General features: G+C 62.0%; 53 protein-coding genes (1 of these 53 running past the window's edge). 20 read left to right on the top strand and 33 right to left on the bottom strand.

Annotated features, from left to right (window positions below):
• Positions 1-847, bottom strand: an 847-nt coding sequence (locus tag ACP151_RS13960) for an IS30 family transposase (protein WP_424977595.1), incomplete at its 3' end; no start/stop codon positions are given.
• A 220-nt stretch (positions 848-1067) separates the two neighbouring features.
• Between ACP151_RS13960 and ACP151_RS13965 the strand changes: the two genes are divergently transcribed.
• The 5 genes from ACP151_RS13965 to ACP151_RS13985 all read left to right on the top strand — a co-directional run bounded on the left by ACP151_RS13965 (position 1068) and on the right by ACP151_RS13985 (position 6418).
• Positions 1068-2207 (top strand): acyl-CoA dehydrogenase family protein, encoded by a 1140-nt coding sequence (locus ACP151_RS13965; RefSeq protein WP_424979515.1) that lies wholly within the window; start codon positions 1068-1070, stop codon positions 2205-2207.
• Positions 2208-2257: 50 nt separating this feature from the next.
• On the top strand, positions 2258-3304 hold the full coding sequence (locus ACP151_RS13970; RefSeq protein WP_424979516.1) for an enoyl-CoA hydratase/isomerase family protein: 1047 nt from the start codon (positions 2258-2260) through the stop codon (positions 3302-3304).
• Positions 3301-4176: a 3-hydroxyisobutyrate dehydrogenase gene (gene mmsB / locus ACP151_RS13975; RefSeq protein WP_424979517.1), complete on the top strand. Its 876-nt coding sequence runs from the start codon at positions 3301-3303 to the stop codon at positions 4174-4176. Before ACP151_RS13970 ends, mmsB begins: the two co-directional genes overlap by 4 nt.
• Before the next feature lie 227 nt (positions 4177-4403).
• A complete protein-coding gene (locus ACP151_RS13980; protein WP_424979518.1) occupies positions 4404-5975 on the top strand; it encodes a Hint domain-containing protein in 1572 nt (523 codons plus the stop codon).
• Positions 5976-6073: 98 nt separating this feature from the next.
• Complete coding sequence (locus ACP151_RS13985) at positions 6074-6418, top strand: hypothetical protein (RefSeq protein WP_424979519.1); 345 nt, start codon at positions 6074-6076, stop codon at positions 6416-6418.
• Between the two features lie 18 nt (positions 6419-6436).
• Here the strand turns inward: ACP151_RS13985 and ACP151_RS13990 are convergent, their stop codons facing one another.
• Entirely contained in the window at positions 6437-7207 is a 771-nt protein-coding gene (locus ACP151_RS13990) for a helix-turn-helix domain-containing protein (RefSeq protein ID WP_424979520.1), read from the bottom strand.
• A gap of 190 nt (positions 7208-7397) precedes the next feature.
• Between ACP151_RS13990 and ACP151_RS13995 the strand changes: the two genes are divergently transcribed.
• The gene (locus ACP151_RS13995; RefSeq protein WP_424979576.1) at positions 7398-7763 is read left to right on the top strand and encodes an excinuclease ABC subunit A; all 366 of its coding nucleotides are present in this window, start codon (positions 7398-7400) and stop codon (positions 7761-7763) included.
• A 133-nt stretch (positions 7764-7896) separates the two neighbouring features.
• On the opposite strand, the gene ACP151_RS14000 is transcribed toward ACP151_RS13995, so the two are convergent.
• The 4 genes from ACP151_RS14000 to lpdA form a co-directional block, all read right to left on the bottom strand.
• Positions 7897-8280, bottom strand: a complete 384-nt coding sequence (locus tag ACP151_RS14000; RefSeq protein WP_424979521.1) for a hypothetical protein — start codon at positions 8278-8280, stop codon at positions 7897-7899.
• The gene (gene uvrA / locus ACP151_RS14005; RefSeq protein ID WP_424979522.1) at positions 8277-11135 is read right to left on the bottom strand and encodes an excinuclease ABC subunit UvrA; all 2859 of its coding nucleotides are present in this window, start codon (positions 11133-11135) and stop codon (positions 8277-8279) included. The genes ACP151_RS14000 and uvrA overlap by 4 nt, the downstream gene beginning before the upstream one ends.
• A 193-nt stretch (positions 11136-11328) precedes the next feature.
• Entirely contained in the window at positions 11329-12504 is a 1176-nt protein-coding gene (locus ACP151_RS14010; RefSeq protein ID WP_424979523.1) for an MFS transporter, read from the bottom strand.
• A gap of 129 nt (positions 12505-12633) precedes the next feature.
• Positions 12634-14040, bottom strand: a complete 1407-nt coding sequence (gene lpdA / locus ACP151_RS14015) for a dihydrolipoyl dehydrogenase (RefSeq protein WP_424979524.1) — start codon at positions 14038-14040, stop codon at positions 12634-12636.
• 194 nt (positions 14041-14234) lie between these two features.
• Here lpdA and ACP151_RS14020 point away from each other — a divergent pair, with 194 nt between their 5' ends.
• A complete protein-coding gene (locus tag ACP151_RS14020) occupies positions 14235-14654 on the top strand; it encodes a hypothetical protein (protein ID WP_424979525.1) in 420 nt (139 codons plus the stop codon).
• Positions 14655-14747: 93 nt separating this feature from the next.
• Here the strand turns inward: ACP151_RS14020 and ACP151_RS14025 are convergent, their stop codons facing one another.
• The 4 genes from ACP151_RS14025 to ACP151_RS14040 form a co-directional block, all read right to left on the bottom strand.
• Positions 14748-15326, bottom strand: a complete 579-nt coding sequence (locus ACP151_RS14025) for a DUF924 family protein (RefSeq protein ID WP_424979526.1) — start codon at positions 15324-15326, stop codon at positions 14748-14750.
• Positions 15327-15465: 139 nt separating this feature from the next.
• The gene (locus ACP151_RS14030; protein WP_424979577.1) at positions 15466-16740 is read right to left on the bottom strand and encodes an MFS transporter; all 1275 of its coding nucleotides are present in this window, start codon (positions 16738-16740) and stop codon (positions 15466-15468) included.
• A gap of 171 nt (positions 16741-16911) precedes the next feature.
• Positions 16912-17994: a tRNA preQ1(34) S-adenosylmethionine ribosyltransferase-isomerase QueA gene (queA, locus tag ACP151_RS14035; RefSeq protein WP_424979527.1), complete on the bottom strand. Its 1083-nt coding sequence runs from the start codon at positions 17992-17994 to the stop codon at positions 16912-16914.
• 61 nt (positions 17995-18055) lie between these two features.
• Complete coding sequence (locus ACP151_RS14040) at positions 18056-21520, bottom strand: DUF3971 domain-containing protein (RefSeq protein WP_424979528.1); 3465 nt, start codon at positions 21518-21520, stop codon at positions 18056-18058.
• Between the two features lie 50 nt (positions 21521-21570).
• Between ACP151_RS14040 and ACP151_RS14045 the strand changes: the two genes are divergently transcribed.
• The 5 genes from ACP151_RS14045 to ACP151_RS14065 all read left to right on the top strand — a co-directional run bounded on the left by ACP151_RS14045 (position 21571) and on the right by ACP151_RS14065 (position 26943).
• Positions 21571-22032 (top strand): peroxiredoxin, encoded by a 462-nt coding sequence (locus tag ACP151_RS14045; protein ID WP_424979529.1) that lies wholly within the window; start codon positions 21571-21573, stop codon positions 22030-22032.
• 263 nt (positions 22033-22295) lie between these two features.
• Complete coding sequence (locus ACP151_RS14050) at positions 22296-23138, top strand: ferritin-like domain-containing protein (protein WP_424979530.1); 843 nt, start codon at positions 22296-22298, stop codon at positions 23136-23138.
• Positions 23139-23606: 468 nt separating this feature from the next.
• Complete coding sequence (locus tag ACP151_RS14055) at positions 23607-24938, top strand: DUF5930 domain-containing protein (protein ID WP_424979531.1); 1332 nt, start codon at positions 23607-23609, stop codon at positions 24936-24938.
• Positions 24928-25485 carry a bactofilin family protein gene (locus ACP151_RS14060; RefSeq protein WP_424979532.1) on the top strand — a complete coding sequence of 186 codons (558 nt, stop codon included), beginning with the start codon at positions 24928-24930 and terminating at the stop codon, positions 25483-25485. The genes ACP151_RS14055 and ACP151_RS14060 overlap by 11 nt, the downstream gene beginning before the upstream one ends.
• 225 nt (positions 25486-25710) lie before the next feature.
• Positions 25711-26943, top strand: coding sequence for a calcium-binding protein (locus ACP151_RS14065; RefSeq protein ID WP_424979533.1), 1233 nt, complete (start codon positions 25711-25713; stop codon positions 26941-26943).
• Between the two features lie 124 nt (positions 26944-27067).
• Here ACP151_RS14065 and ACP151_RS14070 read toward each other — a convergent pair whose 3' ends face one another.
• Positions 27068-27616 (bottom strand): peptidylprolyl isomerase, encoded by a 549-nt coding sequence (locus tag ACP151_RS14070; RefSeq protein ID WP_424979534.1) that lies wholly within the window; start codon positions 27614-27616, stop codon positions 27068-27070.
• Positions 27609-28115, bottom strand: a complete 507-nt coding sequence (locus ACP151_RS14075) for a peptidylprolyl isomerase (RefSeq protein ID WP_424979535.1) — start codon at positions 28113-28115, stop codon at positions 27609-27611. Before ACP151_RS14075 ends, ACP151_RS14070 begins: the two co-directional genes overlap by 8 nt.
• A 139-nt stretch (positions 28116-28254) precedes the next feature.
• Here ACP151_RS14075 and ACP151_RS14080 point away from each other — a divergent pair, with 139 nt between their 5' ends.
• The 6 genes from ACP151_RS14080 to ACP151_RS14105 all read left to right on the top strand — a co-directional run bounded on the left by ACP151_RS14080 (position 28255) and on the right by ACP151_RS14105 (position 35276).
• Positions 28255-29445 carry a phosphoglycerate kinase gene (locus ACP151_RS14080; RefSeq protein WP_424979536.1) on the top strand — a complete coding sequence of 397 codons (1191 nt, stop codon included), beginning with the start codon at positions 28255-28257 and terminating at the stop codon, positions 29443-29445.
• Between the two features lie 143 nt (positions 29446-29588).
• Positions 29589-30731, top strand: a complete 1143-nt coding sequence (locus ACP151_RS14085; RefSeq protein ID WP_424979537.1) for a M24 family metallopeptidase — start codon at positions 29589-29591, stop codon at positions 30729-30731.
• 169 nt (positions 30732-30900) lie between these two features.
• A complete protein-coding gene (locus tag ACP151_RS14090) occupies positions 30901-31200 on the top strand; it encodes an FtsB family cell division protein (protein ID WP_424979538.1) in 300 nt (99 codons plus the stop codon).
• Positions 31201-31567: 367 nt separating this feature from the next.
• Positions 31568-32557 carry a pyruvate dehydrogenase (acetyl-transferring) E1 component subunit alpha gene (pdhA, locus tag ACP151_RS14095; RefSeq protein WP_424979539.1) on the top strand — a complete coding sequence of 330 codons (990 nt, stop codon included), beginning with the start codon at positions 31568-31570 and terminating at the stop codon, positions 32555-32557.
• 16 nt (positions 32558-32573) lie between these two features.
• Positions 32574-33950 (top strand): pyruvate dehydrogenase complex E1 component subunit beta, encoded by a 1377-nt coding sequence (locus tag ACP151_RS14100; RefSeq protein WP_424979541.1) that lies wholly within the window; start codon positions 32574-32576, stop codon positions 33948-33950.
• 15 nt (positions 33951-33965) lie between these two features.
• Entirely contained in the window at positions 33966-35276 is a 1311-nt protein-coding gene (locus ACP151_RS14105; protein ID WP_424979542.1) for a pyruvate dehydrogenase complex dihydrolipoamide acetyltransferase, read from the top strand.
• A 74-nt stretch (positions 35277-35350) separates the two neighbouring features.
• Here the strand turns inward: ACP151_RS14105 and ACP151_RS14110 are convergent, their stop codons facing one another.
• From ACP151_RS14110 to ACP151_RS14205, 20 genes are all read right to left on the bottom strand, one after another.
• Positions 35351-36043, bottom strand: coding sequence for an HD domain-containing protein (locus tag ACP151_RS14110; RefSeq protein WP_424979543.1), 693 nt, complete (start codon positions 36041-36043; stop codon positions 35351-35353).
• A 1110-nt stretch (positions 36044-37153) separates the two neighbouring features.
• On the bottom strand, positions 37154-37975 hold the full coding sequence (cysE, locus tag ACP151_RS14115; protein ID WP_424979544.1) for a serine O-acetyltransferase: 822 nt from the start codon (positions 37973-37975) through the stop codon (positions 37154-37156).
• Between the two features lie 369 nt (positions 37976-38344).
• Entirely contained in the window at positions 38345-38653 is a 309-nt protein-coding gene (locus ACP151_RS14120) for a hypothetical protein (protein WP_424979578.1), read from the bottom strand.
• Positions 38650-42564, bottom strand: coding sequence for a baseplate multidomain protein megatron (locus ACP151_RS14125; protein WP_424979545.1), 3915 nt, complete (start codon positions 42562-42564; stop codon positions 38650-38652). The genes ACP151_RS14120 and ACP151_RS14125 overlap by 4 nt, the downstream gene beginning before the upstream one ends.
• Before the next feature lie 16 nt (positions 42565-42580).
• Positions 42581-43117 (bottom strand): peptidase, encoded by a 537-nt coding sequence (locus ACP151_RS14130; RefSeq protein WP_424979546.1) that lies wholly within the window; start codon positions 43115-43117, stop codon positions 42581-42583.
• On the bottom strand, positions 43114-44001 hold the full coding sequence (locus ACP151_RS14135; protein WP_424979547.1) for a DUF2163 domain-containing protein: 888 nt from the start codon (positions 43999-44001) through the stop codon (positions 43114-43116). Before ACP151_RS14135 ends, ACP151_RS14130 begins: the two co-directional genes overlap by 4 nt.
• The gene (locus ACP151_RS14140; protein WP_424979548.1) at positions 43998-44630 is read right to left on the bottom strand and encodes a phage distal tail protein, Rcc01695 family; all 633 of its coding nucleotides are present in this window, start codon (positions 44628-44630) and stop codon (positions 43998-44000) included. Before ACP151_RS14140 ends, ACP151_RS14135 begins: the two co-directional genes overlap by 4 nt.
• 17 nt (positions 44631-44647) lie before the next feature.
• Positions 44648-45307, bottom strand: a complete 660-nt coding sequence (locus ACP151_RS14145) for a phage tail tape measure protein (protein WP_424979549.1) — start codon at positions 45305-45307, stop codon at positions 44648-44650.
• On the bottom strand, positions 45300-45515 hold the full coding sequence (locus ACP151_RS14150) for a rcc01693 family protein (protein WP_424979550.1): 216 nt from the start codon (positions 45513-45515) through the stop codon (positions 45300-45302). Before ACP151_RS14150 ends, ACP151_RS14145 begins: the two co-directional genes overlap by 8 nt.
• Positions 45512-45832, bottom strand: a complete 321-nt coding sequence (locus tag ACP151_RS14155; RefSeq protein ID WP_424979551.1) for a gene transfer agent family protein — start codon at positions 45830-45832, stop codon at positions 45512-45514. The genes ACP151_RS14150 and ACP151_RS14155 overlap by 4 nt, the downstream gene beginning before the upstream one ends.
• Positions 45833-45835: 3 nt before the next feature.
• Positions 45836-46249: a phage major tail protein, TP901-1 family gene (locus ACP151_RS14160; RefSeq protein ID WP_424979552.1), complete on the bottom strand. Its 414-nt coding sequence runs from the start codon at positions 46247-46249 to the stop codon at positions 45836-45838.
• 46 nt (positions 46250-46295) lie between these two features.
• The gene (locus ACP151_RS14165; protein WP_424979553.1) at positions 46296-46703 is read right to left on the bottom strand and encodes a DUF3168 domain-containing protein; all 408 of its coding nucleotides are present in this window, start codon (positions 46701-46703) and stop codon (positions 46296-46298) included.
• Positions 46700-47032 carry a head-tail adaptor protein gene (locus ACP151_RS14170; protein ID WP_424979554.1) on the bottom strand — a complete coding sequence of 111 codons (333 nt, stop codon included), beginning with the start codon at positions 47030-47032 and terminating at the stop codon, positions 46700-46702. Before ACP151_RS14170 ends, ACP151_RS14165 begins: the two co-directional genes overlap by 4 nt.
• Positions 47029-47628, bottom strand: coding sequence for a head-tail connector protein (locus tag ACP151_RS14175; RefSeq protein ID WP_424979555.1), 600 nt, complete (start codon positions 47626-47628; stop codon positions 47029-47031). The genes ACP151_RS14170 and ACP151_RS14175 overlap by 4 nt, the downstream gene beginning before the upstream one ends.
• Positions 47629-47804: 176 nt before the next feature.
• Complete coding sequence (locus tag ACP151_RS14180; protein WP_424979556.1) at positions 47805-48986, bottom strand: phage major capsid protein; 1182 nt, start codon at positions 48984-48986, stop codon at positions 47805-47807.
• A 48-nt stretch (positions 48987-49034) separates the two neighbouring features.
• Complete coding sequence (locus ACP151_RS14185; protein ID WP_424979557.1) at positions 49035-49601, bottom strand: HK97 family phage prohead protease; 567 nt, start codon at positions 49599-49601, stop codon at positions 49035-49037.
• Between the two features lie 23 nt (positions 49602-49624).
• Positions 49625-49849 (bottom strand): GTA head formation protein, RCAP_rcc01685 family, encoded by a 225-nt coding sequence (locus tag ACP151_RS14190; RefSeq protein WP_424979558.1) that lies wholly within the window; start codon positions 49847-49849, stop codon positions 49625-49627.
• Positions 49842-51086, bottom strand: coding sequence for a phage portal protein (locus tag ACP151_RS14195; RefSeq protein ID WP_424979559.1), 1245 nt, complete (start codon positions 51084-51086; stop codon positions 49842-49844). The genes ACP151_RS14190 and ACP151_RS14195 overlap by 8 nt, the downstream gene beginning before the upstream one ends.
• Before the next feature lie 324 nt (positions 51087-51410).
• Positions 51411-52697: a DNA-packaging protein gene (locus ACP151_RS14200; protein WP_424979560.1), complete on the bottom strand. Its 1287-nt coding sequence runs from the start codon at positions 52695-52697 to the stop codon at positions 51411-51413.
• On the bottom strand, positions 52690-53097 hold the full coding sequence (locus ACP151_RS14205) for a hypothetical protein (protein WP_424979561.1): 408 nt from the start codon (positions 53095-53097) through the stop codon (positions 52690-52692). The genes ACP151_RS14200 and ACP151_RS14205 overlap by 8 nt, the downstream gene beginning before the upstream one ends.
• A 294-nt stretch (positions 53098-53391) precedes the next feature.
• On the opposite strand from ACP151_RS14205, the gene ACP151_RS14210 reads away from it, so the two are divergent.
• Positions 53392-54624: a PAS domain-containing protein gene (locus tag ACP151_RS14210; RefSeq protein ID WP_424979562.1), complete on the top strand. Its 1233-nt coding sequence runs from the start codon at positions 53392-53394 to the stop codon at positions 54622-54624.
• A 271-nt stretch (positions 54625-54895) separates the two neighbouring features.
• Entirely contained in the window at positions 54896-55633 is a 738-nt protein-coding gene (locus ACP151_RS14215) for a hypothetical protein (protein WP_424979563.1), read from the top strand.
• Between the two features lie 208 nt (positions 55634-55841).
• Here ACP151_RS14215 and mltG read toward each other — a convergent pair whose 3' ends face one another.
• A protein-coding gene (mltG, locus tag ACP151_RS14220; protein WP_424979564.1) for an endolytic transglycosylase MltG crosses the window boundary here: on the bottom strand, positions 55842-56915 show its 3' portion. 84 nt of this gene lie beyond the right edge of the window; only the last 1074 of its 1158 coding nucleotides appear in the window; its start codon lies off the right edge, out of view; its stop codon occupies positions 55842-55844.

Raw genomic sequence — 56915 nt, forward strand, 5'->3', positions numbered from 1 at the left:
CCCTTCGATTGGTGTTCTCGACCGTGCCTTTTTGCCACGGGCTGGAAGGATCGCAGAACCATGTCTGCGTCCCGATTTCGGCCTGCAAATGTGGCCAGCTGACGAACTCGGTACCGCGATCAAAGGTGATTGATTTGCGGGCCAGATGAGGCAGGTCGCGTACGGCTTTCATAATTTTCCCCATCACCGGCTTGGTGCGCTTGTTCGGGTTCTTCAGCAGCACGGTGAAGCGGCTGACACGTTCGACCAGCGAGGTGACATTGGTTTGCCCAAGTTTCTGTTTGAACAGCATCAAATCTCCCTCCCAGTGCCCAAACTGGCGACGGTGAGCGACATCATCTGGCCGGAATAGAATGCTGACATCACGGTCGAACTTGGGCTTCTGGCGCTTCCTGGCACGGCGTGGCCTGCGGGATTTCCGATGTTCGGGCAAGTACCACCAGAGCTCTTGGTCCATGCCTTCCTTAGAATAGATGTAGCGGTAGATCGTCTCCTGGCAGACGCGTAGCGTAGCACCTTCATAGATCATCCGGTTGCCGATCTGCTCGGGCGTCCATCCTTGCTTGATCCGTTCGATGACGCGCTTGCACAGATCGGGATGTCTGATCAGCTTGCGTTGCGTGGAACGGCGTTGCTGCGTGCGCTGGTGTGCTGCCATGCCGAAGTATCCCGCGTACTTCTTGGGAAAGGCATCATCGGCCCAGAAGTTGCGTTTGATCTCTCGGAATATCGTCGACTTGTGACGCTTCAAAACGCGCGCCATCTCAGCGACAGGGACCTTTGCAAGCCACCAGTCTTCGATCCTGCGCCGTTCTTGTAAGCTCAGTTGCGTATATACCGTTCCCATGCAATATTCCTCCTATTAGATAACTCATTGTTTTCTAATAGGAGTCGCACTTCAAAATAGCGCGCACCGCTTCGTCGCGTAAAGGTGACCGCGCTTCGTGCCCCTTGAGAGCGGCATTGCTGCACGGTGGCTTTGCAATTGCGCAGGTTGCTTCAGCCTCCTCTGACCGCTATTAAATTAACAACTGTTCAATTCACTGGATCGGCGGGAGGAACGGCATATGGATTTTGCACTGTCAGAGGAACAGCAGGCCATTTTCGACATGGCGCATGCATTCGGCCAGGACAATATCGCGCCACAGTCCCGCGATTGGGAAAAGGCTGGCACTATCCCCAAAACACTCTGGCCGCAGCTGGCAGACCTGGGTTTCGGGGGCCTTTATGTCTCCGAGGAATATGGCGGCTCCGGCCTGTCGCGGCTGGATGCCACCCTCGTTTTTGAAGCTCTGGCGATGGCCGACCCTGCTGTCGGCTCCTTTCTGTCGATCCACAACATGTGCGGCGGCATGATCGACAAGTTCGGTTCCGAGGAGACCAAGCAGAAATGGCTGCCCAGCCTGTGCACCATGGAGAAGATCTTCTCCTACTGCCTGACCGAACCCGGCTCTGGCTCCGACGCCGCTGCCCTCAAAACCCGTGCCGAGCGTAGCGATGCCGGCTATGTGCTGAACGGCACCAAGGCGTTCATCTCCGGCGGCTCCTACTCTGACGCTTATGTTGTCATGTGCCGCACCGGTGCGGACGGCCCCAAAGGTATCTCCACCGTGGTGGTCGAGGACGGCACCCCCGGCCTGTCGTTTGGCGCGCTGGAGGACAAGATGGGCTGGAAGGCGCAGCCCACCTCGCAGGTGCAGTTCGATGATTGCACGATACCGGCAGGCAACCTGATCGGCGAAGAAGGCAAAGGGTTCTCTTATGCGATGGCGGGCCTCGACGGCGGTCGGCTGAACATCTCGGCCGGTGCATTGGGCGGCGCGCAGTCAGCGCTGGATCAAACCGTGCAATACATGTCCGAACGCAAGGCCTTCGGCAAATCGATCAACCAGTTCCAGGCGCTGCAATTCCGACTGGCGGAATATGAAACCCGCCTGCAGGCCGCCCGCACCTTCCTGCGCCAGGCTGCGTGGAAACTGGACACAGGCGCCCATGACGCCACCAAATTCTGCGCCATGGCCAAGCTGATGGTCACCGACACCGCCTTTGACGTCGCCAATGGCTGCCTGCAGCTGCATGGCGGCTACGGCTACCTGGCCGACTACGGCATCGAGAAGATCGTGCGTGACCTCCGGGTGCATCAGATTCTGGAAGGCACCAACGAGATCATGCGCCTGATCATCGCGCGTCAGTTGATTGCAGACTGATCCGCCCTGCCCCAGACTGCGCGGCAGAAACCCTAGATGGAACACGCCAAATGAGTGACATCCACATCCGAAAATCAGGCCAGGCCGGGCGCATCACCTTCACTCGCCCCAAGGCGCTGAATGCGATGAGCTATGACATGTGCCTGGCCATCGACGCGGCCATGCGTGCATGGGCAACGGATGGCACTGTCAAGCTGGTGGTGATCGACGCCGAGGGCGACAAGGCGTTCTGTGCAGGCGGCGACATTGCAGAACTATATGACACGGGCACCAAGGGCGACTATTCCTATGGCCGCACCTTCTGGCGCGATGAATACCGGCTGAACGCGCTGATTTTTGAATACAAGAAACCTGTGATCAGCTTCATGCAGGGCTTCACCATGGGCGGCGGCGTGGGCATCGGCTGCCATGGCACCCATAGGGTGGTCGGCGAAAGCAGTCAGATTGCCATGCCGGAGGTCGGCATAGGCCTGGTGCCCGATGTGGGCGGCTCGCTGATGCTGGCGCTGGCGCCGGACCATCTGGGCGAATATCTCGGCATGACAGCCGCGCGGATGGGGGCTGATGATGCGATCCTGGCAGGCTTTGCCGATTACTTCATCCCGCAGGACGGCTGGCCCGCCCTGATCGCCGCGCTGGAGGAAACCGGTCAGGCCAGACTGGCAGAAGAAGCCGCACAGGCCGCACCGGCGGGCAATCTGCGCACTGTGCGCAAGGACATTGCGAAGTATTTTGGCAAGGACCGGCTGGAAGATATTGTTGCGGGGCTCAAGGCCGAGGACAGCACGTTCACCATCAAGACGCTGAAGTCCCTGAACCGCAATTCTCCGCTGTCGATGGCCTGCACGCTGGAAATGCTGCGCCGGCTGCGTGCAGACGGCCCTGCTGTCCGCCGTGCGCTTGATCTGGAATACCGCTATACTTTCCGTGCCATGGCACAAAGCGATTTCCTGGAAGGCATCCGGGCCCAGATCATAGACAAGGACCGCAATCCGCAGTGGCAATATGCTGGCCAGGCTGTGCCTGCACAGGCGGTTGAGGACATGCTGGCGCCGCTGGGCGCCGATGCGCTGACATTCGAGGAGGTACTCAGATGAAGATCGGATTTATCGGACTGGGCAACATGGGCGCGCCGATGGCCGCGAACCTGGCCAAGGCCGGCCACCAGGTCACCGGATTCGACATGGCCGATGTCAGCGTCGAAGGCGTCACCATGGCGGCCTCTGGTCCGGCAGCCGCCGCAGGCGCAGATGCTGTCATCACCATGCTGCCCAACGGCGCCATTCTGCGCCTTGTTGCAGCAGAGGTTATCCCGGCAATGGCTGCTGGCGCTGCTCTCATCGATTGTTCGACTGTCGACGTGGAGTCCGCCCGCGCTGTTGCCGAACAGGCCCAGGCTGCTGGGCTTCTCACCGTTGACGCCCCCGTCTCCGGCGGCATCGGCGGCGCCGCGGGTGGTACGTTGACTTTCATGGCTGGCGGGTCATCCGAAGCCTTTGCAGCAGCAGAGCCGCTGTTCGACATCATGGGCCAGAAGGCCGTGCATTGCGGCGAAGACGGCGCCGGTCAGGCCGCCAAAATCTGCAACAACATGATTCTAGGCGTCACCATGATCGCCACTTGCGAAGCCTTTGCTCTGGCAGACAAACTGGGTCTGGACCGGCAGAAAATGTTCGATGTGGTCTCCACATCCTCCGGCTATAGCTGGACAATGAACGCCTATTGCCCCGCCCCTGGTGTTGGCCCGCAGTCGCCCGCCGACAATGGCTACCAGCCGGGGTTTGCGGCGGAACTGATGCTCAAGGATCTGGGCCTCAGCCAGCAGGCCGCGGTCAGCGCCGATGCAGACACCCCGATGGGTGAACTGGCTATGGCGCTTTACAAGTCGTTTGTGGATGAAGAGGACGGCAAAGGCCTGGATTTCTCGGCCATGCTGCCGCGTTTTGAAAGGCGTGGCCGCCAGGATTAAGACAGCGGGCCGCCTGCGCGGCCTTCTGCTAGACCGACAACACTTTGGACTGTCCCCTTAGATCGGTCTGGGAGCTGAAATAGGTAAAATTGCCCTGCCTTTCGAAGGTTCTCTGAAAATTTTAATAAACTCCCGGTTGTCGGCGCCACCCTGCCGCAGTTCTGCCACATTTGTTGACCATTCAGAAACAGATTGTTAACCTTTCTTGCCGGGAAGAGATTGCACCGATGGCAATAGCAACTGAACTGAACATCGACTCCTCTGCGTCTGCCATTCAAATGGCTGATGAGATTTTTGGCGACGGCGTCACGGTCACAAGCGCCAGTTACAGCGGCGATACACTGTCTTCTGGCATCTACACCGGTGCCGACACAACCACACCTGGTGTGGCACCTGCTGATTCCGGTGTCATCCTGTCCACCGGTCACGTGCAGGACTTCACCAACAGTGACGGCAGCACCAACACCAATCAGAATACAAACACCTCCACCAATACCGGCGGCATCAACAACGATTCAGATTTCAACACGCTGGCCGGCGCCAGCACCTTGGATGCGTCCTTTCTGGAAGTCGAGTTCATCCCGGACGGCGATACGCTGACCATCGACTTTGTACTGTCCTCAGAGGAATACCCGGAATTCGCCAACTCCCAGTACAACGACGTCATCGGTGTCTGGGTGAACGGGGTCGAGGCCCAGGTGACAATCGGCGACGGCACCGCCTCGATCGGCAATATCAACGACGGCACCGAAAACGTCTATGTCGACAATACCGGCGACCAATACAACACCGAGATGGACGGGTTCACCATCACCCTGACCTTCATCGCGCCAGTAAATACAGGTGTGGCCAACACTCTGAAAATCGGTGTCGCTGATACGGCAGACAGTTCTTATGACACAAACCTGCTGATTGCCGGCGGGTCGGTTCAGACCGCAATCGTCGCTCAGGACGATCAGGAAGACATCGCCATCAACAAGACCCGGGTGATCGATGTTCTGGACAATGACACCACCGCTTCCGGCACCCTGTCCATCACCCATATCAACGATCAGGCAGTCAACGTCGGCGATACCGTTACCCTGGCCACAGGCCAGGAAATCACCCTGAACGCTGATGGAACCCTTTCGGTAGATACCGACAGTGACCTGGAAACTGTCTATTTCAACTACACGGTGGACAACGGCGAGGGCAACTCCGACACCGGCCTGGTCGAGATCAACCAGACCGTACCTTGTTTCCTGCGCGGCACGCTGATCCGCACCCCAGATGGAGATGTCCCGATCGAAGACCTGCGCCCCGGCATGCAGGTGATGACATTGGACAACGGCCCCCAGGTCCTGCAATGGACCGGCAGCCGCCGCACAGTTTGCACCGCTGAAACCGCCCCGATCCGCTTTGCCGCGGGCAGCTGCGGCAACACCCGCGACCTCTATGTCTCCCCTCAGCACAGAATGGTTGTGGCGGCACCGCTGGCACAGCTCTTGTTCGGTGAACAGGAAGTGCTGGTCAAAGCCAAAGACCTGGTCAACGATAAATCCGTACGCCCGGCGCTGGACCTCAAGGAGGTGGAGTATTTTCATCTGCTTTTCGGCAGCCATCAGATTCTCTGGGCCAACGGCGCCCTCAGCGAAAGCTACCAGCCCGGCCCGGAAACGGCTTGCGGTTTTGACGCAGGCACGCAGGCGGAGATCTGCGAATTGTTTCCAGACCTCTGCGCGGAAACCGGCCGCGGCTACGGGAATGCCGCCCGCCCGTCTTTGCGCAGTTACGAAGCGCGGGTTCTCGCCGCCGCATAAGCAGCAAATGGCGGCGTATCGCCGCCCGTTTCCCGGCCACTTGGCTTCCCTGCCCAGCTCTTTAAGAGAAGCTGTCAGCGAAGAAAGGGCCGCTGTAAATGTTACGCCGTCATTTTGGTTCAATCACTGCTCTTGCCACCGTCACTGCGTTGGCAATTCCACTGGCGGCAGGCAGCAGCGGCGGCGCGGGAAAATCCGCTCTGGAATGCCCGCACGGACTGGCAAGGAAAGCCTCTTTTTGCACGCCGGCACAGGAAGCCAAAAGGTTCTATCGCCGCGGCGATCACATCCTGTACGACTACATCTGGATTGGCGCACCGGGGCAATGGGCGCCTGATCCTTACGGTACCTATGTTCAGGCCGGCGGCTATATCTATCAGGTGAACCGGGAAACCCACAAGGTTCTGCGCCTGATCGGGACTGCAGGCGATCTGCCAAGGTAACGACGCCTCCGTTTGCCATCAGCCCGGGGCCATGGCGTCCATCGCTGCACGCGTCCCGCTGTCTGCCGGAAACAGCATTTCGATCCGCAGCTCCGACATCGCCAGATCCCCGGTGCCGCCGAACTGGGTGATGGTAGAAAAGAACGCCAGCACCTGCCCGCCCATCCGGTAACGGGCCGGGATCACCGCCGGCAGCACCGCATCCTGCGGCCCGCCACTGGCAGCAATGTTTTCCTGCAACCGTGCCACAGCCTGCTCCAGAACCGGATCCGAACCGAAATGTGCCAGCTCGGTCCTAAGCCGCGCCAGGCTCAGCCGCTCCACCTCCTCCAGATTTTCCAGCGCAGCCCGCAGCGCCGCATTGTCCAGAAGCGCTTCGATCAGGCTGCTCCCCTTGGCGATACCGGCACTGCTCAGCATCAGACCCATCGGCGGATTTAGGTCCAGCAGCCGCCAGTGCCGGTCAATGATCATGGCCGGAAATGGCGCATGTGCCGCCATCATCCTTTCTGCTGCCTGCCGCAACGGCGCCAGCTCTGCATCCTCCAGGGCCCGGCGCGCATAGGCGGGTGCCAGCCCTGCCGCCGTCAGCAGCTGGTTCTGCGCCCCGCCCGGCAGCTGCAGCTCTTCGCTCAGGCGCAGCACCATGCCTCTGCTGGGGCGCGCGCGGCCGCTTTCCAGAAACGACACATGCCGCGCTGAAACACCGGCCTGCAGCGCCAGCCCCATCTGGCTCATCCGCCGCAGCCCGCGCCATTTCTTCAAAACCAACCCAAAGCTTTCAGCCATCCGCCGCCTCCGTTTTCCGCAGCCTAAGAAACTGCTGCCAGAGTTTCACTTACCTCTGAGGTAATTGTTTTCCGTCCCGCCGTCGCCGCATCCTGCGTCAGAAACCGCACAGGAGCCCCCTTTGACCCATTCTTCTAGAATCCGCATGCTCAAGCTCGTCTCGCTTTGTTCTGCTGCCTTCGGCCTTGCCATGGTGCTGGCCCTGGCCACCCCGCTGGGCGCCGCTCTCAACCTGTTCATCGACCTAGCCTTCCTGCCAGTGGATGGCGCCCAGGCTCTCACTCCCGGTTCAGCCGCGTTGATGACTGCCATCAGTGGCGGGCTGATGTGCGGCTTCTGCGTGCTGATCTATCTGATCACACAGCATATCTATGCAAAGGACCCAGCACTTGGTCGCCGCCTGCTGATCCCGGCCCTCATGGCCTGGTATCTTCCGGACAGCCTCGGCTCCTTCGCCGCCGGTGCGTGGTTCAACGTGGCAATGAACACAGGTCTTCTGGCGCTGTTTCTGATCCCGCTGCTGCAGACCCGCGCTGCAGCCGCACAGACCGGATGACATGCAAAACCGCTGCCCCCATTCACCTTTGCAAAATACTCCAGGGTGAATTGGCCACAGGCCAAGAGGGGCAGCGCCCCTTACTCTGAACAGTTTTTCACGCCACAGACGAAGAAGTGTCTGGACTAAAGGCTTAAGGTCCAATGGAAACGGGGAGCTCCGAAAGAGATCCATCCCAGAACCTGGCGCAATTGGACAGGATCTGGGCAAACTCTCGATGTGTCTCAATTGTCGAAGGCAACGTCCGCCACTCAACAATTCTGGCGTCTATCAGCCGATCCCCAAGTTCCTTTCCCATCATAGAGTAGGACCAAGACCGCAGCCTTTCCGCCAATTTCCGCCACTCATCCATTTTCCGCTGTTCTGGGGTCGTCAGTTCAGTTTCCAAAACTGAAAATAATGCGCTGCACTCACAGTATTCTACCGCCCAGCCAAAGCATTTTGGCGCACGCTCAGCATTTGCAAATGGAGCTTGCAGCATACAAATCAGTCCTGCCGCAAGCGCCATGAATTTCATTCCGCCGCCACCTTCCGCGCCGCCAGAATATCCTTCAGATAGCGACCCGTATGGCTGCGCGGCTCCTCTGCCACCGCCTCCGGCGTACCTGCCGCCACAATCTCGCCGCCGCCATCACCGCCTTCGGGGCCTATGTCGATGATCCAGTCCGCCGTTTTTACCACGTCGAGATTATGTTCGATCACCACCACCGAATTGCCCTGCTTCACCAGCTCATGCAGCACTTCCAGCAGTTTCTTCACGTCCTCGAAATGCAGGCCGGTCGTCGGTTCGTCCAGAATATACAGCGTCCGCCCGGTCGAGCGTTTCGCCAGTTCCTTGGACAGTTTCACCCGCTGCGCTTCGCCGCCTGACAGCGTGGTGGCCTGCTGGCCCACCTTGATATAGCCCAGCCCCACCCGCATCAGCGCGTCCATCTTGTCGCGGATCGACGGCACCGCCTGAAAGAAAACCTGCGCATCTTCCACCGTCATATCAAGCACATCGGCAATGCTCTTGCCCTTGAACTTGATCTCCAGCGTCTCCCGGTTGTAACGCGCGCCCTTGCAGGTCTCGCAGGTCACATAGACGTCGGGCAGGAAATGCATCTCGATCTTGATGACCCCGTCACCCTGACAGGCTTCGCAACGCCCGCCCTTGACGTTGAAAGAAAACCGCCCCGGTTTGTAGCCACGCGTTTTGGCCTCAGGCAGGCCGGCAAACCAGTCGCGGATCGGGGTAAAGGCCCCGGTATAAGTGGCCGGGTTAGACCGCGGCGTGCGCCCGATCGGGCGCTGGTCGATGTCGATCACCTTGTCCAGATGCTCCAGCCCTTTGATGCTCTCGCAGGGCGCCGGCGTCTGGCGCGCCCCATTGAGCCGCATAGAGGCCGTCTTGAACAGCGTTTCGATGGTCAGCGTCGACTTGCCACCGCCCGACACGCCAGTCACACAGACGAACTTGCCCAGCGGAAATTCCGCCGTCACCTCTTTCAGGTTGTTGCCGGTGGCCTTGACCACTTTGATCTTCTTCTTGTTGCCCTTGCGCCGCTTGGACGGCACCGCAATTTCACGGGTGCCAGACAAATACTGGCCAGTGATTGAGCCGGTATCCGCAGCAACCGCACCCGGCGTGCCATGGCTGACAACTTCGCCGCCATGCACCCCGGCGCCGGGGCCGATGTCGAACACATAATCCGCCTGCCGGATCATGTCCTCGTCATGCTCCACCACAATCACCGTGTTGCCCTGATCGCGCAGGTTCTTCAAGGTGCCGATCAGCCGGTCGTTGTCGCGCTGGTGCAACCCGATAGAGGGTTCGTCCAGAACATAAAGAACCCCGGTCAGGCCGGAACCGATCTGCGACGCCAGCCGGATCCGCTGGCTCTCGCCGCCGGACAGGGTGCCGGAATTGCGGCTAAGCGACAGATACTCCAGCCCGACATTGTTCAGAAAACCCAGCCGTTCGCGGATCTCCTTGACGATGGCGCGGGCGATTTCCTGTTTTTGCTGGGTCAGATGGTTTGGCACGTCTTCGATCCAGGCCAGCGCCTCGCGGATCGATAGCTGCACTACCTGACCGGCATGGACACCGGCAATCTTTACCGCCAGCGCCTCTTCGCGCAGACGGTAGCCCTCGCAATGGTGGCAATGGCGGTTGTTCTGATAGCGTTCGAATTCTTCACGGATCCAGTTGGAATCGGTCTCACGGTACCGCCGCTCCATATTCGGAATGACGCCCTCGAAGGTGCGTTCCACCTGATAGACCCGCCCGCCCTCGTCATAGCGAAAGGGGATCTCCTCCTCGCCGGAACCATACAGAAACACCTTCTGCACCTTCTCCGGCAGGTCCTTCCAGACGGTGTTCTTGTCAAACGCGTAATGTTTGGCGATGGCCTCGATGGTCTGCAGAAAATACGGCGACTTGCCCTTGCGCCAGGGCGCCAGCGCACCGTCATAGACCTTCAGGCTTTGGTCCGGCACCACCAGCCGTTCGTCAAAGAACAGCTCAACCCCCAGCCCGTCACATTCCGGGCAGGCCCCAAATGGCGCGTTGAAGGAAAACAACCGCGGTTCGATTTCAGGGATGGTGAAACCGCTGACCGGGCAGGCAAAATTTTCGCTGAAGGTGATCCGTTCCGGATCACCCTCGCGCGGGGCGGTTTCCAGAATGGCGATGCCATCCGCCAGATCCAGCGCGGTGCGCAGGCTGTCTGCCAGCCGGGTCTCCATCCCTTCGCGCACCACCAGCCGGTCCACCACCACGTCAATGTCATGGCGGAACTTCTTGTCCAGCGTGGGCGGCTCGTCGAGTTCATGAAACTCCCCGTCCACCTTCACCCGCTGGAAACCCTGCTTACGCAGTTCCAGGAATTCCTTTTTATATTCGCCCTTGCGGTCGCGAACGATCGGCGCCAGCAGATAACCGCGGGTGCCCTCCTCCATCTCCATGATCCGGTCGACCATGTCCTGCACCTGCTGTGCCTCAATCGGCTTGCCGGTGGCCGGGGAATACGGCGTGCCGGCGCGGGCAAACAGCAGACGCAGATAGTCATAGATTTCGGTCACCGTGCCAACAGTAGAGCGCGGGTTCTTCGACGTCGTCTTCTGCTCAATCGAAATCGCGGGTGACAGGCCGCTGATGTGGTCCACATCCGGCTTTTCCATCATGTCCAGGAACTGGCGCGCATAGGCCGACAGGCTTTCGACATAGCGGCGCTGGCCCTCGGCATAGATGGTGTCAAACGCCAGCGAGGATTTGCCCGAACCCGAAAGACCGGTGATCACCACCAGCTCGTCGCGCGGAATATCCACGTCGATGCTTTTCAGATTGTGCTCGCGCGCACCGCGCACTTCGATGGATTTCAGCTCAGCCATAATGCCCCCGTGCCCGCGTCGCCGAACCCTTGGCGGACGCCCGCCCTACAGATAGGGAATGCTGTGGAAAACGCCAAGCCCCAAAAGAGAACATTGCACGAACAGGTGGAACTTTACTGACAGCAGCTGTCAGCAGCAGAAAAGCTGCCCCTAACCTGCTTCCTGCAGCGGTGCCGTCTGGCTGGATGCAGCCCTACAGCGCCGCGACCTGCCTCCGCCTTGCTGCCAAGGTCTGGTGCACCAGAATACCGCCAACAAACAGCCCGCAGACCACCAGCATCATGCCGCCATATCCGGCAATGCCCAGGGCTGCCAGCAACAGCGGCGTGCCGATCACATTGCCTGCATTGCCCGCCTGCGACATGGCGCCGTTGGCCTCTGCCTGATCGGCCGCGGTGCTGTTCAGCTGCGGAACACAGGCAAAGCTGCCGCTCTGCACCAGGCCAAAGGCGGCGGCCAGCGCGAAACAGGCCAGCCAGTCGCCCGGCACCGCCCAGAGCCACAGACCGGCCGCAGTACACAGACCGTAACCCGCCTGCGCCAGCTGGACAGCCGGCATGACCCGCAGCAGGGCAACGCCGACTGTCATCGACGCGGCGATGGAGATCAGCGGAAATGCCCCCATCACAATGGCCCGCTGGCTCTCGGGCAGATGCGGCGGCAGCACCGTCAGCAGCGCCACAAAACAGGAGGTGTAAAACAGCCAGCCCGCAGCCGGTGCCAGTTTGAACGGAGAGCGGTAGATGCTCAGATGCAGAGCCGGCAGTTCCGCCAGCGGCGGCAAAGGCTGGCGTTCCGGCACCGGCAGGTTTCGCATGGCCCAGGCCAGCAGCAGCGCCAGCGCCGCCATAAGCATCGCATGGGCCGCGAACAATGCCAGCAGCCCCTGTGCTGCCACCAGCGGCAGCCCCAGCCAATTCAGCAGCGCAAAAGACACACCAAAGAACGTGCTCCACGCTGTCAAGGCCGTGCCCCGCTGCCGCTCATTGGCCAGCAAAGCCATCAGCGTCGGCCCGGCAACGACGATGCCCAGATGCGACAGCCCCTCGATCAGCCGGGTCACCAGAAACAGCCCATAAGGCAGATGCAGGACCTGAAGCGCCGACATCGCCGCACCGCTCCACAAGGCCCAGACCAGCGACCGCCGGTAGCCAAATGATGAAACAAAAAGACCGGCGACCACGCCCAGCAGGATACCCAGAACCCCGGTCATCGACACGCTGAGGCTCAGCGCCGGACCGGCCTCGGGATAGAGCGTGGCAAGCTGATCAAAAACAACCGACACCTTGCCGTATTGCGCGGCGGCCCCCAGTCCGGCAGCCCAGACAGCCAATACTGCGCCCCAGCGGGTGGTTGCGGTCTCCGGCATGGCGTCTGCCCTTTTACTTGTGCACCGCCAATGGTTATCCCGCTGCGGTTCAGGAAGCCAGTGCAGACGCGCGACAAAAAAGCGGCCCCGCAAAGGCCGCTTCTGAAAGATTGCTCTGCAGGCAACTGCTTACATGTGGATCACACGCCCATAGGCATCCAGCACGCTTTCGTGCATCATCTCGCTCAGCGTCGGGTGCGGGAAGACAGTGTTCATCAGGTCTTCCTCGGTGGTTTCCAGCTGACGGCCCACCACATAGCCCTGAATCATCTCTGTCACCTCGGCACCAACCATATGGGCGCCCAGCAGCTCGCCGGTCTTGGCGTCAAAGATGGTCTTTACCATGCCCTCAGCCTCGCCCAGGGCAATTGCCTTGCCGTTGCCGATAAAGGGGAAGCGGCCGACCTTGATGTCATAGCCCAGCTCCTTGGCTTTGGCCTCGGTATAGCCAACACTGGCCACCTGCGGATGGCAGTAGGTACAGCCTGCAATGCTCTCGGGCTTTACGGCGTGGGCATGTTTGCCCGCGATCAGTTCGGCCACCATGACGCCTTCATGCGACGCCTTATGCGCCAGCCAGGGGGCGCCGGCGATATCGCCGATGGCATACAGCCCGTCGACGCCGGTGCGGCAATAGTCATCGGTCACAACATGGGTACGGTCGATCTTGACGCCAAGCGCCTCCAGCCCCAGCCCTTCGACATTGCCGACGATCCCCACAGCAGAGATCACGGTGTCGAACTCCTGTGTCTCAACCTTGCCGCCGACCTCGATATGGGCCGTTACCTTGCCCCCGGATTTCGAAGGCGCGCGGTCCAGCTGCTTGACCATGGCTTTCTCCATGATCTTCATGCCCTGCTTCACAAAGGCCTTCTTGGCAAAGGCCGAGATTTCCGCGTCTTCCACCGGCAGCACCCGGTCCATCACTTCGACAACAGTCGTGTCGGCGCCAAGCGTATTGTAGAAGCTGGCAAATTCGATGCCGATGGCGCCAGAGCCGATCACCAGAAGTTTCTTCGGCATCCGCACCGGATCCAGCGCGTGTTTGTAGGTCCAGACCAGATCGCCGTCCGCTTCCAGCCCCGGCAGCTCGCGGGCGCGGGCGCCGGTGGCCAGAACGATGTTCTTGGCGGTCAGCTCCTGGGTTCCCTTGTCCGTTTTGACCGAAACCTTGCCCTTGGCCGGAAGGGTGGCCGCCCCCATGACAACGTCGATCTTGTTCTTCTTCATCAGATGACCGATGCCGGAGGACAGCTGTTTTGCCACCCCGCGCGAGCGTTTCACCACCGCATCCAGATCATAGCCGATGTTGTCCGCCTTCAGACCAAAATCCTTGGCGCGTTCCATCAGATGAAACACTTCTGACGAGCGCAGCAGCGCTTTGGTCGGAATGCAGCCCCAGTTCAGACAGATGCCGCCCAGATGCTCACGCTCGACCACGCAGGTCTTCAGCCCCAGCTGAGCAGCACGGATGGCCGCCACATATCCCCCCGGCCCGGCGCCGATTACGATCACGTCATAAGATTGTGCGGCCATGGTGCTCCCTCGCCCTAGAACAGGTTCCATAAAACTAGTTTACCGTTAAACTAAATCATTCTGCACTGCAATCATCCTCTGCTGCGGCATAGCGGTCACGTATTTGCGGTATGTTTTCGCTTGGCAGCGCGCGCAGCTCCGGGCCAGCATAGGCCGGATTATTACGTCAATCCACCAACCAGGATAGAGCCCTAATGACAAAAACTGTTATTGATCTTGTCCGGGCGGTTTTGAATGCCACCCTGATCCTTCTGGCGCTCTGTCTGTTCCTGGCGTGGAAGCTGATAGCCACGGCCGACGCGGTCACAGCCAGGGCCTCTCAGATTGCAGGAGCCGTGGCACCGCTGACGACAGTTGTAACAGAGTTGCATCAGGAGATGGCCGAAGTTCGAGAGGCAGTGCAGGCCACACCCGAGACAGGAACAGCCCATCGCCTCTCCCGGATAGAGGCGCGGCTGGAGAATATTCAAACCCATCTGAATGCACTGCGGACCCTGCCGCAGGAAGCGGCGGCACAGGCGGCACAGGCTGGGGCTGCGGACCTGGCCGGTCGGTTGATCAGCACCGCCGCATGGATTCGCCAGGATGGCAGCTGCGCTGCGACCAGAAACTGAAGCCGGCAACTGAGGCCCGCAACCGTCGGACCCAATGAAAAAGCCGCGCCTCTCCTCAGGGCGCGGCTAATAAATGTCTCACACGCAGCGCTGTCAGCCGACTGCCTGGATCTGCCGCATGGTTTCGCCGTAGCCGCCTGCCATGACATAATCCCGCTCCGGGGTCGTGCTGGCGCGGCGCAGGGCCTCGTTGCGGTAGGGGAAGCGGCCGAACTGGCGGATCACTTCGCGATGCGCGCGGGCATGCAGCAAATTGCTGGCGCCGGTCTTCGGCATCCGTTCCATCATCAGACGGATGCAGCGTTCCTGATCGCACAGGTTTTCAGAATGCATCAGCGGAAGGTAGAAGAACTGGCGGGCCGGTTCATCAATCTTCATGTCCCACCGCTTGTTGACCGCAACCTTCGCCGACGACAGCGCGGCGCGGTCCGTTGCAAACGCCCGGGCTTCGCCGCGGAACATGTTGCGCGGGAACTGGTCCATCAGGATGATATAGGCCAGGGTTCCGCTCGGGTAAGTGAGCCAGAAGGAAAACGTGCCTTCGCAGGCTGCCTCCCAGGTTTTTTGAAACTTCTCGCGGATCTGTTGATCCAGCGCGTCATCCTGCAGATACCATCCCTTCTCTCCGACTTCGTCGAGCCAGAATGCAAGTATCTCTTCGGGACCAGCCATCGGTCGTAACTCCAAGTGTTTTCCTGACCCTATCTTCAGGCCATTTTACAGTAGCTTTACAAGTAAGCTTGGGTCACAAATTGCAACAGGCAAGGGGGCTGTGTGAAATAATCCTCACAATTTCGGATGGTTAGCGCAATCAGCTCTCTTCATTGGCAGTTTCCTGCTCCTCCAGCTCAGTCTCGATGGCGTATTCCTGGGCAAATTCCACCGCAACTGGCGTTGCTGTCGGCGACATCACGGTAAAGCTGCCTGTTTCTTCAACCGGGATTGCTGCACGCTGAGTCGCCCTGTAGGCGGCATAGGCAGCCATCACGAACATCAGGGCCGCGATAAAGGCAAAGAACCCCGCCGGGCCGAAGACTGAATCCGCCATCAGCCAGCCGGTGATCATCGGACCGGCAATGGCGCCAAGCCCGTTGATGAACACCAGACCGCCCGAAGCCGCAGCCATGTCGTCGTGATCCAGATAATCGTTGGTATAGGCGATCAGCAGGGAATACAGTGGATTGGACAGCCCGCCGATAAAGAAGGCTGCAACCAGCAGCATCTTGAAGTCACCCCCCAAGAAGAAGCCCGCCACAGCGCCGAAACCGCCGACCAGCGCGACAACGAAAATCAGGATACGGCGGTCCATACGGTCCGAAATCCAGCCCAGCGGATACTGCAGGATGGTTGCGCCGATATAGAAGGTGGCGATGAAGATCGACAGCTCCATCAGGGTCAGCCCGGCGGCGGCTCCGTAAACCGCACTCATACCGAACTGGGCCGAGAACACGCCGCCCAGCAGGAACATGCCGACACAGCCCAGCGGCGAGATCTTCATCAGCTCCTTCAAGGTCATCGGCTTGGTGGTGTCAAAAGCCGGGGTCGGCGAGATCGACAGCAGAATCGGCCCAAAGGAAATCGAAACCAGGATCGAAGCGATGACAAAGGCTTCATAGCCGCCGGGATCCCCGATCTGGATCAGGCCCTGCGCGGTAATAATGCCGATCATCTGCACGATCATGTACAGCGACAGCGCCTTGCCCCGGTTGGAGTTGTCGGCAGCGTTGTTCAGCCAGCTTTCAGCTGTCACATACACGCCCGAGAAACAGAAGCCGATGATCACCCGGCCCAGCCCCCATGCGACAGTGTTGGGCAGAACCGGATACAGGATCATCACGGCAGAGATAAAGGACGCCAGCGCCGCAAACACCCGGACATGGCCAACCCGGCGGATCATCTCCGGCGCCAGCCGCGACCCACCCAGAAAGCCCGCGAAATACGCAGCCATCACAATCGACATCTCGAAGGTGGCAAAGCCCTCGATCTCGCCGCGCACACCCAGCATGGTGCCTTGCAGGCCGTTGCCGACCATCAGCAGCATCATTCCAAGCAGCAGCGCCCATGCGCTCGACAGCACCTGCAGCATTTCCATGCCTCCTTCGAAAGAAAAGCAGCCCTCCGCAAGGGAACAGGCTGCCATCACAATGGATAGTTCGCTCCGGGCGGTTTGACCCGCAGGACCGGCATCTCAGATTTTGGTTTCAGTATTATGAACCCTCTATGCGCCATAAAGGATCATCATTGCTGCGCTTGTCTACTATTCCGCGCCGCATTTCTGAGGCGTATTCGCCTTCGCCGGGATCAAAAGCGACGCATCCCCATAGGAGAAGAACCGGTACCGGTTGTCTACGGCATGGGAATAAATGCGCCGTATGCCGTCCTGCCCCATCAGGGCAGAAACCAGCATCAAGAGCGTCGATTTTGGCAGGTGGAAATTTGTCATCAGCGCATCAGCGGCCTGAAACGCAAAGCCAGGGTAGATAAAGATATCTGTATCCCCTTCCCACGGTTTGATTTTCCCGCCAATGGCCGCGCTTTCAATCAGCCGCAGCGCCGTGGTCCCGACCGGTATCACCCGCCCGCCCGCCGCCTTGGTGGCGGCGATTTCCTGCGCGGCCTGCGGGCTCACCCTGCCCCATTCCGCATGCATCCTGTGGGTGGTCACATCCTCGACCTTAACCGGCAGAAAAGTCCCCGCCCCCACATGCAGGGTGACATAGGAAAATTCGACCCCGCGCTCTATCAGCGCGGCCAGCAGCGGCGCATCGAAATGCAGCGAGGCCGTGGGCGCCGCCACCGCGCCGGTGTTTTTTGCCCAGACCGTCTGGTAATCGGTCTTGTCCTGTTCATCTGCGGCGCGTTTGGCGGCGATATAGGGCGGCAGCGGCATCGCGCCGGCCGCGGCCAGGGCGCTGTCAAAATCCGTGCCGCTCAGATTGAACCGCAAATGCCCCTGGCCGTCTTCGATGGCCTCCAGGGTTGCACTCAGATCCGCGGAGAAGATTATTTCCTCACCTGTGCGGATTTTCTTCAGCGGTTTCAGCAGCGCTGCCCAGCTGCCGTCGGCGCGCGGCTCAAGCAGGGTCGCTTCGATCTTGGCGGCCACAGGCCCCTGTGCGCTGTCGCGGTGGCGCAGCCCGCTCAGGCGGGCCGGAATGACCTTGGTGTCATTCAGCACCAGCCGGTCGCCCGGACGCAGCCAGCGGATCAGGTCGGTCACCTGCCCGTCATGCAGGTCACTGCCGTCTGCGACCAGCAGCCGGGCAGAGCTGCGCGGGTTTGCAGGCCGGGTGGCAATCAGGTCGTCAGGCAGGTCGAAGTCGAAGTCACTGAGTTTCATGGCGCGCGCTATAAGATGTGCAGCGGGGAAAATCCATGCCGTTCTTTGTCGGCAGCCGGGATCACTTGTTGCCCCCCGGCGGCGTGCGGACCAGCTCTTCGCCGTCTTCCAGCTCTTTTCCGTCCGCAGAAAAGGCCCGGCTGTCGCCCGGCACCTTCGGCGCAGGCCCGCGGAACACCTCCCGCAGAAAGCCCGGCGCAAGCCCAGCCAGCGGGTTGACCGAAACAGACGGATCATTCGCCGTGCCGCGCAGGGTGAAGGTGAAACCGAACAGCCCCTCGCCATCGCGTGGCGACAGCACCCGCCCGATCGCATTCAGCAAATAGACCGGCGAAATCACCCCGCGCATGTTCAGCCGGCTGCTGTTCAGATCGTAATTGCCGTCCAAAGACAGACCCATCGACGGGCCAACTGCGCTGCTCTGATGCAGGATCAGATGCGAATCCCCCAGCCGGAACCGTCCTGCCATGCTGGTGAACAGAATGCCCTGGCCGGTCATCTCATCCAACAGCCCCACCAGGCTGATTGCATTGAGAATCGCCGCCATGGACGGGGCATTCTTCACCCGGATGTTTTTCACATTGACCCTGCCGTCATATTCGCCCGCCTTGCCGACCGGAACCAGCGTCATGTCAAAACTGCCGCCCCGGCCATGCTCAAACATCCCGGCAGAACGGAACACCCCGCCTGCGTCATTGGACCGGATGCGCGAGGCTGTGCCGCCGTTCTGTGGCACCAAGGTCCCGGCCACCGGCGTCCCGCCGTTGAGCCGGGCGGTGAATTCCCCGTTCATGCCGCCGTGCGTGGAGAAGCGGCCCTGAAAATTTTGCAGCCCGATGCTTTCCGTCACCTGCAGATTTTGCAGCCGAAGCGTGACCGGAACCGCGCTGGTACTGCCGCTGCTGCCGCCTCCGCCGCTGGTGCTATCGGAAAACGGGGATTTGTTCAGATCCAGCTGGCCGCTGGTCACTTCAATCGCCGGCGCTGCTGCGCCGCGCCCGTGAAAGGTCACCGCCCCCCGGAACCAGTCACCGGCACGCGCCGAGGTGAAAACAGCCTGGTTTAGCCCGCCGGTGGTGTGCGTGGTCACCCGGCCTGCGGCTGACAGCCCCGGTGCCTGCAACTCCAGCCGGTCCACCGTCGCGGTTCCCCCCAAAGTGGCCGTCATCGACAGCTTGCCAGCCGCCGTTTCCTGCTTGCGCCAGCTGATTTCCGGAATGCGCAGGCCTGCCCCCACCAAATCCGACTCCAGCGACAGCCGCGGCGGCACACCGGGCTTCAGATCCACCGCATAGCGGCCCTGGGCCTTGCCGGAAACCGCACCCGGCGGCAGCCCGATACGAAAGGCCTCAACCGCAGCAGCCGACAGTTCGATCTGCCCCTCCACGCGGCTGTCCGGTGCTGCATCCTTGCCGATCTCCTGCTGCCAGCCGGCACTCAGAGGGATGCCCGACAGGCTGCCAGTACCGCTGATCCGCACCTGGCCCTGGTCACCCTCAACATGAAGCAGAGCGGCCTTCGCTGTATGCCCCGGAACCAGCGTGTCAGACAGCATCCCGCGCACGGTGCCGCGATAGTGATAAAGAATGTCCTCTACCGGAATGTCTTTTTGCAGGGGCAGCGACAGCGTGCCTTGGGCGTCCACCATTCCCTCTGCCAGATCCACCGGCAGGCCGGCTTTGTCCATCACCTGCAGCGGCTCCCGGTTCAGCAGCGACAGCGCGGCGGTGGCTGAGCCCTTCGCCTTGATACGGGCGATCCCCGGCGTGCCCTCTTTGGCTGACACATCCGGAATGATGAAGGAAGATCCGGCAACCTCGACATCGCCGCCCTGACCGGCTGTCACGGTGCCACCGGACGCGGTGACCACAAACCGCTCGCCGTACAGGCTCAGCTGTCCCGACCCACCCCGAACCGGCGGCATGAATTTCTGAAACACCACTTCGGTGTCCTCAAACGCCAGATCCAGACTAACAAACGGCTTGCCGCTGCTGCGCCCGCGCAAATGGAACCCGACATCGCGCAGCTGACCGGCATGCAGGTTCTCGCGCACCCACTCCCGCGGCTTGGGCGCCAGCACCGATGGCCACAGTTCCTTGATGCGCGCAACCTCTGCCCGGTCTACACTGCCGTTCAGATCATAGTCCCAGCCGCCGCTGCCGACCCCGACAGTGCCGTCAAAGTGGATCCGGCTGTCCCCGTCGCGCACCAGCATTTCCCCCAGACGCAGCTGAAACGGTTTGAGCCTGAGATCAAAATCCGCATCCACTGCCGGAAATTTCACCGGTGTTTCAAACAGGCGGCGCGGGTTCAGCTCCAGATTGGTAAAGCGCAGCTGCCCCACCAGCCCGGCCAGCTGTCCGTTTTCAATCCCGTCGAGGCTGGCCTGCCCCTGCATCACGCCCGATCCCCAGCCGCTTTGCACGGCAAGTTCGGAAAACGCCAGCTCCTGTCGGGCCGGATCATAGGTGAAATAGCTGCGCGCCCCGGTGATTGGCACCGGGCGGGTTTGTGCGGCGGGCTGGATCACCCCTTCGCCGATCCGCAGGCTGGCCTGCACCGGCAGCACCGCCCCGGCCTCATCGACGCCGCCGCGCAATGACCCGGAAATCGGCGCCCGCAGCACACCAAGCCAGCCAAGCGCCGGGCTTTGCACCGCGATGTCCTCGCTGGCGATATCCGACACCAGCACGCCGAACTCTGCCTCTGGACTGCCGATCTCAGAGGCATAGCTGGCCTCCACCGTGCCCACATCGCCGCGCCCGCTGAGCACCGAGAACACCGACGACAGCGACACTGAGCTGCCCTGCCGCTGCAACCCGATCAGACCGCCGTCCAGAGTCCAGCCACGGCCCAGCCGGTCGTCTGTGTAGGACAGCGTCAGCTCACTGGTTTCAACCTCTGTCAGCGCCGCCAGAACCGGCTTTTGCAGCTGACTGTCCCATTGCTCGATCAGCTCCACCAGGCTGGCGGCACGCCGCGACGGCACGGCGCCATCCGCAAAGCTCAGCGCGAAAGAGCCATCGCCATTGCGCCGCAGTGCCGCAAAAAGCCCGCTCAGCGCAATCCGCTTGGGCTGTATCTGCCCTCGCAGCAAAGGCCGCATGGCCAGGCTCGCCTCAGCATCTGCCAGCTGGGCAAAAACACTGCCGTCCGGATGCCGCAGCACCACGTCCTGCAGGCTCACCCGCGGCCGCCAGCCTTTGTTTACGACCATGTGAATGGCGCCAAACTCGATCTGCAGACCGTTCAGATGCTGTTCAATCCGCGTTTCCACCCGGCCGCGCAGCCAATCCGGTGCTTCCAGCCTGGTACCGATCCCGAAATAGATCGCACCCGCGCCGAGAAATGACACCAGCGCCAGCAGCCAGACCAGCCCCTGCAACAGGCTCCAGCGGCGGCGGTGCGGACCTGCCTGCGCAAGCTCCGCCCTGTCCTCTCCGGGGCCCGGCACAGGCACCGCCTCAGCGGCGGCGCGGTTATTCTCGCCGGCGGTATTGATCTCAGCTTTCCCTTTGCTGCTCATGGGCTATGGTCGCCGCGCAAAGATTTGCGCATAAGTCAGGAGACAGGCCAATGCTCGACATTTCAGATCCCGCCCCTTCCTTTACCCTGCCCCGCGGCGGCGGCGGAGAGGTCACATTATCCAGCCTCACAGGCGCGCCTGTGGTGCTGTTCTTCTATCCCCGCGACAATACGCCCGGCTGCACCAAAGAATCCATCGCCTTTTCAGAGACTTTGCAGGCATTCGCCGATGCAGGCGCTCACGTTTTCGGGATTTCCAAGGACAGTCTGAAGAAGCATGAGAATTTTACCGCCAAACACGGGCTGACCACGCCGCTGTTGTCGGATGCAGACAGCACCGTCTGCGAGGACTATGGCGTCTGGGCCGAAAAGAGCATGTACGGCAAGAAACACTGGGGCATCGAGCGCTCCACTTTCCTGATCGGCGCCGATGGTCGGATTGCCCGGGTCTGGCGCAAGGTAAAGGTCGACGGCCACGCAGCAGAGGTGCTGGAAGCGGTCCGCGCCCTCTGAAACCGGCACAGCAGGATTGGGGCGGAGCGCTCCCGCCAGTTCTGCCCCCGCCCTGACGGGCACGGCCCTCACTGTTGGGCCCGGCGCCGCCCTACCGGGCGGCGCGCAGCGCGCGGAACGCGCGCTGCCATGCCCAAGGCTGCCAGGGGGATCAGACTGCTGATCCCCCGCAGGCGCGGGAGCGCTGCCGTTCCGCTCTGGACTTTGCCGCCCAAATCAGGTGAACCCGCTGCAAAAGCCACCGTTCAGGACAGGAGCCCAGCATGACCGATCAGCCCCTTTCGCTTGCCGAACGCGCCGCAGAGGTGCTGACCACAGCTGACGGGCGCGCCAAGACCGCCCTGTCACGCCGCCATGCTGCGGAATGGGTGGCCAGCCGCACCGGCGCAGCACCGCAGATCCCGGTCGGCACCGCCCGTCCGCCGCTGCACCCAGCCCGCCCGGACCAACCCGAACTCCTGACCCCCCGCGATGTGCCCAAACGCAAGCCCGGCTCTGAAGCCGGCCGCATCGCATTGCTGCATGCGGTTGCTCATATCGAACTGAATGCCGTCGATCTGCACTGGGACATCATTGCCCGGTTTTCCCATGTGCCGATGCCGCTGGGATTCTTCGACGACTGGGTCAAGGCCGCGGATGAAGAATCAAAACATTTCAACCTGATGTGCGACTGCCTTGAGGCTCTGGGCAGCCACTACGGCGCCCTGCCCGCCCATGCCGGCATGTGGCGCGCCGCCGAAGACACGGTAGATGATCTGATGGGCCGTCTTGCGGTGGTGCCGATGGTGCTGGAGGCCCGTGGCCTCGATGTAACCCCCGGCATGATCGATATTTTCCGCAAGGCGCAGCTGCCGCAGGCTGTCGCGGCACTGGAGCTGATCTATGCCGAAGAAGTGGCCCATGTTGCCTATGGCTCCAAATGGTTCAATTTCCTGTGCGGCAGGGACAACCTGGACCCCAAAGAGACATTCCACTCCCTGGTGCGCACATATTTCCGCGGCGCGCTGAAGCCGCCTTTCAACGAAGAAAAGCGCGCCGATGCCGGCCTGCCACCGGATTTCTACTGGCCACTGGCAGATCAGGTAAAACCGCTGCCGGGCTGGTAAACGCGCGCAGACCCAGGAAGCCAGACAGGCTGGCTGGTCCAACAGTCTGTCTGGCTTGCTCAACAGGCGCAGTCCATTCTTGCAGCTTGGGCGTCTGCGCGCTGCGGGCGGTATTTTCTGGCCAACGTATTTTCGGACCCAAAACGGGGGCCCCTTTTCCGTCTCCGCAGCAAAAGACCCCGCCGCACCAAAGCCCCAGTCCCTGTTCCTCTTCCTGCTCTGGCCGCACACGCCCATCGTCCTTCAGCTGTCGCCCCGCCCTTGCTGACGGAAAACCGCAGGTGTCCCGCCCGGGCCACAGCACAGATCAACTCGGCAATTTTCCGCCTATCTTCCGCCGCCACCGGCGGCTGTCGCTGCAGAAGGGTCAACAGGCTTGCCCAATTGCGCCGCCCTGTCTAATTACTTCGGCCAAGGAGCCGGAGCAGCTTGCGCGGCCCGCCTTGAAGCTGGGACAGGACACAACAGTTGCGCACAAGGTTCGCGATCAGAATTCACAGTTTTCTCGAACGCCGTTTCCCGGAGCGGCGGGTGTTCCTGAAGTCCGACACTGACACACGTTTTATCCGGCTGCGTTCTGAAACCCAGCTGGTCGCCGTGGCCGGCGCCACCCTGTTTGTCGCCTGGTCAATTGTCGCCACAGCCATCGTCCTGATGGACAGCATCGGTTCCGGCAATTTCCGCGAACTGGCCAAACGCGACCAGCAGACCTATCGCACCCGTCTCAACGCCATTTCTGCCGAACGCGATTCCCGCGCCGAAGAAGCGCTGGCCGCGCAGGAGCGGTTCAATGCCGCGCTGGCGCAGATCTCGGTGATGCAGTCAGAGCTGCTGGCCTCCGAAACCCGCCGCCGCGAGCTGGAAACCGGTATCGAGGTGATCCAGACCACCCTGCGCGACACAATGACCCAGCGTGACGGCGCCCGCAAAGCCCTGGCGCAGCTGAAGGAACAGACCGAGGACGGCACCAGCCCGCATGCTGTCATGGCAAGCGCCGAAGCGCAGATGGATCTGCTGGCAGGTGCCTTGGCCGACACCGCGACCGAACGCGACCAGATTCTGGCTGATGCCCAGGGCGCTCTGGCACAGCGCGACGAACTGGAGCTGGAGATCCAGCTGATGAATGAGCGCAACAGCCAGATTTTCCGGCAGCTGGAAGAGGCTGTCACAGTGTCCGTCAGCCCGCTCGACAAGATGTTTCGCAATGCAGGCATGCCGCCAGAAAACATCCTTGAGCAGGTGCGGCGCGGCTACAACGGACAGGGCGGCCCGCTGGAGCCGCTGGCGATGTCCACCCGTGGCGAGGATCCGGCCCCTGACACGCTGCGCGCCAATGCAATTCTGGCCAAACTCGACCAGCTGAACCTGTACCGGCTGGCTGCGCAGCAGGCGCCGTTTGCAACGCCGGTGAACCTTGGCCTTGTGCGGCAGACCTCTGGCTTCGGCTACCGTCGCGATCCGAAAACTGGCGGCCGCCGCCTGCACAAAGGCTCTGACTTTGCCGGCAGCACCGGCACCGATATCTTTGCCACAGCCGACGGTGTTGTCACCCACTCAGGCTGGCAGTCCGGCTACGGCAGGCTGGTCACCATCCGCCATGCTTTCGGCATCGAAACAAGATACGCCCATAACTCGAAACTCCGCGTGACTAAGGGCCAAAGGGTCTCGCGCGGGGATCACATTGCTGATATGGGTAACTCCGGACGATCCACCGGGACCCACCTCCACTATGAGGTGCGGGTCAACGGGCAACCCGTAAACCCCATGATCTACATCAAGGCTGCAAGAAATGTTTTCTAAATCCAAGATCAATGAGCCTGGTCCGAAGCAGGCCGAAGCAACCCCGGCACCCGCCGCAGCACCGGCAGCGGCGCCAGCTCCCAGTGATTATACTTCCAGCATGCCCAAGGCCAAGCCCGCCGCATCGCTGCTCAGCTCGGACCTGCACATCACCGGCAACGTCAAGACCACCGGCGACATCCAGGTCGAAGGCACCGTCGAAGGCGACATCCGCGCGCATCTGCTGACCGTTGGCGAAACCGCCACCATCAAGGGTGAAATCACCGCTGATGACGTGGTGATCAACGGCCGCATCGTCGGCCGTGTGCGCGGCCTGAAGGTCCGCCTGACCTCCACTGCGCGGGTCGAAGGCGACATTATTCACAAGACCATTGCCATCGAAAGCGGCGCCCATTTTGAAGGCTCCGTGCAGCGCCAGGACGATCCGTTGAACCCGGGCGGCCGCAAATCCGCACCGGCTGCCGCACCGGCGCCCGCCGCCGCAGCAGCACCGACGCCCTCGGCAGCTGTTCAGGCCGCAACCAAGGCACATAAAGCCGAAAGCTGAACCGTAACAGGCCTGGCCGGACAAGGCCGGGTTTGACAGAGACCACCAGAACGCCGCGGGGCTGCCCCCGCGGCGTTTTTTGTTGCGCGTTTCCCCCAATGTCTTCCAAGTGCTGTCAGATGTTCAGGAATTCCTGTCCTTGCCCTTCCAGGTTGCTACCGTTAAGGGAATGTTAACTTCTCATAATTCTCGCAAGAAAATAGCTACAACGGGATTTTTCAGCCAATGACGAAAATTACGATCAATGATCCATCCGGCATTTGGAGCCTGGATTTTCTGACATCCGGATATTTTGACAATCCGACTTTGGCTTCCCACACCAGTACGCACATCGTAATCAACGGCAGCAGCGGCGCAACTTTGACAATGACTGGAAGCTTTTCCAGCTCATCCTTATACAACTGGACCATCAATTCGATGTCGATCAGCCAGTATGGCACGATCCGGCTCTCCGTTTCCGAATTTGAGTATGCTTACTACGAGCTGGATTATATCAGCGACTCGTCACTGCTGAGCCAAAGCGACAATATCGACGTCAATATTGCCATTGGGCAAAACTTCAATTCCTACGGCGGTAATGACACGATCCGCATGGGTACCGGCAACGACACAATCTACGGCGGCAGCGGCACTGACAAGCTGATCATCAGCGACAAGTTCGGCGATGCAACTGCAACCTCAAGCTACGGCACTCTGCTGCTCAACAGCGCCGACGGCCTCGATCGCCTAAATAGTATCGAAATCATACAATTTGCAAATCGCTCACTGGCTCTAACCGTGGGCAGTTCGAGCAGCAACAATCTGAACGGCAACTCAGTCTCTGGCCTGGCGCACGATTTGATCCTTGGTGGCAATGGAAACGACACGATCCGCGGCCTGTCAGGCAATGATGTTTTGAACGGGGAAGCCGGAAACGACCGCCTGATAGGCGGCTACGGCCTGGACCAGCTGACCGGCGGAAGCGGCGATGACACTCTACTTGGCGGTGACGCTGGCGATTGGTTGAACGGCGGAAACGGAAACGATCTCCTCGAAGGCAACAACGGAGGCGACAAGCTGAAAGGCGGAAGTGGTCGCGACGAGCTGCATGGCGGAAACGGCAAAGACCGCTTGGCGGGCGGCGGAGGCAATGACACCCTCACTGGCGGCTCCGGCAATGACACGCTGAACGGCGGTAGTGGCCGTGACGTACTGCAGGGCAATCAGGGCAATGACCTTCTGACAGGCGGCGGCCATGCCGATGTTTTTGTTTTCCGCAAGGGCCATGGCAACGACACCATCACCGATTTCTCCATCGGCCAGGACCACATTGAAATCGGCCGTGGCGCCGCCCGACTTGATCAGTTGGATTTCGACCAGCAGGGCGACGATGTGCTGGTGTCCTTTGCCGATGTTACCATCCGGATCGAAAATACCAGTGTCTCTGACCTGCAGGATGCAGACAACTTCCTGTTCTGACTCTGCAGAACAGGCTGAAAAAGAAAAGGCGCCACCTGCCCGGTGCACCTTTTTTCAGCAGTGGTTCAAGAACCCGCGCCAGAGCTGTCCGGCGCGGGCCTTGTTTTGCAGCGAAACCTATCCTCTACTCGGTCACGGTCACCTTGGTCATCGCATCCGGCTGTCCGACCACAGAACCGTTGTTGCCGGCGCCGCGCTTGATGGCGTCGACCACATCCATGCCTTCGGTTACCTTGCCGACAACCGTGTACTGGCCGTTCAGGAAATGGCCCGCATCGAACATGATGAAGAACTGCGAATTGGCACTGTTCGGGCTTTGCGAGCGCGCCATGCCGACCACACCGCGGTCAAACGGCAGATCCGAGAATTCCGCAGGCAGATCCGGACGGCTGGAACCGCCGCGCCCGGCATAGCTCATGTCGCCGCCGATCCGGCCGAACTCGACATCGCCGGTCTGCGCCATGAAGCCGTCGATCACCCGGTGGAACACCACGCCATCATATTGGCCTTCTGCCGCCAGCGCGGTGATCTGCTCCACATGTTTGGGCGCCACATCCTCAAAGAGGTCGATCTTGATGGTGCCATTGGCTTCGCCTTCAACCTGGACCTCCAGGCCGGCAGCAAAGGCAGGCCCTGCTGCCAGCAGCGCCACCAGAGACAGGCGCTTAAGCATCCGCAGCAACCTTGACCGAGATCATCCGGTCCGGGTTCGCAGGCGGCTCGCCTTTGGTGATTGCATCCACATGCTCCATGCCTTCGATGACACGGCCGTAAACGGTGTACTGGCCGTTCAGGAAGTGGTTGTCCTTGAAATTGATGAAGAACTGCGAATTGGCGCTGTCCGGGTTGGCAGAGCGCGCAGCCCCTAGGGTCCCCCGGTCATGCGGCAGCTTGGAGAATTCAGCCGGCAGGTTCGGCAGATCAGAGCCGCCAGTGCCCGCCATACGGATGTTGAACCCGTCTTCCATGTCGCCATTGGCCACATCGCCGGTCTGCGCCATGAAGCCGTCGATCACCCGATGGAAACAGACATTGTCATATTCGCCGGCGCGGGCCAGTTCCTTCATGCGTTCGGAATGCTTGGGCGCCACATCGGGCAGCAGTTCGATAACAACATTGCCGTCTTTCAGCTCAATGATGACGGTGTTTTCGGGATCTTTAATGTCGGCCATCTGGCCCTCCTGTCGTCGAAATTTGCACAGATAAGTAAGGGCAGCGCCGCCAAATGCCAAGGGAGCATTGACTGATGCGTAAAAACCCCCGAAACAACGCGCGGATTTACCTGCACTTTCATCATAGGGGACGCTCACGATGGGCTGGAAAACACTCGACGACATGGACCTGAACGGCAAGCGCGTACTGGTGCGTGTGGATATCAACGTGCCGATCGTCGACGGCGTGGTGACCGACTCCACCCGCATCCGCCGCATCGCTCCCACTGTGGCCGACATTCTGGCCGCCGGCGGCAAGCCGATCCTGCTGGCCCACTTTGGCCGTCCCGGCGGCGAACGCCGCGAGAATCTGTCGCTGAACCAGCTGGTGCCGACGCTGGAACGGGCCTTTGAAACCAAGGTGCTGTTTGCCGCCGACTGCATCGGTGCCGGCGCCGAAGCTGCCGCAGATGCCCTGCAGCCGGGCGAGGTGCTGCTGCTGGAAAACACCCGCTTTCACGCGGCTGAGACCAAGAACGACCCCGAACTGGCGGCCGGCATGGCGCGCCTGGGCGAGGTCTACTGCAACGACGCCTTCTCCGCCGCCCATCGCGCGCATTCCTCGACTGAGGCCATCGCCCGCCTGCTGCCCGCCTGCGCCGGCCGTCTGATGCAGGCCGAACTGGAAGCCCTGGAAAGCGCCCTGGGCCAGCCCCAGCGCCCGGTGACTGCCGTTGTCGGCGGTGCCAAAGTCTCCACCAAGCTGGAGCTCTTGGGCAACCTGATCGAGAAGGTCGACCACCTGGTGATCGGCGGCGGCATGGCCAACACTTTCCTGGTCGCCAAGGGCCTGCCGGTCGGCATCTCGCTGGCCGAGCGCATCATGAAAGACACCGCCGCCGAAATCCTCGCCAAGGCTGAGGCCGCAGGCTGCGAGATCATCCTGCCCTCCGACATCGTCGTGGCAAAGAAATTTGAAGCCCACGCTGAACATGAGATCCTGCCAGCCGACCAATGCCCCGAGGATGGTATGATCCTGGACGCAGGCCCCGACAGCCTGGCCCGCATCAACCAGGTGTTCGAAAACAGCAAAACCCTGATCTGGAACGGCCCGCTGGGCGCGTTTGAACTGGAACCCTTCGACGCCGCCACCAACGCCGCAGCGCTCAAGGCGGCGGCGATGACCCGCTCCGGTCAGCTGATCTCGGTTGCCGGCGGCGGCGATACCGTGGCGGCCCTCAATGCCTCCGGTGCGGCGGGCGACTTTACCTATATTTCCACGGCAGGCGGCGCCTTTCTGGAATGGATGGAAGGCAAGGAGCTCCCCGGCGTCGCGGCGCTGGACCAGTAAACCGCAGGCCCTGCCCTGCGCAGCATCGCGCCCCGGCCTTCCCGCCGGGGCGTTTTTTTGTCTTGGGACAATAAAACCTTTGCCGCACGCCACAGCTTGCCTCTAGCGTCGATCTCAGAAATCTGGATCAGGGAGGCACCGGGATGTTTCAGGAACGCATGACCCGCCTGCGGCAGAAAATGGAAGAGACCGCGATTGACGTGGCTCTGATCACCGATGACGACAGCGTCTATTACCTGACCGGGTATTACGACTACCTGCATATGGAGTTTGGCCGCCCGACCATTCTTGTGATCCCGCGCGACGGGCAATCCCTGCTGATCACCCCGGTGATCGATGTGGTGATGGCCGAGGAAGTGGCCCATGTGGACCGTATCGCAGCCTGGAACGACGGTGAAGGCGCCGAGTGGCGCGCCGAATTGCCCGGCGCCGTGGTCGGCGCTGCCCGCATCGCGCTGGAGCCTGACCACATGCCGCCGATGGTGCGCGCCTGCGTTGATGACCTTGCCGGGGCCAAGGACATCACCAGCATCATCCCGGCGCTCTCCGGTCTCAGGATGATCAAATCGGCAGAGGAGCTTCAGCTGGCCCGCCACGCAGGCCAGGTTGCAGGTGCCATGATGGCCGCAGGCCGCGGCGCCATAGCCGCAGGCGTGCCGGAGTTCGAAGTCGCCATCGCCACCTCCCAGGCTGGCACCCGCAGCGCTGCGGATCTGCTGCGCGCCCATTACAGCGACGCCAACATGTCCCCCGCCACCCATTTTCTGCAGATCATGGCATCCGGTCGCGACATAACAAAAACCCACCACCGCGCCTCCACCCGCGTCATGCAGCAGGGAGAACCCGTCTTCCTCTGTTTTTGCGGCATGACCAATTTCCACCGCTTCAAACTGGGGTTTGACCGCACCTTCTGGATTGGTGAGGCAGACCCCGAACAAGCCCGCATCTACGACGTGGCCGTTGCCAGCCAGAAGGCCGCGCTGGACGTTCTCGGCCCCGGCGTCGAGGCGCAGGCGGTGCATCGTGCCTATGCCGAAGTGATCCAGGACGCAGGCTTCAGTTACCCGTTCCGCTGCGGCCGTGCCACCGGCTTCAGCTTTCTGGAACGCCCGCAGCTGGTGACCGGCGACACCACCCTTTTGCAGCCCGGCATGGTTTTTGCGGTCGACGGCTCCGTCTCGACCGACACATTCCGTGCTCAGGTCGGCGACAGCTTCATTATCACCGACAGCGGCTATGAGCAGATCACCAACCATCCCAAAGCACTGCAGGACATGATCCTTTGACCGCCCCGCATCTGCCGGACCTGTGCATTGGCTCAGGCTCAGGTCCAGAAAATCACCCCTGTGGACAGTTTTGGGATTCCCAAGCCGATTCGCCTGTGGCATAGTGGTTTCAGACGCCGGCAAACGGTGCAAAATACAACGTAAGCAGTAACATACAGGCACCTCCAAAGTGACCCGAAGCAACCGCCCTTCGTTGGGCGCCATCGCCTTTTTTGCCATCGCATTTGCGCTCAGCGCTTACTTCACCTTTGCGGCGGTGCAGGGCGACTTCGGTCTGTTCAGGCGGGTCGAGATCAAGGCCGAAGCAGAAGAACTTCAGCACGATCTCGGCCGTCTCCAGTCCCGCATTGGCGGGATGGAAAACCTGACTCGCCGCCTGTCCGACGACTACCTCGACCTCGACCTCCTCGACGAACAGGCACGCACGGTTCTCGGTCTCGTCCGCGCGGACGAGATCGTGATCCGCTGATCTGTCCCGCAGATATTGCCGCCGACCCCACAGCAGCCGGCAGCAGGGCATTTCCAGCAACCGAGCCTTTGCGGCGGCATAGGCCGTCCCGCCCGGCAGGACGCCATAACTGAAGCCAACAAAATTTCCCGTAGAGACAATCGCTCCGCCCCGCCTTTGTAGCGCGGGACTCCGGGTCGGCGGCGCGCTCCAGGCCAGCGTGCGCGCGCCCTGCAGCAACCGCTAGTTGTTGTAGATTTACGCGCCCTGCCACGGATCTTTACCCCTGCTTCACCCCGCGGCAGAATAACACTATTCAGCCGCGTCAAAACCGGCTATCAATTTGTTTAACACTAAACTATCTAGCCTTCAGGGGGAGCTGACCACCATGGCCGCTAGAAAAAGCGCTAAGAAACCAAACGTTTCTGCCGAAGAACTGAAAAAACACTACCGCGAGATGCTGCTGATCCGCCGATTCGAGGAAAAATCGGGCCAGCTCTATGGCATGGGGCTGATCGGGGGCTTTTGCCACCTCTATATCGGTCAGGAAGCGGTTGTTGTGGGTCTCGAGGCCGCAGCCGAGGATGGCGACAAGCGGATTACCTCTTACCGCGACCACGGCCATATGCTGGCCTGCGGCATGAACCCCGACGGGGTGATGGCCGAACTCACCGGACGCGAGGGCGGCTATTCCAAGGGCAAGGGCGGCTCCATGCATATGTTCTCGAAAGAGAAACATTTCTATGGCGGCCACGGCATCGTCGGCGCTCAGGTGCCGCTGGGCGCAGGCCTGGCCTTTGCCGACAAATACAAAGACAACGGCCGCGTGACCTTTGCCTATTTCGGCGATGGCGCCGCCAACCAGGGTCAGGTCTACGAGACTTTCAACATGGCCGCCCTGTGGAAGCTGCCGGTGATCTTCGTCATTGAAAACAACCAATACGCCATGGGCACCGCCCAGCAGCGGTCCACCTCCAGCGCCGAGATCTGGGAACGCGGCAAGGCGTTCGGCATTCCGGGCGAAGCGGTGGACGGCATGAATGTCCTGTCCGTAAAAGACGTCGGCGAGCGCGCCGTGGCCCACTGCCGCAGCGGCAATGGGCCTTACATCCTCGAAGTAAAAACCTACCGCTACCGCGGCCACTCCATGTCGGATCCGGCCAAGTACCGCACCCGCGAAGAGGTCCAGAAAATGCGCGAGGAGCGCGACCCGATCGAGCAGGTCCGCGAGATGCTGCTGACCGGCAAGCACGCCACCGAAGAGGATCTCAAGGCGATCGACAAGGAGATCAAGGAGATCGTCAACAAATCCGCAGATTTCGCCAAGGAAAGCCCCGAGCCCGCCCTGGACGAACTCTGGACCGACATCTACGCCTGAGAGGGAAGAACAAGACATGGCAACTGAAATCCTGATGCCCGCCCTGTCGCCGACCATGGAGGAAGGCACCCTGGCCAAATGGCTGGTCAAGGAAGGCGATACCGTAAGCTCTGGCGATATCCTCGCCGAAATCGAAACCGACAAGGCCACGATGGAATTCGAAGCCGTGGACGAAGGGACCGTCGGCAAGATCCTGATCGGTGAAGGCACCGAAGGCGTGAAGGTGAACACGCCCATCGCCGTGCTGCTGGAAGACGGCGAAAGCTACGATGCCACCGCATCTGCTGCGCCCGCTGCCAGCGAAGCGCCGGCGGCCGGGACACCTGCGGCGCCCGCAGCCCCCGCCGCTGCTGCCGCGCCCCAACCGCTTGCCTCGGTGACCCTGGAACCGGATTACCCGGAAGGCACCGAGATGGTGCAGACCACTGTGCGTGAAGCCCTGCGCGACGCCATGGCCGAGGAAATGCGCCGGGACGAAGACGTGTTCCTGATGGGGGAAGAAGTCGCCGAGTACCAGGGCGCCTATAAGGTCAGCCAGGGCCTGTTGGACGAATTCGGCGCCAAGCGGGTGATCGACACTCCGATCACCGAACACGGCTTTGCCGGCATCGCCACCGGTGCAGCCTTTGGCGGCCTGCGCCCAATTGTCGAGTTCATGACCTTCAACTTCGCCATGCAGGCGATTGACCACATCATCAACTCGGCGGCCAAGACGTTGTATATGTCCGGCGGCCAGATGGGCGCCCCCATGGTGTTCCGCGGCCCCAATGGCGCCGCCGCCCGTGTCGGCGCCCAGCACTCCCAGGACTATGCCGCCTGGTACATGCAGATCCCGGGCCTGAAGGTGGCGATGCCCTACTCCGCCGCCGACGCCAAGGGCCTGATGAAAACCGCAATCCGCGACAACAACCCGGTGATTTTCCTCGAGAATGAAATCCTCTATGGCCAAAGCTTTGAAGTGCCGAAACTGGACGATTTCACCGTGCCGTTTGGAAAGGCCCGGATCTGGCGGAGCGGCTCGGACGTTACCATCGTCTCCTTTGGTATCGGCATGAAATACGCGCTGGAAGCCGCCGACAAACTGGCAGAGGACGGAATCTCAGCCGAGGTCATCGACCTGCGCACCCTGCGCCCGATGGACCTGCCCACTGTCATTGCCTCGGTCCAGAAGACCAATCGTCTGGTGACCGTCGAGGAAGGCTGGCCGCAAGGTTCCGTTGGCAGCTACATCGCGTCAGAAGTGATGCAGCAGGCGTTTGACTATCTGGACGCGCCGGTTGTGACCTGCACCGGCAAGGACGTCCCGATGCCCTATGCCGCCAACCTGGAACGCCACGCGCTGATCACCACGGATGAGGTGGTCGCAGCCGTGAAGCAAGTGACCTACCGGTAAGGGAGCGCGAGAAGTATGCCCACTGAAATCCTGATGCCCGCGCTTTCTCCTACCATGGAGGAAGGCACCCTGGCCAAATGGCTGGTCAAGGAAGGCGACACCGTCTCCTCTGGCGACCTGATCGCCGAGATCGAAACCGACAAGGCCACCATGGAATTTGAAGCCGTGGACGAAGGCGTGGTTGGCAAGATCTTGGTGGCCGAAGGCGCTGAAGGCGTGAAGGTGAACACGCCCATCGCCGTGCTGCTGGAAGACGGCGAAAGCGCAGATGCCATCGGCAGCACGCCTGCCGCAGCCGCAGCACCAGCCGCACCGGCAGCAGAGCCGGGGCCCGCAGCCCCCCCCTCTCCTGCCACGGCGGCTCCTGCCCCGGCGGCACCGGCAGCATCCGATGGCAGCCGTATTTTCGCCTCACCCCTGGCGCGCCGCATCGCTGCGGACAAGGGCCTGGACCTGAGCCAGATCAAAGGCTCCGGCCCCAAGGGCCGCATCGTCAAGGCCGATGTGATCGACGCGCAACCGCAGGCCGCCGCACCCGCCTCCGCTCCGGCACCTGCCGCAGCAGCGCCTGCTACGTCGCCCACCCCGGCCGCAGGCCCCTCCGCCGATATGGTCGCCCGCATGTATGAAACCCGTGCCTACGAGGAAGTCTCTCTCGACGGCATGCGCAAGACCATCGCCGCCCGCCTGACCGAGGCCAAGCAGACCATCCCGCATTTCTACCTGCGCCGCGACATCCAGCTGGATGCGCTGCTGGCGTTCCGCGCCCAGCTGAACAAGCAGCTTGAGAGCCGCGGCGTGAAGCTCTCGGTCAATGATTTCATCATCAAGGCGGTTGCGCTGGCGCTGCAGGCAGTGCCGGACGCCAACGCCGTCTGGGCCGGCGACCGGGTGCTGAAAATGAAAGCCTCCGATGTGGCCGTGGCCGTCGCCATCGAGGGCGGGTTGTTCACCCCGGTCCTGCAGGACAGCGACAGAAAATCGCTCTCGACGCTCTCGGCAGAGATGAAAGACCTGGCGTCGCGCGCCCGCGAGCGCAAACTGGCACCGCATGAATACCAGGGCGGCAGCTTTGCCATTTCCAACCTTGGCATGTTTGGCATCGACAATTTCGACGCCATCGTGAACCCGCCGCACGCAGGCATTCTGGCAGTGGGCGCAGGCGTCAAGAAACCTGTGGTGGGCGCCGACGGCGAGCTGAAGGTCGCCACAGTGATGAGCGTCACCATGTCGGTCGACCACCGCGTCATCGACGGCGCCCTGGGGGCAGATCTGCTGAAAGCGATCGTCGACAACCTGGAAAACCCGATGGTGATGCTGGCCTAAGAAAGCCGCGACATCACAAGAACTGAAAAAGCCGCGGCCTCATCGCCGGGGCTTTTTTACTGGGGCCAGTCTCGTCAAGCCCTGGGTATTTCCGGGGCTTCGTCAGATGTGACTTTCGTTAAAGTTGCGGCTGCCTTTATCGCTGATGGGTCATGTCCGGCTTGTATCATCTTGTGTTCCGCTCTTGACCTGATGACTGCCAGAAGGGCTCTCAGAGAGGCGTCATATGCGCATTCAGCGTCCATCTTGGTATATACGAGACCAAATTCCTGTTCCGTCCAGGTTTGCATGTCCGCCAGATTATGCTGGAGCTGTACCTCCAGCTTGTCGAGCGCCCTCGCGAACTTAGCTTCAGGGGTCTCGCAGTCTTCGTATTCGCGCCAAAGTGCCAGCAACAGTTCTCCAGAGGCACTGGGAAGCATTGCCTGCATCTGTTTCATGGCATCGGCTTCGTCCTGGAGCTTGGCATCTTTGCGAGAGCTTTCCTCAAAATACGGAATATCCCCTGTAATCGCTTCGGCGATATCATGCAGGGCTATCAGCTTAAGTGTGTGACCTAAGTCTACGGGATGTTCGAGATAGGGTGACATTAACACTGCAGAAATCGTCATCAGCCATGTATGCTCTGCCACGCTTTCCTGTCTGCCGTTTGAAAGCCAGCTGTGGCGCATTTCAGTCTTTAGGTTCTCTGCCAGCTGGATGACATCAACAATTCCTTGCACATCAGAAAGTTCCAACGCCCTTTGACCTATGCCAGATTCTGCCATCTCAATTCTCCCTTTGCGGGAAAGCGAATGGACCTCTCAGGGGGACGCCAGCGTGTGTTTGACGGCTCATCGTTCAGAGAAACTTGATAGCCAGAGCGCAGGCTGTCGTCGCAATGCCACCGCTTGTTGCAGCTGATCCCGGCTGGGGTCTTGCTTCTCCTCGAAGTCAGAACAGGACCGCTCCATGATAGGGCCGGAAGAAAAGCAATCCCAATCATTTCTCCGGACGACAGCCAACGCCACGGTCTACCCCGCCCCGAGATTGCCTGCCCACACCCCCGCCGCGTGGCACCATTCGGCAAGCCTCTATCCGTGCCATCACTTTGGACTGGCTCAGATTGACATGCCCGGGATCCTTGTCAGAGCGAGCGGCCCTGCAAGGTTGCGAGCGCTTCAAACAGGCGCACCAAATCCCGGATCTATTTTGGTGGCTGGCTTTGAAATGCCAGCCGGATGTGTGGCCAAGTTGAACGCTTGGCCCAATTGCACCGGTGTCACAGGATTGATCTTGGGCTGCCCCCCTCTGGGCATTGCAGGCGTCATCTGCCGGACAATGGGAAACATCCTGCCTTCGGGTCGTGCCTCACGCCAATTCGCCCGCAGCAGATCAGGCAGATCAGGCGACAGCATCACCTCCCGATCCTTCCAATCCTTCCGCCCCTTGCGCCCCTTGCGCTGATCAACATGAATGCGCATCCAGCCACTGTTCACATCAAAAGGCTTGAGAGTGCATTCCTGCGCCCCCCGCAACCCAGCACCATAGGAAATGCTAGGCGCCGCCCGACACTTCTAAGCAGCTCAAAGACTTCCTCGACACTCAACCCCACCCGTGACATCCGGGGCCGGGTACAGAACTGCATGTATGTCTCGTCTGCAGGTCTTTCCGAACAGAAACCTCAGCATCATGATCCGGGTGTTGCAGGCCGTCAGCGCAACACCAGCTACAAACGCCGATACCGCGACAGCGGCGGCGTCCTCATCCCGCGCAGGGCTCGCTGAAACGCAAAGCGCAAAACGCCCGCCCCCCATCGGACCCAAAAAGGGAAGCGAACCCGCTTCCCCTTCAACTTTCCCCAAATACTCAAAATACCAGGCCTGCCGCCAGGCGTTTCACTCTGCGGCTGGCGATCCCGCCGGCACCACCTGGTCCATGTTGATAGAAGGCTGGTCGCAGCCTGCTTCGCCAACGATCCTGGCAGGCACCCCGGCCACTGTCGTGCAGGGCGGTATTTCCTGCAGCACCACTGATCCGGCGGCAATGCGGCTGCAGTGGCCGACCTTGATGTTGCCCAGCACCTTTGCGCCGGCACCGATCAGCACCCCATCGCCGATCTTGGGATGGCGGTCCTCTTCTTCCTTGCCAGTGCCGCCCAGAGTCACCGAATGCAGCATCGACACATTGTCACCCACCACCGCGGTCTCGCCGATCACAATGGAATGGGCATGATCGATCATGATCCCCTTGCCGATGCGGGCGCCTGGATGGATGTCGATCCCAAAGATTTCAGACGTGCGCATCTGAAAGAAAAAGGCCAGATCCTTTTGCCCCTGATCCCACAGGTAATGGCTGACCCGGTAGGCCTGCACAGCCTGGAAGCCCTTGAAATACAGGATCGGCTGCAGCAGCCGGTGGCTGGCAGGGTCGCGCTCGTTGATCGCCATCAGGTCGGCGCGTGCTGACTCCACCAGTTCCGGGCAGGCCGCATAGGCATCGTCCACGATTTCCCGCAGGATCACCATCGACATCTCATTGGACGACAGTTTGGCGGAAATCCGGTAGGACAGCGCCTTCTGCAAGGACTTGTGATGCAGAATACAGGCATGGATCAGCCCGCCCATCAGCGGCTGGGTGGCAACGGCCTCCTCAGCTTCGCGGGTAATTCGGCTCCAAACGGGATCCACCGGGGTAACAGCTTGCTGTGTTTTTGCCATGGGCCAACGTCCTTTCTGCGCTCAGACTACCCATCTAAGGTGCTTTGCAGCAAACGCAAAGCTGTGATGAGGCATATTTTTGATATGAATGAGTCGGGCGGGAACCGCGTGGAAACATCAGACCACCGCCCGTCTGGCAGCGCTGGCCGCCAAAGACACCCCGGGCCAGAAGTCGAAGGGCGTGGATGCGCCGCCGCCACTGAAGGCGCGCGGTCCGGTGCGTATGAATACCTGCCAAGCCCCGGCGATGGCCAAGGCGCCAGGCGCGCCGCCGCCAACTTGCGCCCGCCCTCAGCAATCCCGCCGCGCCGCTGCCGCAGGCAGGCAGCGCCGGGCCCAACCGCTGGCGGCGCAGGTTTCCTGCGCGGGTCAGCGGGCGGGAGCTTCCCCACTCCTCTCATGCGCCGCCGCAAGCTCCCGCAGCACCAGCCGGGTGCACTGCAGATAATGCGGATCATCCAGAAAAGGCTCGTCCGCCAGCACGTACCGCCGGGCTGCCGCGTTCAGACTGCCGTCGCCCCAGCGCGGATGCAGACGGCCAATCAGCCGGCAATGGGCCGCGGCCTCAACTGCGCCGCCGAAAATGCGGCGGCACAGAGCCGGGCGCTCAGGGGGCGGCACCATCAGCAGCGCCCGCGCAACCGCCGACACATCGCCGGGCAGAACCGGGCGCATCAGCCCAGCTCGGCCCGCGCCGCCGGCCCGGCGCCAAACCGCGCCGACCGCTGCGCCACTTCCAGAATATCGCCCGCCTGCGCGCCATCCAGCACCTGTGCCGCCGCCGGATAGGTCCAGAACGGCGTGGCAGAGCTTGCCTCCCGCAGAACAGTGCCGCCGCGCATCACCCGGATGCGATAGGCTTCAATCTCCTCGCCCAGCGGCACCTCCTCCAGGTCCCAGCTGTCCCCCTCAACCCGGCTGCGGCGTATCCAGCTGACAGGGATATCCGTGCCAAGCCCCCCTGCCAGCCGCAGATGCACCGGTGCATAGGGGCGCAGGCCGATGCCTTCAAACGCTTCCTGCAGATGCACATACGACGGATCTTCCAACGCCCGCCGCGCCGGGCCGATGCGATAGTGCCGCAGACGGCGGCGCTGCTCCGGCGCCAGTTCTGCCTGCACCAGCGTGCCGTCCAGCAGCACAATATAGGAGCCCGCAGGCCAGACCTCCGGCATCACCGCATCCGTGCCCTGCTGGCCGCGCAGCCGACCGCGCAGCAGATAGGTCTGCGGCGCAATCAATTCAGCCTCACGGAATTGCAACAGCTCCCAGTTGCCCGGGCTGCCGTCGCCGATGGCAGCCACATTGGCGCCGTTCAGCACCGCCGCAGCCGAGCGGCTCTCCAGGTCGCCAGAGATCAGCCTGACCTGCAGGTCCGCACCCAGATCCCAGCGCCCGGCCCCGGCTGCAAACAGCGGTGTTTGGGTGACCCCCACCACCTGCCGCGCCGCGATCACTTCTTCCAGAACATAATTCTCATCCGCTTGTGACCCGTAGACCGCCACACTCCCCGGCCAGGCCCGCGCCGTCACCGCCAGATGCGGCGCATGCGGCACCTCATCCCCGCGTATCAGCGGCAGATCCAGGAACAAGGGCAGCACCGGCCCGGGCGCGGCAAAGGCGTTCACCCCCGGCAGCTCCTCTGCCACCGCCGCCAGATCATAGGTGCCGGGCTCGATCCGCACTGCCTCCACTGTCTGTGCTTCGGCCTGCTCCACCCGGTCGATACGATACAGCTGGTCCCTGCCCTCCAGCGGCAGCGCGATCACATCCCCGGCGCCCAGATGCAGCAAAGAGGGCGGCAGCGCAAACCGCGCAATATCCCGCGAAACCCGCGCTTCCGCCAACCAGCGGCTGACAGTCTGACGGGCTTCCGCGCGGGTCATCGCCAGCGGCAGCTCATTCTGGCTGACGCTGTGGGTTGCCTCATCCGGCAGCACCGCCTCCACCGAGCCGGCCGCATGATCGCCGCCCCATTCGGTGAACCGAAGCCGCACCCGCCCTGCCAGCTCCGCGTCGCCAGAGCGCGCCAGCTCCAGGCTGCCGCCGATCTCGTCACTGTCGGCCAAATGCTCCAGCGCCAGCGCCTCTGCGCCGGTTCCCTTGCGCATCCGGAACATCAGCACCCCGTCCCGCTCCACCGCGTCAAACCCATGCCGCAGCATCAAGGGCTGCAGCGCCGCACGCGCATCTGACACATCCGGGTTCGTAAACCCATGCACCACGCCGTTCAGCCCGGTTACATCGATCTGATCCAGCCCGGCTGCACGGCAAATCTCCTCCACCACAGAGGCCAGCGTGCGCTGCCCGGCCCGCCCGTTCAGCCAATGGCCACGCAGATAGTTGTCGCCGTCGTTCCAAATCTCCACCCGCGATGGAAAGGCCGGAAAAGGGCGCGCGTCCCAGGCCCAGACATAGGCATTGGACAGATCCAGCATCCGCCCTTCATATTCCTCTGACAGCGGGTTGTTCGCATCCTCGCCCCAGTGGCCCAGAAACGCGCGCAGATATTGGATCTGCATCAGATCATCCCGCAAGCCATTGGAGTAACGCGGAAGTTTTGATTCCGAACTTTTCGGGTCCAGGAATTTATTCGGCTGATTGGTGCCTTTGTCGATAGCAGCACAGCCGAGCTCCGTGAACCACACCGGTTTGGACTGCGGCACCCAGGCGGTGGGCTGCGCCTGCCGCAGGCCGCCAATGCGCTCGTGATGTTCCTGCATCCACCAGCTGCGAATATCCTTGTAGCGCCACACCCAGGGCTCATCATGCGCCCCGTCGGTAATCGGGGTGCGGATCTGCGCTGCCCGCGCTTCTGGTGAATGGTAATACCAGTCAAACCCTTCGCCGCCCTCCACATTGCCGCGAAGATACCCGGTATCATAGATCGACGGCGCCCCGGCCTGTGCGTCCAGGTGGTTCTCCTCATCGCGCCAGTCGGACAGCGGCATGTAATTGTCGATGCCGATGAAATCGATGTTTTCATCTGCCCACAGAGGGTCCAGATGAAAGTAGCGGTCGCCCTCGGGCGACTGATAGCCCCAGTACTCCGACCAGTCTGCGGCATAGCCGATCCTGGTGTCCGGCCCCAGCAGCAGCCGCACCTCTGCCGCCAGCGCCCGCAAAGCCGCCACCGCCGGGAAACCCGCAGCGCCGCGGATCTGGGTCAAGGCACGCATCTCGGAGCTGATGCAAAAGGCCTCCACCCCGCCTGCGGCCGCGCATAGCGCCGCATTGTGCAGGATGAACCGGCTAAGGCTCCACTCTGGCGGTCCGGCATAGGTGACGCTGCCATCACCCAGGGTGAAATCCGCAGCGGTGACGGTCCCGAAAAACGCCGCCACCTCTGCGTCCGCCACGGCGCTGCCGTCAGGTGAGCCGCCCCGACCCGGTGCCTGCGACAGGGTAATGCGCCCACGCCAGGGCAGATGCGGCTGGCTGGCGCCGCCGGTCCAGGGATCGGGCAGCGTGTTGCCTTCGGCCTGATCCATCAGAATGAACGGGTAAAACATCACCCGCAGGCCGCGCGCCTGCATCTCGCGGATCGACTGAACCACCGCGGCATCTGCCGGGGTGCCGCCATAAAGCGGCACACCGTCCTGTTTCAGAACCTCCTCCGCCTCCGCGCGGGTGACGCCGCTCACGGTCCAGGGGATGCTGCCTTCGGCGTCCTTATGCTCCACCTTGGGCTGCAGCGTGCAGCTGCCACAGCGCAGATCACCGCCGAACCATGACACAATCAACGAGACCGCCCCGCAGGACGGCAGCTCCGCCTCCAGCGCATTCAGCGAGGTCTTGAGGTCGCTTAACCCCGAGGGCGTATGTTCATTGGCCGGTTTGGCGTCCCCCGGCCCTCCAGTATACTGCACCACATCCGAAGCCAGCGAATACTCGCCAGAGCCGGGCAACAGGGCAACGCCCTGCACGATCTGCCCCAGATCCTGGTCAAAGGTGCTGCTGGCGGGCTGTTCGGGGCGCAGCACATCAAAGGAAAACTGCGGCACCCGGTTGCCGAACCGCGCCAGATCCAGGTTTTCCATCACCACATAGGCGGTTCCGCGATAGGCGGGCACCTGGCCTGCGCCTTCGACCGCCTCCATCACCGGATCCGGCAACTGATCTGCCGTGCCGCGGTAGACGGTCATGTTCAGATCCTTCGGCGCCACTTCCTCGCCATCGGCCCAGACCCGCGAAACACTGGCGATTTCACCGCCGCACAGCGCCACCGCCAGCGATACCGTGTAGCTGTAGCTGGTCACCTGCGGCTGGGACGGCCGGCCCTTGCCGCCGCCGCCGCTGACAGTAGAGGTTTCCAGAAACCGCGAAGACCAGATCACCTGCCCGCCCAGCCGCATCCGGCCATAGACCTGCGCCATGGGCGCGCCGGCACTTGCCTGGGTCAGACGAAAACGGTCCACTTTGCCGGTTTCCACCGGATCGGCACCGGAGCCCAGAAGGCGCTCGTCGATCATCCGGCCCAGGGTGGCGCCCGCCGCACGGCCGATCACGGCCGAGGACAGGCCCGCCACGGTGCCGCCAATTGCGCCGCCAACCGCCGCACCGGCCGCAGAGAGAAGAATGGTTGCCATCAGATCAGCTCCTTTGTCAGGACATGCCGGGGAAATGAAACCGCGCCACGATGCGGCGCTGCCAGGGCGGGCTCAGCGGGCTTTCGACAACCCCGTGGCCGGCATAGGCGTGGATAAAGGACGGGGTACTGCTGCAGAGTTCCGCCCGGCTGACAGGTCGGACAGCGCCTGTGCTGCCCCCCTCGGGGCGGCTGCTTCGTTCCCTCTCCGCCGGGCCGAGCGAAGCCCGCGGTTCTGTGACCGCAGCCTGCACCCCCAGATGCTTGGCCACCGAGCCCTCTCGCATTCGGAACAGGATTACATCGCCGACGGCGGCCTCATGCAGCGGCTTGGCCGCCAGATGCCGCGTGGCGGCCTGCCACAGCGCCTCTGCTCCCTGCGGTTCGGACCAGTCCATTGTATAGGCAGGCGGCGCTTCGGGTTCGGCCCCGCACAGCTCCCGCCACAGGCCACGGATCAGGCCCAGGCAGTCGCAGCCCGCTCCCTTGCAGGAAGCCTGATGCACATAAGGCGTGCCAATCCAGCCCCGTGCGGCCCTGACCACCCTGCTCATCGCCTGCTGCCTCCGCTGTTCAGGCCCGACTGGCGCGGCACCGCCATGATCCAGTCCTCGCCCGGAATGTCGGGAAACCCCTGAAAATTCAGCAGATTGTTAAACTTCAGCCGACAGGTCTCCATACGTTTGTCACAGCCGGCCTCCAGCCGGACGCTGTCACCCACAGACACCGCCGCGCGAATGGGTTCCCAAAGCACGATCCGGCGCCCCGCCGCCGTGCTCTGATCCGCCTTCACCGCCGCCCAAAGGCCCTTGGCCGCGCCGCTCAGCACCGTCAGCCGCCCACCGTCGAACCAGTCAGGCTCAAACCCCGGCAGGGCGTCCCAGCGAAATTCAGCCCTGAAATCCACATTTTCCACTGTAAGATCAGCGGCGTAGCCCGGTGTGTTCAGATCAAACCGGCAGCCACCGTCGCCCAGCACCGCTGTGCAGGGCTTCTGATAGATCCGCCCCAGCGGCTGATTGAGCATCTCTGTCAGGCCGCGCAACTCAGCTTCAAAGGCACCGCCTGCCCGGCGGATTTCACCGATTGAGCCGCGAAACTGCAGCCAGCGCATTGACACATCCTGCCAGTTGACCAGCCAACAGCGCACGTCGGCGCCATCGAACCGGCCTGCTTCGATATCCTCTTCGCGCACGGCGGCATCGTTCAGCACCCCCAGCGCCTCGGTGTTGTCGACGGACAGACCGGTGGCCTGGCTCACCGCCCGCGCGGTCAGTCCGCTGCCGGGCTGAAAGTCGATGCCTTCAAAGCGCAGCACACAGTCATGATCGGTAAAACCCAGCACAGGACCGTCTTTGCGGCGCAGCGCCCAGGCCCGGCACACCGTGGTGATTCCGGATTGAAGATGAGACTGCAAGTCATTGGGAAAACGTGTCATACCCGAACCTCCACCACCGGAACCGCAGGCGCCTCACCAGCCTGGAACGAGGCCACGCTGGTCTGGATGCTGGCAGTGTCGAACCGCACCGGCACGTCAAATTCGAACCCGGCATTGATGCTGAGGCCCGTCTCTGGCGGGTGCGCCAGGGTGATAAACCCGGTGGCTGTATCGAGTTCGTAATCGACGCCCTCGCGCAGCTCATCCTGCTCGATCCCCACCCGCACGCTGCCCGCCACCGGCTTGGCAATCGGGCGCTGATAGGTGAAGACGCCAGACCGGTAGGTCTTGGCCAGCTGGAAGGTCACCGTGCTGCCGTCGCCAATGGCAATTTCCTGGTCGTCAAATGCCACTGCCGCGCTGGGCCTGGCAGATTTATAGTCGCTCCAATCCTTCCAGCGAAAGCCGTATAGCTGTCCCTGCCGGGCCTCAAAAAAGGCGATCAGAGTTTCAATGTCCTCCAGCGCGCGCAGCCCCAGCCCAGCGTCATAGCGGCGTCGGGAATGCGCCCAGGGGGTGTTGCGTTCCTCGAACCCATTGGCCAGCGTCACCACATCGGTGCGCCGTTCGGGCCCGCCGACAGAGCCGAAGCTGAGCGAGGCGGGAAATCGGACTTCGTGGAAATTCATTGTGTTACCCTCCATCCTTAACGGTTTCGCCCGCCGCGGGACAGCGCCCGTGACAGCTGTGCGGCGATCTGGCTGCGGCTGCGTTCAAAGCCTTTGACGTCCGGTGTGGTGACATTCATCACCACATTCACCGCGCCGCCGCCCTGGCTGCGCACGCCCAACGAGCCGTCAGCTCCGCGCGTCAGCGGCAGGATTGCCTCTGGTCCCGCTTCGCCCATCAGCCCGGTGGCGCCGCGCATGGGAAATGTTGTTGGGCCGGTCACGATGCCGCCCTTGGCAAAGGGCATCACCTTGCCCTGGCTAAAGGCGGCGCCATTGGCAAAGGGCAGGATGTTTCCGATCAGCGAGGTCAGCCCGTCGGTCAGCATGCCGCCGGCATGGTTCATCACCGGTTTCATTGCGGCGTTATAGGTGGTTCGGATCATCGACCGCGCCAGCGTGTCCATCGCCTCTGACAGATTGGCGCCGTCAAACAACAAATCGTCAAAGGCACGCCGCAATCCTTTGGAAAGACTGCGATCCAGGATCTGTGCATCGCGTCCGGTCTCGGAAAACCCTTCTTTCACCCGCCCCAGCACTTCTGCAAAGGTTGCCGCCATTCCAGAGGCGCCGTCCAGCGCTTCTCCCAAAGCTTCGCCCTGTAATTCCAGTTCGGCCATCGAGGATGAGTCAGTCATCTGTTGTCTCCTTGTTGCTTGGCGGCGGCAGATCGGGGAAGTCCTGCATCAACGCTGCCAGCCGGTCCCGGCCCAGGGGCGACGGCGCTGCCGCCTCGCCGAGCATCAGCCGCAGTTCCGCCGGCGTCAGCTGCCAGAAATCGCGTGGCAGCAGTTTCAGCCCCGCCATTCCGGCGCGCATCAGCGCAGGCCAGTCGAGCGCGCTCATGGCTGGTCTGGCACGGCAAAGCTGCGCACCAGCAGTTCTGCCGCCACCCGCGCCGCCTGCATCGGGCCGCCGTCTATGGTTGCAGCGGCGAGATCTTCGCGGCTGAGATTGTGACCGCCGCCCTGCAGCCCAGCTGCCAGCAGTGCCAGCACATCGCGGGCGGAAAACCGGCCCTGTTCAAACCGCTGCACCAGATCAACCAGCGTGCCTTCCTCCAGCACAGCCTCCAGGCTCGCCAGCGACCCCAGCGTCAACTTCAACGCATAAGCTGTTCCATTGACACCTAATTCCGCCTCGCCTGCATGTGGATTCACCATTGATCACACCGCCGCAAAGCTGAGCTGTCCGGCGCTGGCCAGCGACAGCTCATAGGTTGCTTCGCCATTGTGGCTGCCTGCATATTCAAGCGCTGTGACCTGGAACGGCCCCTGCACAATACCGAAGTCGGGGATGATCACCTGGAACTCCGGCGTGAGCCCGTCAAAGAACAGCTGTCGGGCGCGTTCGTCGGTATCCGCGTCCCGGAAAATGCCGGAGCCAGAGATACTGGCCGAACGCACGCCGGCACCGGCCAGCAGCTCGCGCCAGCCGCCCTGGCTTTCGAGGCTGGTCACATCGACGCTTTCGGCGTTGAAACTGATCCGCGTGGCGCGCAGGCCCGCGATGGTTTCAAACAGGCCGGCGCCATTCATATCCACTTTGACCAAGAGGTCTTTGCCGTTTTGGACGGTCATGGGGATTCTCCATGTATTTCAATTGGTTTCTATATGTTTCTGCAGCTCAGACGTCGTCCACACGCGCCCGGAACCGCAGGGTGATCTGCCTGCCGCCAGTGGCCAGCCGCTCTGCCTTAGCCCGGTCGAACCACAGGCCCGTCAGCTGCCCGCGCGGCAGCGGCACCGCAGCCCCCACCAGAGCGTCGCAGACCGCTGCAGCAGCGGCCTTGGCCCCGGCAAACCCCGCAGTGTCGGTGGTAACGGTGACGAAAAACCGGTGCTCAGCCCCACCTGCGGTCCCGTCAGAGCGGTCCAGCACCTCCTCTGACCCCAGCGCCACATAGGTCTGCGGCAACGGGCCGGCGGGAATGGCGTCATAGATCGCGCTGCCAACCAGTGTCGTGAGGCCCGCGTCGCCGGACAGATGGGTATAGACGGCGGATTGCAGCCCGCCTGCGATGGCATAGGTCATCCGCTTACCTCCTCAACCGCGAAACAGGTGAGGTAGCGCGCACTTGCGCCGTTTTCCGCAACCGCATCAATGCGGTAGAGGCGGCTTTCATCGCGGAACCGTTGATCGGGACGCGGTCTGGACGCAAAGCCAGCCGGAGTTGACCGCAGTGTGATGCGGTATTTCTGCAAAGACAGGCTGTCCCTGTTCAGACGCCCGCTAAGGGATTTCACCTCTGCCCAGTGGGTGCCTAGCGCCACCCAGGTCTCGGTATAGCCGCCGGCGCCGTCGGGGACGCGCTGGGGGTCTTCGAGCACCAGCTTGCGGGTCAGGTTCGGGGGCTGTTTCATGCCAGGCCTCCCAGGCTGAGCCGCAGGGCGCGGTAGCGTTCGATCAGACTGGTGACGCCAAAGGGCATGCAGCCGCCATGCAGGCCAGTGTCGGCCCGGTATTCATAGTAATGCGCCGCCAGCAGCATCACCGCCTGCGCCAGATCAGCGGGCAAGCCGCCCCACTCCGCAACCATGCCGGCCTGAAGACTGATCCGTGCCAGACCGCCGGTCGGGATCGCGGGCAGCAGGCGGCCTGCGGGACACAGGCAGGGGCGCTGACTGTCCGGCTCAAGCCGGTAGTCCGCAGTGTCCAGAACCGTATCACTGCCAGCCGCGTCACGGATCATCACCTCTGACACCGCCTGCACCGGGGCGATGGGCAGCACCATTCGGCTGCGGTCGCGCCAGTGGCGGATCTCCAGCTCAAAGTCGCGGGTTATCAAAGCCTTGCCGGTCCTTGCTTCGATCGCGGCCAGGGCGGCGCGCAAGAAGCCAAACAGCACCTCGTCCTGCAGGCTGTCCTCGCCAAAGCCGGTGCCCAGACGCAGATGCGCCTTGAACTGGGCCAGCGGCAGGGCGGCCTCGGGCACGGGGGTCACTTCGCTCAGCATCATCATCTCACTCCTGCGGGCCTTCCCCTGTGTCGGCCCTGAACTGCTGTCCGTTGAAGATTTGGCCGGCACGCACCGGTCCCTGCCGCTCGGACGGAGGGGAGCAGCTAGACGGCAGGGACTATGGTGGTGCGTGCCGACCGGCGGACCGGGCTGCCGGTCCGCCATCAGCGCAAGCGTCAGCTCACGCTGAATTTCATCAGCTTGATCGCGGCAAAATCGCTGACATCGCCGCCGACGCGCTTGGTTGCGTAAAACAACACATGTGGTTTGGCGCTGAACGGGTCGCGCAGGACGCGCAGGTCCGGACGTTCGGCAATGGTGTAGCCGGCGTGGAAGTCGCCAAAGGCGATGGGGAAGCTGTTAACGCCCGGGTCCGGCATGTCCTCGGCGATCAGCACCGGGTAGCCCATGAGGCGCGCAGGTTCGCCAGCCGCCAGACCGTCGGACCACAGGAAGCGGCCATCGGCGTCTTTCAATTTACGCAGCATTCCTGCGGTCTTGGAGTTCATGATGAAGGTGGCATTGGCGCGGTATTCCGCCCCCAGCGCATAGACCAGATCAATGATCGCGTCGCCATTGCCGATCTCACCATCGACGCCGGTTGCCTTGTAGCCGATGTTGCCCCAGGTCCAGCTGTCGTTTTCCTCGACATTGTGGTTCAGAAAGCCGGTGGGTTTATCGACGCCGTCGCCGTTGATGAAAGCATCCGCCTCTGACCGCGCGAATTTGTCGGCGATACGGCCGGCCAGCCAGCCCTCGATGTCGAAAGCGCTGTCATCCAGAAGCCGCTGCGATGCTTTGGGCAATGCGCTCAGCTCATGCAGGGGGATGGAAATGCGGTCGATGTTGCCGGTGGAGGTTTCCGCCGACGGGCCGGTTTCATTGGCCCAGCCGGCGCCCATTTCGCTGTGGTCGATCAGCACGTCATAGGAGGTCGCCTCCACATGTACCACAGAGGCCACGGCGCGGATTGAAGCGGAGGCGTTCAGCACCGCCTTGACGGTGTCGGAGGTCTGCGGGTCGACCAGATAGCCGCCGTCGCTGCCCACAGCGGTGGACATGGATTTGCCCTCCAGCTCAAGGCCGCGCAGGCCGTCGTCGTCGCCGTTGCGCAGATAGGCGTTGAACGCCTTCTGATGCGGGGCGCCCGGGTCCTGGCTGGCTGCCAGATGGGGGCGGTTCTGATTGATTGTCTTACGGTCCAGCATGGTCACTCGCTCTTCTGCCTGTTTCAGCCTTGATTGCACGTCGTCCTGAAACCCCTTGAATTCATGAATAAAGCCGGTGATGGCCTGTTTCACTTCATACGCCAGGGGCGCTGCGTCCCCGGTTTGGGCCGGGAGGTCTTGATTGCTCATGTTGTCTGTCCTGTTTTGGGTCTGGCCTGTTTTTGGATCTGGCCTGTTTCAGGTCTGGCCGGTTTTGAGGCCGCGGGTGATCTGGCGCAGGCCGTCAGCCACTGCGCGCAAGGCTTGCGCTTGCGCATCGGTGGAGGATTTCGCCGCCACCCGCGCCGCGGGCAGCATCGGGAAAGTGACCAGCGACACCTCCCACAGCTCCACCTGGGTCAGGTGGCGGGTGCCATCCTGGGCACGGGCAGCCTTTTGGGTGCGGTACCCTATGGAGAGGCCGTCGATGGCCCCTGCGGCGATCAGGGCAGCGGCCTCAGCCCCCTTGGGCGTGGCGGTGAGGATACGGCCCTGCACATACAGTCCGCGCTTGTCCTCGCGAACCTCGTCCCAAACGCCGATGGGCTGGGCCGGGTCGTGCTGCCACAGCATCTTGACCGTGCGGCCCTGATCCCTAAGCGCCTTGAGCGAGGCCGCATAGGCGCCGCGCACCACCACATCGCCGCCCTGATCGGTCTGGCCGAACAGGCTGGCATAGCCTTTGATTTCAGTTGCGTCCTTCAGCGAGAGATCCTCGCCGAAGCGTGCGAATTTATGTTCCAGCTGGGGTGTTCCCTGCATCATCTAAGCCTCTCAAGTCGTTGGAGTTACGGCATTTGAACCGTCAGAAAGGATTGAAAGGCCTGCGCCAGGATAACGGCCGCGACACCATAGACGGTGAGCCAGAGGCGTTTCTCCAGCCGCTCCATCATCTGTTCAATCCGATCAAGGCGGCGGTTCACGGCGTCGTTCTGGATCTGGGCCACCCGTTCATGGGCGGACAGGCGCAATCCCGGTGAACAGTCAAAGGCGTGCATCGGGTGCTCAGTCATCCTGTCCGCCCTCCGCCTGCGGCGCAGCCGGAGCTTCTGCGGGCAACCCCAGAAGCTGCCGCTTTTCCGCCGCTGTGAGGAAGTCCGCAGAGACGACCCGGCGCCACTGTGCCTCACGCTCCGCTGCAAGGGCGGGCAGCTGATCCGGGTCCGGTTTCAGGGTCAGAACCTCACCTGTCCAGCCGGCCAGCCAGTCCCCCAGCGCGGCCGTCACCTTGGCGACCAAGGGCAGCACGGTCAGCCGATAGAAGGCGCGGTGGGCCTCCTGGTAATTGGCGTAAGTTGCATCGCCGGGGATGCCGATCAGCATCGGCGGCACCCCGAAGGCCAGTGCAATCTCACGGGCGGCGGTGTCCTTGGTTTTCTGGAACTCCATGTCCGAGGGCGAAAATCCCATCGGCTTCCAGTCCAGTCCACCCTCCAGCACCATCGGGCGACCGGCATTATTGGCGCCTTGAAAATTCGTTTGAATCTCTTCGCTTAGAAGCCGGAATTGATCTTCTGACATCTGCCCCTGACCGTCGGAGCCAGTCCAGACCAGCGCGCCGGAGGGACGGGCTGCGTTGTCCAAAAGCGCCTTGGACCAGCGCGAGGCAGCGTTGTGGACGTCGATCGCCATTGCCGCCGACTGCAGAGAGGACAGGCCGTAGTGATCGTCCTGGGGATGGAAGTTTTTGATGTGGCAGACCGGGGATTTGACCGGATCAGTGGTAAAGCGGTGCTTGCGCCCGCCGACCACATAATCAAAGCCTGCCGGCCAGCCGTCGGGGCCGGGAACCACATTCATCCGGTCAGAGCGCAGCACATGCAGTTCTGCCGGGGTGTCATCTTCTGCCGCGACCATTTCGATATAGGCGTTGCCGGACAGCAGCAGGTGACCGTAGAGCGTTTCCAGCATCTCGGCCTGGGTCTGGGCCGGATTGGGGCGCCCCAGCAAGGTCATCCAGGGATGGGTGTCATAGCGCTGGCGGCTGTCCTGCAGCACCAGCGGCACGGCGGCGGCGGCCTCGGCAATCAGCCGGATCACCCGATGGGTGACCGGATTGCCGGCATAGCCGCTGCGGGTCAGGGAAACGGTGTCGCGCGGGCTCCAGGCGATGCGGCCGGCGCCGTGCCAGGAGACCACGCGGGCGGTCTGGCTGGCCTTCTGTTCCAGGTCCGGAGTGTTGGGGCCCGGAGTGTTGGAGCCCGGTTTCCGGGGGTCCGGCGTTTTGCGCCGCAGCAGGTCAAAGACCATGGTCCGCTCCTCAGGTTGTTGGTGGGTGGCGCTGTTGGCCCTTGGGCTGATGCGCCTTTGCTGAGGATCATTAAGGCCAGAAAGGGCTGAAGATTTGGCAAGCGGTGCGTACGGCGGGTACGCAACACCCACCCATAGGGCATTGAAATAGTTTAATTTATTTACCGAGCATGGCGTGTTGCATCATGCTGAGAGCAGCGCCGGTCCCGGCGGGGTGGGAAGCGACGCGCCCGCCCCATCGTGCTGCAAGCACGCCTCCGGCATGACAGAGGGCGGGACGGGCGCTGCCCGGCCGAGCGGCCGGGCGGTCGTTTACTGGGGATGTTACAGCACCCTGACCTGCGGCCTGCGCAGATTGGCGGCGGGCTGGATGATCAGCTCATGCAGGGCCCAGACCAGCGCATCGACCCGGTCGGGAGAGCCGCTGCCGCAAAACCCCTGTGGGGTCATCTGGCACATCTGGTCCTCCAGATCGCCCAGTCCTGGAAGGTGGCGTACCCGGCCCTGTTCGTAGAGGGCCGCCACCGGCTCGGCGCGGGCGGATTTCCCCTTACGCGCATGGAGCGCACGGAACGGCATCAGCGCGTCGGCCTGGCGCAGCACGGTCTCGACCAGAGCGCCGCCCTGATTGACCTCTGCCACCACCCGGTCAGCGCCAAAACGGTCGCGGGCGTCAATCACCGCCTGCGCCCAGGTCATCGGCGTGGCGCCCTGCACGGTGCAATCCGCCAGCACAAAGGCCTGCCAGTCCTGCGGCGGACCCTGGGTGACGGCGCCCGCCACCACGATACCGCAGGCGTCGGACCTCTTGCCTGCGCTGACCGCCGGGTCGACGGCGACCACTACCCGGTCCAACGGTGGCGCCTCTGCCGCTTTGGCTGCTTCCAGCGCCGCAGTGGTCCAGAGCGCGCCCTCGATATCCGACAGCAGCACCCCGTCCAGCTCCTGGCGGCCCAATCGGGAGCCAGCGTAGCGTTCGCGCACCTCTGCCAGGAAAGACGCTGCGAGATTGGCACGGTTGGCTTCGGTGGGCGCGTGGGTGGTTACGGTGCTGGGTGAGGCCAGAAGCCGTTTCAGCACCGCTGCGCTGCGCGGGGTCGTGGTGACACAGACGCGAGGGTCCTGCCCCAGCCGCAGGGCAAATTGCAGCATGTCCCAGCTGTCCTGCCCCTTCTTCCATTTGGCCAGCTCATCCGCCCAGGCGGCATCGAACTGGGGGCCGCGCAGGGCCTCTGGGTCGTGGGCCGAGAAGGCCTGCGCCTCAGCCCCGTTGGGCCAGATCAGCTTGCGTTCCGACGCCTTCCACCTGGGGCGACGGTCGGGCGGGGAACAGGCCAGGATACCGCTGTCGCCGTGGACCATCACATCGCGCACCTGATCATAGGTTTCCGCCACCAGCGCGATGCGCCGGGCCGTTCCGAGGTCATGAGGTCTGGCCCCTTCGGCCAGCGAGCGGACCCATTCAGCCCCTGCCCGCGTTTTGCCTGCGCCGCGCCCCCCCAGGATCACCCAGGCGCGCCAGTCCCCGTCCGGCGGGCGCTGGTGATCCAGCGCCCAGATGTCGAAGAGATGCGGCAGCGCACACAAAGATTTACGGTCCAGCTCATTCAAGAAGCAGCTCAGGAGCGAGGGCGGCACGCAGGCGAGAAAGTCCGAGCTCGACAGCTGCGCGCGCCGCGACGAGATCGAGTTCGTGTTCGGATTTGAGCAGGCGGGCGAATTCGGTGCTTTGTTCTGCAAGGAGTCTCTCCACTTTCTGGCATTCGCGGATCAGCTGTTCCAGACGGCTGATCTGCCCCTTGGCACCGGTTGTTTCATCGGCCCCGTTGGTTTCGAGCTGCTCCCGTAGCTCCTCTGCTTCGTTGCGCAGGCGGTGTATGCTTTGCTGTAGGGATTGCAGGAGATCGGCGGTGTAATGCACCTGCCGCTGCAGGACGGCGCCGCCGTTCGGTTCCGCTGTCCGGCCCGGTTGCGGCTGATCCGGTGCCGGGCCGTTGGTGTGGTTTGTCATGGGATGTTCTGCCTCATGCGTTATTGTCCGCACGAGAGAAAGACAGGACGGCCACCGGCGGAAAAAAGGGTCCGGGGCCGTCCATGTTTCTTCCAGCTGCACTACAACCTATACGGGATTTCACAGCAAATGTCAAGGGTTACAGCCAGAGATGCGTACGGTGGCCAGGCAACGGGCAATCCTCTGCACTGGCGGACAGGCAGCGTAAAGGTACCGCAATAACTTAAGCCCTATTTAACTCTCCATCGGCTATCCACAGCGACAGGACGCGTGAAAAACCACTGGAGACATGGAATGACCACTACAGACCGACGGATCGAGCGGCGTCCGGCAAATGGCGAGGCCCCCTTTGCGCTTGACGAGATCTTCTTTTCGAGGACCGATGACCGCGGTGTGATCAAAACCGGCAATGACATCTTTCGCCGGGTTTCTGGTTTTGATTGGGACGATCTTGTGGGCGCGCCGCATAAGATCATCCGCCATCCGGATATGCCGCGTGGTGTTTTCCAGCTGTTCTGGGACACCATCCAGAACGGCGAATTCATTGGCGCCTACGTAAAGAACAAGTCGAAGGACGGCCTGTATTACTGGGTGTTTGCGGTGGTTGCGCCATGTGAGGACGGGTATCTGTCTGTCCGCATCAAACCCAGCAGCAGCCTGTTTGACACGGTCAAGCAGGGCTACGGCGATCTGTTGCAGGCTGAGCAGGAGGGCGGCCTGAGCCCGGAAGAGAGCCGCGACAGGCTGCTGGCCTGGCTGGCCGGTCTGGGCTTCGACTCGTACCGGGAATTTGCCGCGCACGCCATGAGCGAAGAACTGGAAAGCCGGGATGCAGGCCTAGAGGCTGCGCCGGATGCCACGATCCACGCATTGCGGCAGAAACTGAAAAACTCTGAGGTTCTTGTCACCGAGACCAAAGGGCTGATTGACGATTTTTCCGCCATGCGGACCATTCCGCATAACCTGCGCGTGATTGCGTCCAGGATTGAACCGGCAGGTGGGCCGGTGACCGTCCTGTCCCAGAATTACGGGTCAATGTCGCGCGAGATGTCGACCTGGTTTTCCACGCATGTGATGGGAGAGGACAGCGATTTTGCAAAGATCAAGGAACTGGTGAACCAGAGCCTGTTTGTAGAAGGCATGGCCCGCATACTGACCGAATGCGACGACCAGCTGCAGCGCGAGCGCCGGGATTTGGGCGGTATTGATCTGCGCGCGGAACAGGACATCCTCAGCCAGCTGACCAAGGCGCAGGTGGCAGGCGCCCGTATGGAGCTCAAGGAAGTTGACAGGGAAGCCGAGCGTATCACCCGTGCCTGCGAAACTATGCGGCGCCAGTTCCTGGGGCTCAGCTCTACCAGGGTCTTGTGCAAGATCGAAAGCGCCAGGCTGCCACGGGATGGCGCCACGCTGTCCGACATCATTGATCAGCTGGGGTCCTTTCAAGAGCGGATTTCGCGGCGTCTGGACACGATTTCGCAGCTTTGCGCTGAGATCCGCGAGCCAAAGCAGGACATGGCAGCCTAGAGGCCGGGACTGCTGTTTCCAGACCACGCATTAGGCAGATTGCGCGGCTGACAGGGTACAGGAGCGCGGGGAATACGGCTGTTTTTCAGGATGTTATCAGGCTGACATGCAGCAGTTTGGACACCAGTGGCACGCAATGCGCGGCTACTGGCCCTGTCAAACCCAGCGAGCAGATACCTGAGAGAGCACACTCCGGACGCGAAAAATAGGTTTTAGTGATTTCAAATTCACAACCTGAACAGTCAGGCTGATCTCCAAAAAGGGGATATCCATGGTCAATTCGATTGACGGGGCTAAGAGCCCTCGTGTTCAGAACGATATCAGCGCAGCGCCTGCGCCAGCAAGCAGAAGCCGCGAAGGAGCCAGCCGCGCTGCGCAAGCTGCCCAGCAGGCGCCCAGTGGTCGGCCCAGCCAGCACAGCGTCTTTGCAAGCGGGGGGGCGGAATCACAGGAACTGGTGCCTCAATCCCGAAACGCGCGCATGCAGCAAGAAACCGGGAACGGTGAAAATGCCTTGCCGGCCACTCGTCCAAAGACTGGCCAGCCCGGGCGGCCGAGCTTGCCGCCGCTACAGATGCCGACGCCGCAATCCCGCGCTGCTGCTGAGAATGATTTGTCCTTATCCCCGATTTTTGCGGAATACGACGAAGCTGTCGCCAAGCTGGAGCAAGAGTTCAAAACCCAGGACGCGAAGAAGGCATTAAAAACCCAATCTGAGGAGGAACAATTTGAAAAAATGGAGACGTCTCCGCTGAAAGGGCCCACTAGCCTTCCACCGCAACCGGAACCGGACCGGAGTTTTGAAGAGGTGATGGCCAGGTACAATGAACTGATGAAATCCCGAAGAGAAATCGCTCAGCTTAAGCTAGATGTGAGGAGGTTGGAGGCAGACCAGGCACGTGGCGCCGCTAACATTCAGTCGCAAACGCAGACCGACTCTGGGAAACCCGATTCAACGCCTGCCGACAAAGACTCCATGGTTGTTCCCAAAGCACCGGACATGCTTTGACCTGACCTGTCAGCGGACGCCATCAGTCAGCGTGATACCAGTTTGCAGCGGTGTTTCGCCACTTGCAGGCAGTTATAATCACAAGGTCAGGATCCAAAAAGCGATCAGAACAACACTGTTCTGATCGCTTTTTTGCGCGTTGTGGGGGCGTGAGCGATAGCGGTTTCACCCGAAAGCCCTATGCCCTTTTGGAAGCAAGACCGAAACTTCAGTTGTTCTGCTGCCGCTGGGCTTCGATCTCGCGCCATTTGGCGACATTGCGGTTGTGCTGGTCCAGCGTTTCCGCAAAGGCGTGGCCGCCGGTGCCGTCGGCAACAAAGAACACATAGCCCGTGGTCTCTGGGTTCACCGCCGCTTCCAGACTGGCCATGCCTGGATTGGCGATGGGCGTGGGGGGCAGACCTTCGATCACATAGGTGTTCCAGGGGGTTGCCTTGCGCAGCTCGCTTTGGCGCAGGCCACGGCCCAGGGTCCCCTCGCCCTTGGTGACGCCATAAATCACCGTCGGGTCGGTCTGCAGCCGCATGCCGCGGTTGAGGCGGTTGGTAAACACAGACGCCACCATGCCACGTTCCTCGGCGACGCCGGTTTCCTTCTCGATGATCGAAGCGAGGATCAGCATCTCTTCCGGGCTGGTGACGGCGGCATCGCTTGCCCGGCCTTCCCAGGCGGCGTTGATGCGCATTTGCTGGCGTTGCTGCATTTCGGCCAGAACAGCGGCCCGTTCGGTGCCCGGGGTGACCTCATAGCTGTCCGGTGCCAGCAGGCCTTCGCCCGGGCGTTCGCCCGGCGCTCCGGCCAGCACGTCCATCGCTTTCAGTGCCTCGACGACCTGCCAGCTGGTCACGCCTTCGGCCAATGCGATACGGTAGCGGGTGTCGGCCTCCTGGCGGGTCTCGGTGTACTCGGACGGCACATCGCCCTCACCCAGGATGAACTCTGCCTTCTCAACGAATTTGTTGGTCGCAGGGTCCAGCTCCCGTACCTCGGCCTGGGTGCGGGTCACACCGATGCGGTAGACGATTTCCGTGCCGCAGGTTGAGGCACCGGATTGGGTGATCTCACCCATGATCTGCTCCATCGACGCCCCCGGCTCCACCAGAAAGCTGCCAGCCTTCAACTGAGCTGTTTTCTCGCTGTATTTGGCGCCAAGGCGAAAGATGGTGCCAGAGGACACAGCCCCCTGCGCTTCCAGATCACGGCTGACACGGACCATATTGGAGCCGCGCTCTACGCGCAGGCAGATGGCGCTGTCCAGCGGGCCCTCGGCCTGATACTGCGA

The organism is Leisingera sp. S232 (assembly GCF_049800895.1).
GTDB lineage: Bacteria > Pseudomonadota > Alphaproteobacteria > Rhodobacterales > Rhodobacteraceae > Leisingera.

What these genes read in the sequence shown, in the direction of transcription:
- ACP151_RS13965 (WP_424979515.1), top strand. Translation starts at nt 1,068, where the DNA reads ATGGATTTTGCACTGTCAGAGGAACAGCAGGCCATTTTCGACATGGCG.
- ACP151_RS13970 (WP_424979516.1), top strand. Translation starts at nt 2,258, where the DNA reads ATGAGTGACATCCACATCCGAAAATCAGGCCAGGCCGGGCGCATCACC.
- mmsB (WP_424979517.1), top strand. Translation starts at nt 3,301, where the DNA reads ATGAAGATCGGATTTATCGGACTGGGCAACATGGGCGCGCCGATGGCC.
- ACP151_RS13980 (WP_424979518.1), top strand. Translation starts at nt 4,404, where the DNA reads ATGGCAATAGCAACTGAACTGAACATCGACTCCTCTGCGTCTGCCATT.
- ACP151_RS13985 (WP_424979519.1), top strand. Translation starts at nt 6,074, where the DNA reads ATGTTACGCCGTCATTTTGGTTCAATCACTGCTCTTGCCACCGTCACT.
- ACP151_RS13990 (WP_424979520.1), bottom strand. Translation starts at nt 7,207, where the DNA reads ATGGCTGAAAGCTTTGGGTTGGTTTTGAAGAAATGGCGCGGGCTGCGG.
- ACP151_RS13995 (WP_424979576.1), top strand. Translation starts at nt 7,398, where the DNA reads ATGGTGCTGGCCCTGGCCACCCCGCTGGGCGCCGCTCTCAACCTGTTC.
- ACP151_RS14000 (WP_424979521.1), bottom strand. Translation starts at nt 8,280, where the DNA reads ATGAAATTCATGGCGCTTGCGGCAGGACTGATTTGTATGCTGCAAGCT.
- uvrA (WP_424979522.1), bottom strand. Translation starts at nt 11,135, where the DNA reads ATGGCTGAGCTGAAATCCATCGAAGTGCGCGGTGCGCGCGAGCACAAT.
- ACP151_RS14010 (WP_424979523.1), bottom strand. Translation starts at nt 12,504, where the DNA reads ATGCCGGAGACCGCAACCACCCGCTGGGGCGCAGTATTGGCTGTCTGG.
- lpdA (WP_424979524.1), bottom strand. Translation starts at nt 14,040, where the DNA reads ATGGCCGCACAATCTTATGACGTGATCGTAATCGGCGCCGGGCCGGGG.
- ACP151_RS14020 (WP_424979525.1), top strand. Translation starts at nt 14,235, where the DNA reads ATGACAAAAACTGTTATTGATCTTGTCCGGGCGGTTTTGAATGCCACC.
- ACP151_RS14025 (WP_424979526.1), bottom strand. Translation starts at nt 15,326, where the DNA reads ATGGCTGGTCCCGAAGAGATACTTGCATTCTGGCTCGACGAAGTCGGA.
- ACP151_RS14030 (WP_424979577.1), bottom strand. Translation starts at nt 16,740, where the DNA reads ATGCTGCAGGTGCTGTCGAGCGCATGGGCGCTGCTGCTTGGAATGATG.
- queA (WP_424979527.1), bottom strand. Translation starts at nt 17,994, where the DNA reads ATGAAACTCAGTGACTTCGACTTCGACCTGCCTGACGACCTGATTGCC.
- ACP151_RS14040 (WP_424979528.1), bottom strand. Translation starts at nt 21,520, where the DNA reads ATGAGCAGCAAAGGGAAAGCTGAGATCAATACCGCCGGCGAGAATAAC.
- ACP151_RS14045 (WP_424979529.1), top strand. Translation starts at nt 21,571, where the DNA reads ATGCTCGACATTTCAGATCCCGCCCCTTCCTTTACCCTGCCCCGCGGC.
- ACP151_RS14050 (WP_424979530.1), top strand. Translation starts at nt 22,296, where the DNA reads ATGACCGATCAGCCCCTTTCGCTTGCCGAACGCGCCGCAGAGGTGCTG.
- ACP151_RS14060 (WP_424979532.1), top strand. Translation starts at nt 24,928, where the DNA reads ATGTTTTCTAAATCCAAGATCAATGAGCCTGGTCCGAAGCAGGCCGAA.
- ACP151_RS14065 (WP_424979533.1), top strand. Translation starts at nt 25,711, where the DNA reads ATGACGAAAATTACGATCAATGATCCATCCGGCATTTGGAGCCTGGAT.
- ACP151_RS14070 (WP_424979534.1), bottom strand. Translation starts at nt 27,616, where the DNA reads ATGCTTAAGCGCCTGTCTCTGGTGGCGCTGCTGGCAGCAGGGCCTGCC.
- ACP151_RS14075 (WP_424979535.1), bottom strand. Translation starts at nt 28,115, where the DNA reads ATGGCCGACATTAAAGATCCCGAAAACACCGTCATCATTGAGCTGAAA.
- ACP151_RS14080 (WP_424979536.1), top strand. Translation starts at nt 28,255, where the DNA reads ATGGGCTGGAAAACACTCGACGACATGGACCTGAACGGCAAGCGCGTA.
- ACP151_RS14085 (WP_424979537.1), top strand. Translation starts at nt 29,589, where the DNA reads ATGTTTCAGGAACGCATGACCCGCCTGCGGCAGAAAATGGAAGAGACC.
- pdhA (WP_424979539.1), top strand. Translation starts at nt 31,568, where the DNA reads ATGGCCGCTAGAAAAAGCGCTAAGAAACCAAACGTTTCTGCCGAAGAA.
- ACP151_RS14100 (WP_424979541.1), top strand. Translation starts at nt 32,574, where the DNA reads ATGGCAACTGAAATCCTGATGCCCGCCCTGTCGCCGACCATGGAGGAA.
- ACP151_RS14105 (WP_424979542.1), top strand. Translation starts at nt 33,966, where the DNA reads ATGCCCACTGAAATCCTGATGCCCGCGCTTTCTCCTACCATGGAGGAA.
- ACP151_RS14110 (WP_424979543.1), bottom strand. Translation starts at nt 36,043, where the DNA reads ATGGCAGAATCTGGCATAGGTCAAAGGGCGTTGGAACTTTCTGATGTG.
- cysE (WP_424979544.1), bottom strand. Translation starts at nt 37,975, where the DNA reads ATGGCAAAAACACAGCAAGCTGTTACCCCGGTGGATCCCGTTTGGAGC.
- ACP151_RS14125 (WP_424979545.1), bottom strand. Translation starts at nt 42,564, where the DNA reads ATGGCAACCATTCTTCTCTCTGCGGCCGGTGCGGCGGTTGGCGGCGCA.
- ACP151_RS14130 (WP_424979546.1), bottom strand. Translation starts at nt 43,117, where the DNA reads ATGAGCAGGGTGGTCAGGGCCGCACGGGGCTGGATTGGCACGCCTTAT.
- ACP151_RS14135 (WP_424979547.1), bottom strand. Translation starts at nt 44,001, where the DNA reads ATGACACGTTTTCCCAATGACTTGCAGTCTCATCTTCAATCCGGAATC.
- ACP151_RS14140 (WP_424979548.1), bottom strand. Translation starts at nt 44,630, where the DNA reads ATGAATTTCCACGAAGTCCGATTTCCCGCCTCGCTCAGCTTCGGCTCT.
- ACP151_RS14145 (WP_424979549.1), bottom strand. Translation starts at nt 45,307, where the DNA reads ATGACTGACTCATCCTCGATGGCCGAACTGGAATTACAGGGCGAAGCT.
- ACP151_RS14150 (WP_424979550.1), bottom strand. Translation starts at nt 45,515, where the DNA reads ATGAGCGCGCTCGACTGGCCTGCGCTGATGCGCGCCGGAATGGCGGGG.
- ACP151_RS14155 (WP_424979551.1), bottom strand. Translation starts at nt 45,832, where the DNA reads ATGGTGAATCCACATGCAGGCGAGGCGGAATTAGGTGTCAATGGAACA.
- ACP151_RS14160 (WP_424979552.1), bottom strand. Translation starts at nt 46,249, where the DNA reads ATGACCGTCCAAAACGGCAAAGACCTCTTGGTCAAAGTGGATATGAAT.
- ACP151_RS14165 (WP_424979553.1), bottom strand. Translation starts at nt 46,703, where the DNA reads ATGACCTATGCCATCGCAGGCGGGCTGCAATCCGCCGTCTATACCCAT.
- ACP151_RS14170 (WP_424979554.1), bottom strand. Translation starts at nt 47,032, where the DNA reads ATGAAACAGCCCCCGAACCTGACCCGCAAGCTGGTGCTCGAAGACCCC.
- ACP151_RS14175 (WP_424979555.1), bottom strand. Translation starts at nt 47,628, where the DNA reads ATGATGCTGAGCGAAGTGACCCCCGTGCCCGAGGCCGCCCTGCCGCTG.
- ACP151_RS14180 (WP_424979556.1), bottom strand. Translation starts at nt 48,986, where the DNA reads ATGAGCAATCAAGACCTCCCGGCCCAAACCGGGGACGCAGCGCCCCTG.
- ACP151_RS14185 (WP_424979557.1), bottom strand. Translation starts at nt 49,601, where the DNA reads ATGATGCAGGGAACACCCCAGCTGGAACATAAATTCGCACGCTTCGGC.
- ACP151_RS14190 (WP_424979558.1), bottom strand. Translation starts at nt 49,849, where the DNA reads ATGACTGAGCACCCGATGCACGCCTTTGACTGTTCACCGGGATTGCGC.
- ACP151_RS14195 (WP_424979559.1), bottom strand. Translation starts at nt 51,086, where the DNA reads ATGGTCTTTGACCTGCTGCGGCGCAAAACGCCGGACCCCCGGAAACCG.
- ACP151_RS14205 (WP_424979561.1), bottom strand. Translation starts at nt 53,097, where the DNA reads ATGACAAACCACACCAACGGCCCGGCACCGGATCAGCCGCAACCGGGC.
- ACP151_RS14210 (WP_424979562.1), top strand. Translation starts at nt 53,392, where the DNA reads ATGACCACTACAGACCGACGGATCGAGCGGCGTCCGGCAAATGGCGAG.
- ACP151_RS14215 (WP_424979563.1), top strand. Translation starts at nt 54,896, where the DNA reads ATGGTCAATTCGATTGACGGGGCTAAGAGCCCTCGTGTTCAGAACGAT.